The sequence below is a fragment of the Mycobacterium sp. RTGN4 genome (genome assembly GCF_033804635.1).
In the GTDB taxonomy this organism is placed as follows: domain Bacteria; phylum Actinomycetota; class Actinomycetes; order Mycobacteriales; family Mycobacteriaceae; genus Mycobacterium.
In genome coordinates, this window is sequence record NZ_JAPZLB010000009.1 from 227363 (window position 1) to 282689 (window position 55327).

Here is a 55327-nt window from a genome sequence, read left to right on the forward strand (position 1 = left end):
TTGCCGGCGCAACCAGGAATGCCGGTGCGGGGCGGTGCATTTCGGCGACGCGCTGGCTTGGTTCGGCTTTGCCCTTGCCTGCGAACGCGCCGTAGATGAAACGCAGGCTGTAGATCGTCGTGAACACCGAACCGAACGCCACGCCCGCCAATACGAATGGCGCCGCGCTTCCGAGTGACGCACTGTGCGCAAGGGTTTCGAAGTCGGCCTCCTTCGCGACGAAGCCGAGGAACGGAGGCAGCGCAGCCATGCTCGCCGTCGCCCCGACCGCGATGAGCAGAAGTGGCCTGTGTTGAGCGCCGAGCCCGGACAGCCTGCGGATGTCACGGGTACCGGTGGCGTGGTCGATGATCCCGACCACCATGAACAAGGCCGCCTTGAACATCGCGTGCGCGCACAGCATCGCCAGGCCTGCCAACATCAGATCGCCGCCACCCGCCCCGACCATCAGGGTGATGAGACCGAGTTGACTTACCGTGCCGAACGCTAGGATGAGCTTGAGGTCGTACTCGCGCACCGCCCGCCAGCCGGCCAGCAGCATCGTCAACAGCCCGAGCGTCACGATGATGGGCCGCCACGGGGGTGCGTCGGCGAACCCCGGCGTCATGCGGGCCACCAAATACACGCCGGCCTTCACCATCGCCGCCGCGTGCAGGTAGGCGCTCACGGGCGTCGGGGCGGCCATCGCGCCGGGCAGCCAGAAGTGCATGGGGACGATCGCCGACTTGGAGAGCGCGCCGACCAGTACGAGCACGACTCCGATCGACGCGGCTACCCCCGACGGCGGCGCCGCGATCAATTCGGACAACAGATACGTGCCAGAGCGCTCGCCGAGGATGACGATCCCGACCAGCATGGCCAGCCCGCCCGCTGTGGTGACCAGCAGCGCCTGGGTGGCCGCTCTTCTACTGGTTGCCCGTTCGGCGTAGTGGCCGACGAGGACGAAGGACAACACCGTCGTCAGCTCCCAGAACAGGTAGAGCATCAGCATGTTGTCGCTGATGACCAACCCGAACATGGCTCCGGAGAAGGCGACGAGTTCGGCGGCGAAGCTGGGCAGGCGCTTCTCGGTGTGGCCGTCTCGATGGTGGAAGTATTCGCCGCAATAAAAGAGCACCAGCCCACCGATCGCAAGCACCAGCACGCTCATGATCGCGGCCAGCGTGTCGAACCGGAAGTCGATGTTCATCGACAACTCGGGCACCCAGTCGATGCGGACGGTGCGGTCCGGACCGTGCTGACTCGGCCAGTTCAGCGCGACCCAGACGAGTGAGGCGAGCGGCACCAACGCCAGCGGGTAGAAGGCCTGCCGTCCCCAACGGCGCACGAGCACCGGCGCCAGCACGGCCGCGGCCGCGTGCGCGTAGAGGATGGCGAGCAAGGCACTCCGATGTTCGGTGATGGTCGCTTTCGCGAAGCGCATCCGGCGGGGTGTCAGCCGTCTCGGTGGGGTTCGGCTACGTGCAGTCTACGGATAGGGGTGGCAGCGCCTCGAGCCGACCGATTGCACGCTCAGAGGGGCGGCATTTCGCAATTGATCCGCTCACGCTGAGCGTCGTCGGTCCCGTCGTAGTCGCCCGCGGCCCGGCGCAGCTTGTGTGCGAGTCCACTGGATTCGGCGTGAATCAATCCGCTGGCCTGCGTGCGATCCGCAACGGCCGAGGCGACCGCGGCACTGGTCGGCGCGCAGACCATGCCGTGGCTCGCGAAGACGTTCCGAATCGAGCTGCTGGTGGTCTGGCCGGCCGCCGTGGCGTCGGATGCGACCGCATCCTGACCGGTGGCCAGGCCGTGCAACTCACCTGTGACCACGGCTACCTCGTCGCTGGTGCACGGGACCCCCGGGAGGGGCTCGCCACCGATCTGGTCGTACGTCTGCGACAGCGTCTGGATCTCGTTGGCATTGTCCAGGGCTTGGGCGGCCATCAGTTCGAAGGCTGTGGTGGCCATGGGTACCGTGCCCAACACGGCGATGGTCTGGATCTCCATGGACAGCGCGACCCCGGCGCCGGGCGGAATCTCGATGCTCAGCGCGGCTACGGCCGGGATGATCGCCGCGGTCAACGTCGTCGACATGTAGTCGATGACCTTGCGGGTCTGGTCGAGTTGCCTGGCCTCGCGCTCGAGCACGTGCTGAATCTTGCGATCAGTCGTGGCCATCTTGGTGGCACGGTCCTGCTGGACGTCGTTCTGTCCCGTGTACGTCTCCGACCCGTCACCGGTCCAACTCCCGGGCGCATCGGTCGTCGACAGGGTCTGCTCGATCTTCTGGTACGCATCCGACCCGAGCCCGAAGCCCTGCCCTTCATCGGGCGTGCCGAATCCGCACATGTTGCCCATGGTGGCGAGCGCGATCAGGCCGGCTTCGATGATGGGTGTCTCGGCGGCCTCGATGAACCTCGCCTGCTTGGCGAAGCCAAGGGTCTCGGCCACCGGGGCGCCGTAGCCCTGCACCAGTCCGATGGCGTCGGCGCCGAACCCGGCGATCGAGCCCACCGGGTCGTCGCCGAAGCCCTGGATGTGCCCGTCGATGCCGTTGGCGGCGTTGAAGTCGCCGTAGCTGTCGAGAATGCTGCCCTGACCCATGTCGGTCGAATCCCCCAGTCGTTTCGTTGCTGAATCGACCGTAACCCGCTGCGGAGGCGCTCCCGCGCACCAATTCTCGCGCCGGGCGAGGTTTATTGCGGCGTCGGCTGCCACGCTCGCAGGCGGTCGATGGCCCGGCCGTCGGTTAGCTCGACCCGGTATTCGGGATGCTGCCAATAGCAGCGGATCAACTCGCGCAACGCCTCGCCATCGGTCGCGTATAGGCCGGCATCCGCGATCGCCGCGATGGCGCCGTTCGAGAGGGTGAGGGTGATGGGACACCGGGCGTACGGGGTGGCGCGCAATCCGGTCACCGCATTGATCTGGTCCCACGCGCCGCCGCCGGTGCGGTACTCGGCGAACACGAAGCCGTCGGGGTTCAGCCGCACGTACGCGCTGCCTCTCCGGCCTGCCATCTTCACCAGGTAGCGGGCGCAGAGCGCGGCGAACAAGCCGAACATCACGACGTAGCCGAAGCGCAACGAGTACGGGTACGGCACGGTGACCTTGCCCATCACGCCGAGCACCGCCCACAACACGCACGTCACGAAGCCGATCAGCATCATCGCCGCGCTGAGTACGTCCACGCTGAGCGCGGGCCGGAAGGTCGTGCCGGTGTGGTCGGTCGTGATGCGCGGGACGCGACGGCTCCGGAAGGGCTTCTGGGCCAACGGGATCGCGAAGCACGCGGCGGCGCCTCCGAAGAGCAGTGCGCGCGGCCAGTCCTGGTGGCGCACGGCGTCGTAGCCTGCGGCGAGGAAGACGAGCACCGCGACCGACTGGGCGAAGACGCCAAACCACTGGAGCACGTTGGGCCTTCGCCCGTCGGTACCCTCGGACATGGCCTTCCCCCTTCATCGCCGGACAGACGTTGAGGGTAATCGCGCTAGGTCGTCGGTCGCGTCACCATCTTGATCGGGATCGCGTGGCCGAGCACGCCGATCCCTGCGCCAAGGATGGGCCAGATGGGCCAGAAGTACCAGGTGCCGCCGGACAGTGCGACCGACAGCCACACCGTCAGCACGATGAGCACCATGAACACGTACCCGGCCAGGTGAAGCCGCACCGACATTCGGGCCGCGGCCTTGCGGGCCTCGCGGCGGCGAGGGTCGTTGCGCCGCAACTGGGCGATGGGGAGGTCGGCCAGCAGTTGCCTGAGTTCGTTGCCGGAGTGGGCCGCGAACGCCGCAGCGACCCTTTGCTCGTACTCGGTGATGTCGAGGTAGCCCTGCGTCAGGGCCTGCCCTAGCTGCGTTGCGGTCGCCGCGCGGTCGCGGTCGCCGGCGCGAACCATCGAGGTGGGGAGGGTCGTCGCCATGTCCCGCCTTCCAATCTTGACGATGTCTAGTTCCTATAGGTCGAGACTGACATGTCAGTAGTGGAATGTCAAGATTCGGGTTCATTTCGTTTGGTCAAACGCGATCGACGGCCCAAACACACGATCACGATGGGGCTACGAGGCCCAAACTACTGAGACGAGCAGCGCCATGACGGTCGACGAAACCAAGTTGAATGCGTTCCTCGGTAAGGCAGTGGGTGATCTCGGGGCGGCGATCAGTGCGACGTTGATACTCGTCGGCGATCGACTGGGGCTCTACCGAGAGCTTGCGAAGGGTTCGCTGACTCCGGCTGAACTAGCGCAGCGCACCGGCACCAACGAGCGCTACATCCGCGAATGGCTCGGCAATCAGGGCGCAGGGGGATACGTGGAGTTGGACCCCTCAACGGGCAAGTGGTCGCTGAGCCCCGAGCAGGCGCTGTGCCTCACCGACCCGAGTGGCCCGGTCGACATGCCCGGTGCGTACAACATCGTCGAAGCAACATTTCACGCCCTTGGACACACCCTCGAAAACTTCAAGTCCGGAGCGGGCATGGAATGGGGTGAACACCATCCGTGTCTGTTCGAGGGCACCGAGCGGTTCTTCCGCGCCGGCTACCACGCGAATCTGATCGGCTCCTGGCTGCCCGCACTCGACGGCGTCGTCGAGAAACTGTCGCGCGGCGCGAAGGTCGCGGACGTGGGCTGCGGACACGGTGCCAGCACCATCTTGATGGCGAAGACGTACCCGGAGTCGGAGTTCATCGGCTACGACTACCACGCCGAATCGATAAGGGTCGCAGGCGAGAAGGCCGCGGCCGCCGGTGCGCCAAACGCGCGGTTCGAGGTCGCGGACGCGGTCGGCTACCCGGACACCGGATTCGACCTCATCGCATTCTTCGACTGTTTGCACGACATGGGCGATCCGGACAGCGTCGCCCGCCATGCTCGTCAGGCGATGAACGACGACGGCACGGCGATGATCGTGGAACCCTTCGCGAACGACGAGGTGGTCGACAACCTCAACCCCGTGGGCCGGGTGATGTACGGCGCGTCCGCCCAGATTTGCGTCCCCGTTTCGCTCGCGCGCAACGGCCCTGCGCTCGGCGCCCAGGCGGGGGAGGCCAGGCTTCGACGTGTGGTTGTCGACGCAGGCGGCTTCACTCGGTTCCGGCGGGCCACCGAGACACCGTTCAACCTCGTACTCGAGGCCCGCCCCTGATCGCCACGGAATGTCGTTCGGGTTCAATGTGGGCATGTCAGAAGCACACCGAGTGGTCAGTACCAGCCGCGACGTGGCGGCCCCCGCCGCGACGATCTTCGAGCTCGTCGCCGACCCCGCGCAACAGCCGCGCTGGGACGGCAACGACAACCTCGCCGAGGCGCCGTCGGGTCAGCGGGTGCGAGCGGTCGGTGAGGTTTTCACGATGGGCCTGACGATCGGCGCCGCGCGCGAGAACCACGTCGTGGAGTTCGAGGAGGGTCGGCTGATCGCGTGGCGGCCCTCTGAGCCGGGTGCGACGCCGCCCGGCCACCTGTGGCGCTGGCGGTTGGAGCCCATCGACGACACCCACACCCGCGTCACTCACACCTACGACTGGTCGCAGCTGACCGATGAGCAACGGATGGTGCGGGCCAGGGCCACCACGACCGAGCGCTTGCAGGACTCTGTCGACAGACTGGCTGCGCTGGCCGAGGCGACCGGGTAATCATGAACGCCGAGAAGGGCTTTCGCTCCGTCACCCGGGTGGAAGACCTCGCCACGGATCTGGCTGGGACACACCGTGCGGTACCGCCGGGAAATGCTCCTGCGGAAACCGAGGCGCTGGTGGCTCGACTCGATGAGCACGGGTACGTGGTGTTGCCCAGGCTCATCGACGACATGGGACTGGCTGCGATCCGTCGTGCCGTCGATCCGCTGCTGGGCCCGATGGGCCGGAATACCTTCGAGGGCAACCACACTCAGCGCGTCTACAGTGTCCTCAACAAGACGCGCGCACTCGACTCGGTGGTCGAGCACCCTGGCGTGCTGGCCGTGCTGGATCGACTCCTGATGCCGAATTACCTGCTCTCCCAACTGCAGGTGATCAATATCCACCCCGGGGAGCACGCGCAGTTGGCGCATCCTGACGATGGCTTCTACCCGATCCCGCGGCCGCGTCAGGTGCTGTCCCTCGCCACGATCTGGGCCATCGACGAGTTCACCGCGACCAACGGCGCGACGGTGGTGATTCCCGGCAGCCACCGCTGGGGCGACGACCGCACGCCGCAGCCGTCCGACGTACGCACACCCGTTGAGATGTCGGCCGGATCGTGCGTGCTGTTCGTGGGATCGCTGTGGCACGGCGGGGGAGCCAACCGTCACGAACGCCCGCGGATGGCGGTCACGGCGCAGTACTGCCAACCGTGGCTGCGGCCGCAGGAGGCCTTCACCCTGTCGACCACCCGCGATACGGTCCAGGCGCTGTCGCCGAAGCTGCGGGCCATGCTCGGCTACAGCATCCACCCGCCGTTCATGGGCTCGGTCGACGGAATGCACCCGTTGCGCCTGCTCGACTGACCCTCGGTTGACCCGTTGGTCACACCTGCCTCATTGACCTCCGGCTGGGACCGTGATCGTGTTGCCCGGCTCTCAGCGACAACCGCGAGCGGCCCGGCGTAGTCGCTGAGAGCTGGGCACCACGAACGTCTTTCGGTCCAGGGGCCATTGGGACGGAAGTGAACTCAGGCAGGCCGGCTAACGGCCCTCGGAGAATGCCCGCAGCGAGTCCACCTGAGCCGGATCGAGTGACGGCCGCACCGTCGCCCGCGCCTTCGCGACGTCCTCGGCGGTGACGTCGGCGGCGTCGATCGACCGCCGCATAGCCGTCAGCGCCGCCTCCCGCAGCAGTGCTACGCAGTCGGCGGCGCTGTAGCCGTCGAGGTCGTCGGCGAGCGCGTCCAGATTCACGTCGGCGCTCAGGGGGATCGACTTTCCTGCGGTGCGCAGGATGTCGCGTCGCGCGGCGGCGTCCGGCGGTTCGACGAACACCAGCTTCTCCAGCCGGCCGGGGCGCAGAAGCGCGGGGTCGATGAGGTCGGGCCGATTGGTGGCGCCGAGCACGACGACGTCGCGCAGCGGGTTGATGCCGTCGAGTTCGGTAAGCAGCGCGGCGACCACGCGATCGGTGACGCCGGAGTCGAAGCTCTGCCCGCGTCGCGGCGCCAGCGCATCGATCTCGTCGAGGAACACCAACGAAGGAGCGGAATCGCGTGCGCGGCGGAACAATTCGCGCACAGCCTTTTCCGACGAACCCACCCACTTGTCCATCAATTCGGCACCCTTGACCGCGTGAATGGACAACCGGCCCGTGCTGGCCAGCGCTCGCACGACGAACGTCTTCCCGCACCCGGGCGGTCCGTACAGCAGCACGCCGCGCGGTGGGTCGACGCCAAGCCTTGCGAACGTGTCGGGGTGCTGAAGCGGCCACAGCACGGCCTCGGTGAGCGCCTGCTTGGTTTCCACCATGTCGCCGACGTCATCGAGCGTCACCGACCCGACGGCGACCTCCTCGGTGGCCGAACGGGACAGCGGGCGGATCACCGAAAGCGCACCGACGAAGTCGTCCTGAACCAGCGCGGGTGGCTTGCCGTCGGCGCTCGCCCTTGCGGCCGCGCGAAGTGCGGCTTCGCGAACCAGTGCGGACAGGTCGGCAACGACGAAACCCGGTGTGCGGTCGCCTATTTCGTCGAGCTTCAAGCTTTCGGACGGCACACCGCGCAGCAGCACCTCGAGCAACGCCTTGCGGGTGGCGCCGTCGGGCAGGCTGAGCCCGAGTTCGCGGTCGCACACCTCCGGTGCGCGCAGTCGGGGGTCGACCGCGTCCGGCACCGCGGACGTCGCGATGAACGCGACGCCCTTGGTGGCTACCGCGTTGCGCAATTCGGTGAGGATCAACGTGGCGACTGGTTCCGCGGTGGCCGGTAACAGCGCGTCGACGTCGGTGATCAGCAGCACGCCGCCGCCGGCCCGTACGGTCGACACCGCCGACGCCACACTTGCCAGCCGGTCCTCGGCCCGCAATGCGCCGACGTCGGGGCCGTCCAACTCGACCAACCGCCGCTCGCGGCACACCGCGCGCACCATGGTGGCCTTGCCGACGCCGGCGGGACCGGACACCAGCACGCCGAGATTGGCTTTGGCGCCAAGGGTTTCGAGGAGTTTCGGTTCGTCGAGCGCGAGCTTGAGCCACTCGGTCAGCCTGCCCGCCTGGGCGTGGCTGCCCTTGAGGTCGTCGAAGGCGATGAGCGGGTCCTGGGTCGCCGTGCTGATCGTGTGCTGACCGGTGCCCAACCCCACGGCGCCGGTTGGGCCAGCGGCCCCGTCGCCCCAGGTGACCAGTGAGTTCGGCTGGACGCTGACCGCGCCTGCGGGGTCGACGCTGGTGACGGTTAGAAGTTCGGAGGTCCAGGTGATGCCGACCGACGAGGCGAGCGCCGTGGTGGCCGCCGACGTCGACGTGCCTGGGCCCAGGTCGCGGGGTAGCAACGACACCGTGTCGCCGACCGTCATCACCTTGCCGAGCAGGGCCATTCGCAACGTCGCAGGCGAAACCGACTGGGTCGCGAGCTTCGATCCGCTCAGCGTGATCGACCGCGCGCCGTACACCGTCACCGGCGCCACGATCACGCCTGCGTCCTCCCGGAGTCCGGCGTTGGACAGCGTGACGTCGTCGAGCAGCGCGGTGCCGGTGGGCGTGTCGTCCGGTGCCACCCCGACCACGGTGGCGGTGGTGCGCGCGCCCGTCAACGAGACGGCATCCCACTCCCGAATGCCAAGGGCGGCAAGCACTTCGGGGTGCAACCGGGCTACTCCCCGTCGATTGTCCAAAGCCGAGGTGTTCAACCGCGCGGTCAGCCGGAGGTGGGACAGCGGAGCATCCTCGGCGGGTGACTCGACGGGTTCATTCATTTTTCGATCCTGGCCTGCGCAACCCGAGACGCGCCGAGGACCCGCGACGCGGCTGTGCCCGCCGCGTGGCGCGGCGGACCTCACGGCGTTGTTTCGGTTTGGCGTCCCATGCCTCAGGGCGCGCGGCCACCCAGCGCTGGCTGCGGATGGTGAAGGGGATGATGCACAGGTAACCGGCGATGATCAGCAGCACGAGGATGTACGGGAACAGAAGCAGCCCGGCGGCCGCGGCTGCCACCAGGATCAGCAGGACGGGCGCGGCGTTCGGTGGCACCGAGATGGCCTTCAGCGCCAGGGTGGGCACTCGACTGACGAGCAGCGCGGCGTTCGCCGCCAACCACACGCAGACGAACCAGTGTGACGTCCACCAACCTTGGCCGAACTGCATCATGGCGACCAGCGGGCCGATCGCCCCGACGGCGCCGCACGGGGCGGGCATGCCGGTGAAGAACTCGCGGGTGTAGGCGGGTCGGGTGTCGTCGTCGAGCAGCGCGTTGAAGCGGGCCAGTCGGAGCACGACACACACCACGTACAGCAGCACGAAGATCCAGCCGGCCTGCGAGTGCTGCAGCATGGTCACGTAGATCACCAGAGCGGGTGCCACGCCGAAGTTCACCGCGTCGGCGAGCGAGTCGATCTCGGCGCCCATCCGCGACTGTGCGTTGAGCGCGCGCGCAATGCCGCCGTCGATGCCGTCGAGGATGGCGGCCGCGCCGATGAGCGCCAACGAGATCCACGGCTTCTCGTCGAGCGCGAACTTGATCGAGGTCAGCCCCGCGCAGATCGCGAGCACGGTGGTGGCGCTTGGCAGGATGCGCATGGAGATCTGCGGTGTCTTGATGCGCGGTCTCATCGGGGCAACTCCGCCAGCACGGTCTCGCCGCCGATGGCGCGCTGGCCGAGTTCGACGAGCACGTTGGCGGCTTCGGGGAAGTAGGTGTCCAGCCGGGACCCGAACCGGATCAGCCCGTACGTCTCGCCGAGCGCGAGCTTGTCGCCGACCTTCGTCGAGCAGACGATGCGGCGCGCGATGAGGCCGGCGATCTGCACGGCGACCACGTCGACGCCCTCGGCGGTGCGGATCCACACGCTGTTGCGCTCGTTGTTGGTGCTGGCCTCGTCGCGCTCGGCCGAGCCGAAGTGTCCGGGCTGGTACTTGATGGTGACGACCTCGCCTGCGACGGGTGCGCGCTGGACGTGCGCGTCGAAGATCGAGAGGAAGATGCTGACGCGCGTCATCGACGCCGCCGGCAGGTTGAGTTCGGCGGGCGGGACGACCTGTTCGATGAGGGTGACCCTGCCGTCCGCGGGCGCCACCACCAGCCCGGGGCGCGTCGGCGGAACGCGCGGCGGGTGGCGGAAGAACGCACCGGACGCGGCCGCGGCGGTCAAGCCCGCGCCGCGCAGCCAGCGGTTGCGCCGCCCGACGGCGGCCAGCCCAAGCGCACCCGCGATGAACGGAAGGCCCGCCGGGTGGACGGGTGGGACGGTGGAGCGGACGAGCTCAAGGAAGCGGGTGAGCTCGGATTGGTCGGCGGCATCGATTGGGCGCGCGGGTCTGGCCATCAGGGTCTCGATTCTACGGTTGGACTGATCGGCTCGGGGCGGCTAGCGCAAGTCCCATACGCGCACTGTGGATCCCGCGGCCAGTTCGGTGACGTCCTCGGCGAGTTCCAGCAGGCAGTTCGCCGACGCGAGCCACCGTAGATGATGCGAGGCGGGCGGCCCATAGGTGGTGACGGTGCTCGACGTGGAGTCCAGGACCCCGCGGCGGAACTGACGCTTGCCGCGCGGCGAGGTCAGCGGCTCGGTGAGCGTGGCCTCGATGTGCGGGCGGTCGGGATGGGGCAGCGACATCGCGGCGCGCAGCGGCGTGCGGATGAACACCTCGAAGGACACCAGCGCGCTGACGGGATTGCCTGGCAGCGTGATGATCGGGGTCGAGTCAAACCTTCCCGCGCCCTGCGGCATGCCGGGCTGCATGGCCACCTTGACGAACTCGACTTCCTCGCCGAGCGAATCCTTCACGACCTCGTAGGCGCCCGCGCTGACGCCGCCGGTGGTGATGATCAGGTCCGCCGCTCCGGCGTGCTTCTGCAGCGTGGCGCGGAACGTCTCGACGTCGTCGCCGGTCATGGGCGAGGCCACCACCTCGCCGCCCGCGTCGCGGACCGCCGCGGCCAGCATCACGGCGTTTGACTCGTAGATCTGGCCTGGGCGCAGCTCAGTGCCGGGGGCGACGAGTTCGGTACCCGTCGACATCACCAGAACCCGTTGCCGCGGAACGACGTTCAGTTCGGCCAGGCCAAGCGCCGCGGCCAGTCCGAGCGCTGCCGGGCTGAGTACCTGGCCCGCGTGAAGCACCGTGGTGCCTGCGGTGACGTCCTCGCCCGCGTGACGGAGATGCTGGCCGGGCTTCGCGGAGGCGCGGATCGAGACGGTCTGGGTGCCGCCGTCGGTGGCCTCGACCGGTACCACCGCCGTGGCGCCTGCGGGCACCGGTGCGCCCGTCATGATGCGGTGCGCGGTACCCGGCTCGAGCGTGAGCAGGTCGGTGCGTCCGGCCGGGATGTCTTCGGCGACAGGCAGTTTCACGGGATGCTCATCGGACGCGTCGGCGACGTCCTCGGCCATCACGGCGTAGCCGTCCATTGCCGAGTTGTCGAAGCCGGGCAGCGACAGCGGGGCGGCCACGTCGGCGGCCAACACCAGCCCGAGCGCATCGGCCAACGACACGTTGATGGGCTTGCGTGGCTCGATGAGCCCGGCGACCACGCGCTGGTGGTCCTCGACGGATCGCATGTGTCAGACCGGGTAGGTGACGCCGGTGAGTTCCTCGGAAACCGTCCAGAGCCGCTCTTGGAGGCCCTGGTCGTAGGACTGTCTGCTTGACGCAACGACTTTCGGGTATCCGCGGGTCCCGCCGAGCCCGTCGGGTCCGTAGTACTGGCCGCCCAGCGCGGTGGGGTCCGTCGCGGCGCGCAGGGTGGGAAGCGCACCCATCGCAGCGCTCTGCGACACGAACGGATACAGAAAGTTGAGCACGGGGTTCTGTCGACCGAGTTCGGTGTCGGCGACGCCCGGATGCGCGGCCAGCGCAATCGTGGGCTCCTGCCCGGCTGCGAGCCGACGCTGCAATTCGTAGGTGAACAACAGGTTCGACAGCTTCGACTGGCCGTAGCCGACGACGCGGTCGTAGCTGCGCTCGAACTGTAGATCGTCGAAGTGGATGGCGGCCCGGATCCGGTGTCCGACGCTGCTGAGCGTCACTACGCGCGAACCCTCCACCGGCAGCAAGTGATCGAGCAACAGTCCGGTCAGCGCGAAGTGGCCGAGGTGGTTGGTGCCGAATTGCAGTTCGAACCCATCGGCAGTGGTCTGCCGCGGCGACGGATACATGACGCCCGCGTTGTTGATCAGCAGGTCGATGCGCGGGTTGCCTGCCTTGAGTTCCTCGGCAGCGGCGCGTACCGACTGCAGCGAGCCCAGGTCAAGCGCTTGGACCTTCACGTCGGCGTGAGGCACTGCGCCGACGATCTTCGCGGCGGCCGCGTCGCCCTTCTCGGTGTTGCGGACCGCGAGCACCACTTTGGCTCCGTGCGCAGCCAGCACTCTGGCGGTGTCATAGCCCAGTCCGGTGTTCGAGCCGGTGACGATGGCGACGCGCCCCGTCTGATCGGGCACGTCGGCGTCAGTCCACTTTGTGTTGGCGCTCATGTGCACGACGATACTGGGCGTGGTGTTCACTCTGGTCGATCCCGCGAATCGCCCGAGCCGGAAGGCGCCGCTGGTGTGGGCGCTCGGCTCGGCGCTGCGCTGGACGTTGCTGATCATTGCTCAACTGGTGTGGTTCGCCTTTGATCGACCCGACGGGCGGCTGGGGTGGCTACACGCCACGGCGGCGGTGGCGACCGGGTTGGGTGTGGCGCTGTTCGTGTTCGTGGTGCCCTGGTGGCGGTATCGGGTGCACCGCTGGGAGTTGGGTGCGCAGGCCGTGTACACGCGGACCGGCTGGCTGGTGCAGGAGCGCCGCATTGCGCCCATCTCGCGGGTGCAGACGGTCGACACGCAACGCGGTCCGCTGGATCGATTGTTCGGGCTCGCGAACGTCACCGTGACGACGGCGTCTTCGGCTGGGGCGGTACGGATCATCGCGCTCGACTCTGACGTCGCCGACCAACTCGTCGCGCAACTGACCGACGTTGCGGCGATCGGAGAGCAGGACGCGACGTGACCGTCCCGGTCGAATGGCGCAGGCTGAGTCCACGCATGCTGCTGGTGCACCCGATCCACGACCTGGTGCGCCAGCTTCCGCTGCTGATTGGGTCGCTGGTGGTCGGGGCGTCGACCGGTAACGCCATGTGGGCGGTCGCGGTCACGGCGTTCCTGGTCGCGTTCGGTGTCGCCCGGTGGTTCACCACTGCCTATCGCATCGACGACGAGCAGATCTCGCGTCGCGAAGGGGTCCTGCAGCGCAAGGTCTTGTCGTTGCCGCGCAGCCGAATTCGATCGGTGTCGACGGACGCCCGGCTGCTGCACCGGCTGCTGGGGCTGACGGTGGTCAAGCTGGGCACCGGTCAGGAGGCGAAGGGCAGCGCGGAGTTCGCCCTCGATGCCGTCCGGTCCGAAGAGGTTGCGGGGCTGCGGGCCTTGCTGCTCGACGAATCCCCATCGGTCGCCACCGAACAAGGGACACCCGAGCGGGTGCTCGCCCGGTGGCAGCCGTCCTGGCTGCGCTACAGCCCGCTGAGCTTCACCGGGTTGGCGATGATCATGGCCGCCGTCGGTCTGGTCTATCAGACGGGAGCCGTTGCAAGGCTGGAGAATTCGGAGCTCGCGCAGCAAGGCCTTGATGCCGCAGCGCGGCTGGGAGTCTTGGCCAGCGTGGGGTTGGCTGTGCTCGCGGTGCTGCTCTTTTCGGTGTTCTTGTCGGTGCTGCGCTCATTGGTCACGTTCGGCAATCTGGTGTTGTCCCGACGTGACGACGCGCTGCATCTGCAGCACGGTCTGCTGAGGGCGAGGGAGTACACCTACGACACGGCGCGGTTGCGCGGCGGCACCATTCGGGAGCCGCTGCTCGTCCGTGCGTTCGGAGGTGCCCGACTCGATGCGGTGATGACCGGAGTGGCAGGGGCGGGCGAAGCGTCCCTGCTGCTGCCGCCTTGTCCGCGGGCCACGGCGGAGACGGTGTTGGCCGAGCTGACCAACCCGGTCGTTGTCGGCGGCGAGTTACGGCGGCACGGACCCGCCGCGGTGCGCAGGCGATGGACTCGGGCCATGGCGCTTCCGGTCGCGTCGGTGGTGGCACTGGCGGTTGCCTCGAGCTTCGTTCCGGTGGCGCCATGGGCATGGGTGCTGTGCGGGGTCCTGTTGACGGGCGGCGGACTGCTCGCTCTTGACCGTGCGCACGCGCTCGGCCATCGCGCCGGGGACGGCTGGCTGGTCGCGCGGTCCGGCAGCCTGGACAGGCGGCGAGACTGCATCGCCGCCGGGGGCGTCATCGGCTGGACGGTGCGACAGACGTTCTTTCAACGCAGGGCAGGGGTGGCGACGCTGGTCGCGGCGACGGCGGCGGGGCTGAAGGCCTACCGGGTGCTCGACGTGCCTGCGGACCTCGCATGGTCGGTGGCCGCGGCGACGACGCCGTGGGTGGCCGAGCAGGAGTGGGCTCGCAGCAGTTAAGCGGTAAGTGGAGGCCCGAGTTGCGCCGAAACGTATGCCGTTTAACCTCGGCACCATGGCTATCGGTGGCGTGTTGTTCGACATCGATGGCGTTCTGGTGACTTCGTGGGAGCCGATCGCAGGCGCGAGCGAAACCTTGCAGGTGCTCGCCGACCATCAAATCGCGCGGACGTACCTCACGAACACCACCACCCGCACCCGCGTTCAGATCGCCGAGTTGCTCACCAAGGCCGGTATGGACGTCTCCGCCGACGAGGTGATCACGGCGGCGGTGCTGACCGCCGACTACGTCCGTGACCGCTATCCGGATGCCCGTTGCTTCCTGGTCAACAGCGGTCACATCGGGGAGGACATGCCCGGCATCGACGTCGTCTACGCCAGCGACGTCCGCCATGTCGAACCGGAGGCGCCCGACGTCATCCTGCTCGGCGGGGCGGGTCCCGAATACGACCACGTGACGCTCAGCCGGGTCTACGACTGGATGGCACAGGGCATCCCCGTGGTCGCGATGCACCGCAGCACGTCGTGGAACACCGCCGACGGGCTGCGCATCGACACCGGCATGTACCTGCTCGGCATGGAGGAGACGTCCGGCCGAAAGGCCGTCGCCGTCGGCAAGCCCGCGCCAGAAGGATTCCTGGCATCGGCGAACCGGCTCGGCGTCGATCCCGAGGAGATGTACATGGTCGGCGACGACCTCAACAATGACGTGCTGGCCGCCCAGGTGGTCGGGATGACCGGTGTGCTGGTCCGCACCGGAAAGTTCCGCCAGGACACGTTGGACCGCTGGACCGCAGACGAATTCGCGATGCAGCCCAACCACGTCATCGACTCGGTGGCAGAGCTTCCCACGTTGCTTGGACTCTGAGCGCCGCCTCCGCGAAATTCATCCGTTCGGTTGATGTTGCGCGTCGCCATTCCTGATTCGCTTGACAGCGGAAGGATCGGCTATTGGTGACACGGGGGAGTCGCCGGTGGCGATCATCGGTGAGCACGTGGCGGTGCCGGGGGGCGAGCATGGCCGGCATGCTCGTGGTCGCGTGCTCACCGACTTCCACGAACCTCTATGGGCGCAGCGCCAGGAGAAGCCGCACCAGTTCGGCCTGTCGGTGGGTGTCCGTCTTCGCGAAGATGCGCTGTAGATGGGTCTTGACGGTGGCCACCGACAACGCCAGTTCGTCGGCAATCGGTTTCAGTCCGTGACCGCCCGCAACCAGTTGAGCCACGGCCGCTTCCGCGGTCGTCAGCCCGAAGAGTCTGCGTAGCAGCTCAGCCGAGGGTGCCGGGTCGTCGTTCGGGTCGATCACGACGACCAGTGCCCGGGGTGGGCCATGGTCACGGGCCGTGAACGGCGTGACGTGCACGACGTAGGGCCGCCCCGCCGAAAGCCGTTGGCACAAAAAGGAATTACCAGTCTTGGCGTTGGCGCTGGACAGGCCGAGCGCAGCTCCGACGCTCCGCCTGAGTTCGGCGTGGGCTGCGGACGGCGCTACGCAGAGGCTGCCGGCCCGCACGTTCGGCCCATTGCGGCTCGCGAGCAATTTCTCCGCGGCGGAGTTGAGGTGCACGATCACGGCGCCAGGTCCGACGACGAAGACGGCGTGGCGCATTCCGTCGACGGCCTCGGCCGCGTCGCTGGCCCGTACCGCCAGGTCGGAGATGTACTTCTGAGTGTGCAACGCCTGCTGGAGGTGCGGGATCAGCGCGCTGACCAGCTTCACCCGGTCGGGCGTGGCGAACTCGTCACCGCCTGCAGGCGCCGCCACCAGAAAGCACGTGGGGAGGTCACCATCAGTCAGGCGGACGAACAACCCGTCGTCCATCTTGTGCGGAGCCATCCAATCGACGTTGAATTCCGACCTGGCGTTGAGTGCGGTCAGTGCGGTGCCGCCACGGACCAGGCCAACGGGTCCGCGTTCGACGGCGTCCAGCACGTAGTCCACGTTGCGGTAGTAGTCGGAGTACGCCTGCATGGCATCCGGCGGAAGGCTCGCACTCTTGATCGATCGGCTACATCCGTCCGCGATGATCATTCCGCTGCTGGTCGAGTTGAGCGCCTCCCGGATGATGGTCATGGCTTCGATCCAGTGCTCGGGCGTGGTCGCCGCGGCATGGATCGCGGTGACCATTCGCGAGTATTCGTCGATCGTGACCATCGCGACCTCCCAACTGTGCTGCTGGTCGGGACTTTAGCGGCGTGGGTAGCGCGCCGCACGTTATCAACATGATCGTCAATTGATCACTAACTGAACGAGTTTGCACCAGTAGTGATTTGTGGAGCTCGCTAGGTCTTCAGCGACCTGACCGCTTCGATGCGTGCGGCGATCTGTTCGGAGTTGGCCGCTGCGACCACCGGGCCGCCGCAGATCCGGCGCAGTTCGTTGTGGATCCATCCGTGCGGCTTGCCCGTCCGATGGTGTGCCAGGGTCACCAGCGCGTTGAGTTCCTTGCGGAGGTCGCGCAACTGGCCGTGGGTGGTCGAGACCACCGGCAGCGTGCCGCCTGCGGCGGTGCGCTTGTCCAGCTGCTCTTCCTGCCTGCGCCGCAACAGATCTCGCATCTGCCCGGCATCCAGTAGGCCCGGGATGCCGAGGAAGTCGGCCTCCTCGTCGCTGCCTGCCGGCGTCGCCGTGCCGAACGACGAGCCGTCGAAGATCACCTGGTCCAATTCGGCATCGGCGCCCAGCATCTCGAAGCCGTTGTCCATGTCACTGGACTCGTCCTTCTGCTTCGCGGCGTCGGCGAGCAATTCGTCGTCGAGTCCGTCGGATTCCCGGTGCGGCTTGCCCAACACGTGGTTGCGCTGCGCCTCGAGCTCACTGGCCAACTGCAGCAAGTTGGGCACCGACGGCAGGAACACACTCGCCGTCTCGCCGGGCCTGCGCGACCGGACGAAGCGGCCGATCACCTGCGCGAAGAACAGCGGCGTCGACGCACTGGTCGCGTACACGCCGACGGCCAGCCGCGGCACGTCGACGCCTTCGGAGACCATGCGCACCGCGACCAACCACCGGCTGGTGCCCTGCGAGAAGGTGGTGATGCGGTCCGACGAGCCCTTGTCGTCGGACAGCACCACCGTCGGAGCCTCGCCGGTGATGGTCGTCAGAAGGTCCGCGTAGGCGCGGGCGGCCGTTTGATCCGACGCGATGATCATGCCGCCGGCGTCCGGCACGTGCTGGCGCTTCTGTTGCAGCCGGGTATCGGCCGCGGCGATCACCGCGGGCATCCACTCGCCCGCCGGATTGAGTGCAGTCCGCCAGGCGCGCGCGGTGTGCTCGGCGGTGAGCGGCTCACCCAACCGGGCCGCGTGCTCCTCACCCGCGCTGTCACGCCATCGCGATTCCCCGGAGTACGCGAGGAACACGACGGGCCGCACCACCCCGTCGGCCAGCGCCTCGGAGTAGCCGTAGGTGTGGTCGGCCTGGGAACGCTCGAGGCCGTCGGGGCCGCGTTCGTACGTGACGAACGGGATCGCGCTGTCGTCGCTGCGAAACGGCGTGCCCGTCAGCGCCAGCCTGCGCGACGCGTCGCCGAAGGCCTCGCGGATCGCCTCGCCCCAACTCTTGGCGTCGCCGCCGTGGTGGATCTCGTCGAACACCACCAGCGTCTTGCGGTTCTCGGTGCGCACCCGGTGCCGACCGGGGTGGCTGGCCACCTGCGCATAGGTGACGACGACGCCGTGATACTCGTCGGAGTTCTGCGCCGACGAGTTGCTGAACTTGGGATCCAGCGCCATGCCGACGCCTGCCGCGGCCTGCGCCCACTGGACCTTGAGGTGTTCGGTGGGCACCACCACGGTGACCCGCTCGACGACGCCCTCGGCGAGTAGCTCTCCGGCGATGCGCAGCGCGAACGCCGTCTTGCCTGATCCGGGGGTCGCCACCGCAAGGAAGTCACGTGGTTGGGCGGTCAGATAGCGCACCAAAGCCCGACGTTGCCAGCCCCGCAAAGCCTGGGTGCTGGGCGCTGCGTAAGCCCGCACCCGAAGACTCCTATCTGGTCGAAGGGCAGTCTAGGGCACACCTACAGCCGGGGCTAATGATGTGAGGGGACATGGGATTTCGTGTCGTGTTCCCGCTGCGTCGACCGCGCGTGTCGGCCACCGGCGTGTCGCCGCCGCCCGATGTCCAGAGGTTTGCCACCTGACTTCCAAGGTGCGGCCAGGCTTGGGGCCTACCGTGCGCGAATGCCCACCCGACGGACGTTCCTCGCGGCAATGGCGGGTACCGCTGCCGTGCTGGGTAGCGGTGCGCTCCGGCCGGCTGTCGGCGCCGCCGCAACCGGCGTCGATCCCAGGTCCATCGCGACGCTCAACGCCGGTCGGGCGCCGACCCAGTGGGGCATGGCGCTGCCAGGCATCGTCACGACGTTTGCCCCGACCGGCCGCCAACTCGCGTTGACGTTCGATGCGTGCAGCGGCGCGTGCGACAACACGCTGCTGAGCACACTGCTGCGGTACAACGCCCCGGCCGTGCTGTTCATCTGCTCGAGGTGGATCGACGCCAACCCGGGGCGGGTCGAACAGTTGGCCGCAAACCCGTTGTTCGACATCGGCAACCACGGCACGCGTCACGTGCCGCTTTCGGTGACGGGCCGGTCCGCGTACGGGATTGCGGGCACGAAGTCCGCCGACGAGGCCGTCGCCGAGGTGTGGACCAATCAGAACCGCATCACCGCACTCACCGGCACCGCACCGTCCTGGTACCGGACGGGCACCGCGCACTACGACGACGTCGGTGTGCAGATCGTGCACGAGCTTGGCCTGACCCCCGTCGGGTTCTCGGTCAACGCCGACAACGGGGCGACGTCACCGGCAGGCAAGGTCGGAGCCGCGATCACCGGCGCCGCGCCAGGGTCGATCGTGTTGGCCCACATGAACCATCCGGCGTCGGGGACGGCCGCTGGGGTGGCGGCCGCGATTCCGGCGCTGAGCGCGGCCGGCTGGCAGTTCGTGCGGCTTTCCGGTCAATCCGTGCAGTGACAGTTCACTCTGGGTCGTCGCCGGCCACGCGCAGAATGGTCGGATGCCCTCCGACACCGCTGACGAGCACGACCCGTTCGTCCGGGTGCTCGGCTCGCGGGTGCACAACCTGCGCGCCGTCGACGTAGCCGCTCCGCGCGACGCGTTGGTCGCGTTCACCGGCATCTCGGGATCGGGTAAGTCGTCGCTGGCGTTCGGCACGATCTACGCCGAGGCGCAGCGCCGCTACTTCGAATCGGTCGCGCCGTATGCCCGGCGACTGTTGCTGCCGACGGGCGCACCCAAGGTCGACGACATCACCGGGTTGCCGCCCGCCGTCGCACTACAGCAGCGGCGCGGCTCGGCGTCGTCGCGGTCGTCGGTCGGCACGGTCACGACGCTGTCGAACCTGCTGCGGATGCTCTACTCCCGTGCGGGCACGTTCCCCACGGGCTTCACCGAGCGGCTGGACTCCGACTCGTTCTCGCCGAACACGGCGATCGGCGCCTGCCCGGAGTGCCACGGCCTCGGCCGGATCCACCGGGTCACCGAGCAGACGCTGGTACCCGACGCCACGCTGACCATCCGCGAGGGCGCCGTCGCCGCCTGGCCCGGCGCGTGGCAGGGGCAGAACCTGCGCGACATCCTCATCACGCTCGGCTACGACATCGACAAGCCGTGGCACCGGCTCTCGAAGAAGCAGCGCAACTGGATCCTGTTCACCGACGAGCAGCCCACCGTCGAGATCCATCCGGACCGACACAACGTCACCGCCGACTACTACTACAACGGCACCTTCTCCAGTGCCGAGCGCCACGTCCGGCACACGCTCGCCAATTCGCAGAGCGCGATGATGCGCAGGCGGGTGCTCAAGTTCGTCGACAGCGTGGCCTGTCCGGTCTGCGACGGCTCGGGGCTACGGCCCGAAGCGCTGGCGGTCACCTTTGCGGGCCGCAACATCGCCGAGCTGGTGACGCTGCCGCTGGCCGAGATGGCCGACGTGCTGCGCCCCACGGCCACCCGCACTGAATTCGAGGCCGCGTTCGAGGGCACCACCTCGGGTGAGCTGACCGAGGTGGCCACGATGATCGCGGCCGACCTGGTGGCCCGCATCCAGGTGCTGATCGAACTGGGACTGGGCTACCTGGCCCTGAACCGCCGCACGCCGACGGTCTCGCCGGGGGAGTTGCAACGGCTGCGACTGGCCACTCAGCTGCGCGCGGGGCTGTTCGGCGTGCTGTACGTGCTCGACGAACCGTCGGCAGGCCTGCATCCCGCCGACGCCGAGCCGCTACTCGACGTGCTGGACAGGCTGCGCCGGGCGGGTAACTCGCTGTTCGTCGTCGAGCACGACATGGACGTAGTGCGACGCGCGGACTGGATCGTCGACGTGGGGCCTGGCGCGGGTGAACTCGGCGGCGAGGTGCTCTACAGCGGACCGGTGGCCGGGCTGGCCGACGTCGACGCCTCGATCACCCGCCGATACCTGTTCGACGAAACGCCACCTCCGACCAGGGACCCGCGCCCGCCGATCGGCACACTTGCGTTGCGCGGCATCAACTTTCACAATCTGAGGGGCCTCGACGTCGAGGTGCCCCTTGGGGCCTACACCGCCGTGACCGGGGTGTCCGGCTCTGGCAAGTCGACGTTGGTCTACAAGGTGCTCGGCGACGTCGTCACCCGTGCCCTCGGCGGCGACGTGGGGGAGCCCGAATCCACCGAGGACGAGCAGAACGCCGAGATCGTCGACCTCGATCACGACGCCAGCATCGGAGTCGCGGCCGACGGAGTCGAACTGATCGATCGTCTGGTCGCGGTGGACCAGAAGCCGATCGGTCGTACCCCGCGCTCGACGCTCGCGACGTACACCGGCTTGTTCGACGCGGTACGGAAGGTCTTCGCGGCCACGCCTGCGGCCCGCAAGCGTGGCTGGACCGCCGGTCGGTTTTCGTTCAACGTGGCCGAGGGTAGATGTCCCACCTGTCAGGGCGAGGGCTTCGTATCCGTCGAATTGCTTTTCCTCCCAGGCACTTACGGCAAGTGTCCGACGTGCCACGGCGCCCGCTACAACGAGGCGACGCTCGAGGTGCGCTACCGCGACCACACGATTGCCGACGTGCTCGCGATGACGGTCGACACGGCCGCGGAGTTCTTCGCAGACGTCACCGGCGCCGCGCGGAGCCTGGCGACGCTGCAGGAGGTCGGGCTCGGCTATCTCCGGCTCGGCCAGCCGGCGACCGAGCTATCCGGCGGCGAGGCGCAGCGGATCAAGCTGGCCTCCGAACTTCAGCGGCCACGGCGCGGGCACACGCTGTACGTGCTCGACGAGCCGACCACCGGCCTGCATCCCGCGGACGTGGAGCTCTTGGACCGGCAGTTGCACCGCCTCGTCGACGCGGGCAACACCGTGGTGGTCGCGGAGCACGACATGCGGGTGGTGGCAGGGACCGACTGGGTGATCGACCTTGGCCCGGGTGCCGGCGACGCGGGCGGGCGGGTGGTCGCAGCGGGCACTCCGGCTCAGGTCGCCGCGTCAAGCGAAAGCCGCACGGCGCCTTATCTTTCCGCGCAACTCAAACGAAGTAGTTGTCGTTCGCGATGAACCATTCGCGGCGCTCGTCGTCGGTCAGGTCGCCGAGCTTGGCGAGCCCCTCGAAGTAGTGCTCCCGCGGCGCGCCGGGCGCGAACAGCATCAGGACGGACGCCGGTTCGTCGGCCTCGTTGCGGAAGCCGTGGATGCCACCCGGCGGGACGTAGAGGAAGTCGCCTTGGTGCCCGTCGAGCCAGTCGGTGCCGTCGTAGAGCTTCATCGACCCCGACAACACGAAGAACGCCTCTGACATCGCGCGGTGGAAATGCGGCCCTGGTCCGCCTGCCTGTGGTGCGAGGTCGACGCGGTAGAGGCCGTAGTCGCCGTCGGTCTTCTGCTGGTTCGCGAGGTAGTGATATTGCACCAACCCGAACGAGTCGTAGTCCGGCGGTTCATCGGCGCGGCGCAGCGTCGCGCCGACCTCCGGCTGTTCGTTGGTGAAGCGCTGCGGCGGATACGGCGGAACGACTAGTGACATTGCCGTCGAGAATACCGTCGGGCTCAGACCGGGATCATCACTCCGGTGAGCTCCTCGGAAACCGCCCACAACCTGCGCGCGACGTCGCTGTCATGCGACCTGCCGTTCGATGCGACGACCTCGGGGTAGCCGCGCATTTCCGCGAAACCGCCGGGGCCGTAGTACTCGCCACCCGACACGTTGGGGTCGGTGGCGGCGCGCAGCGTCGGCAACGCGCCCATTTCGGTGCTCTGCTCGATCTGCTGGAAGGCCACCCGCACCACGTTGGGCAGACTGCGGGACAGTTCGGAGGCAGAGCCGCCGGGATGAGCGGCGACTGCGATCGTGTCGGTGCCGTTCAACCTCCGCTGAAGCTCGTAGGTGAAGAGCAGATTGGCGAGCTTCGACTGCCCGTACGCCGCGGCCCGCCCGTAGCGGCGCTCGGACTGCAGGTCGTCGAACCGGATGCGGCCCGCTCGGTGGCCCATGCTGCTGACGGTCACCACTCGAGACAGCGGAGTCGCGAGCAACAGGTCGAGCAGTCGGCCGGTGAACGCGAAGTGGCCAAGGTGATTGGTCCCGAACTGGAGCTCGAAACCGTCCTTCGTGGTCGACTTCGGGGTCATCATGACGCCGGCGTTGTTGATCAGCAGGTCGAGTTGGTCGAGGCCTGACCGAAGTGCCTGGGCGGCGTCCTCGACCGACGCCAGCGACGAGAGGTCGAGTTTTTGAACCGAGACGTCGGCGCCCGGATGCGCCCTGACGATCAGGTCCGCGGCGGCCTTGCCCTTGTCGAGGTTGCGCACGGCCAGCACGACCCGCGCTCCGCGGGCGGCGAGCGCGGTCGCGGTTTCGTAACCCAGCCCGGTATTCGCACCGGTGACGACGGCGGTACGCCCACTCTGATCGGGCATGTCTGCGAAGTTCCAGCCGGTTTTGGAGATGGGCATGTTGCTCCTTAGTACGATGGATTCGGAACGCGCACTCCGTTTGATTAGACTATACGGAACGCACGCTCCGCTTTGTCAACCGGAGGACGGAAAGTGACCGAAACTGCGCGCCCGCTGCGAGCCGACGCGGCCCGCAATCGGGCCCGGCTGCTCGCGGTCGCCTACGAGACATTCGCGGCGGAGGGGCTCGCGGTGCCGATCGACGAGATCGCGCGCCGGGCCGGCGTCGGCCCTGGCACCATCTACCGGCACTTCCCCACCAAGGAGGCGCTCTTCAAGGCGGTCATCGAAGAGCGGGTGCGCAGCATCGTCGAAACGGCCGAGTCGTTGTTGGCGCGCGACCCGGGGTCGGCGCTCTTCGAGTTCCTCCGAGAACTGGTCCGGACTGCTGCTGCCGACCATGGCATTGCCGACGCGCTGGAGGGCTACGGCGTCGACTTCAATGCCGCGGCCCCCGGTGCGGAAGCGGCGTTCCTCGAAGTGCTCGACGAACTGCTGGCAGCGGCGCAACGCGCGGGCACGGTTCGGACCGACGTGGGGGCCGCCGAATTGAAGGCGCTGCTGATGGTCTGTAAGTCGACTCAGGAGCACGGAGACGCCGTCGCCGACCGGGTCGCCTGCGTCATCGTCGACGGCCTGCGGACGATGTCGTAGGCCGTTCGGCCCTGGCGCGGTGCCGAGAGCAGCAATGTTCGTCCGCCGTTACCTTGCACTCGCCCTGGTCGAGTGCTAAAAATGACATTGGCACTCGCGATCGGTGAGTGCTAGGTCGGGCCGGTGAGGCTGGGGCCGCACCTGCGGGAGCACACCCACAGCCGTCCGTCGCGGGCACTGAACCCGACCAACAAACGTGCGATCCCCTAATTCGGAGGAATCACTTCGCAATGGCCAAAACAATTGCGTATGACGAAGAGGCCCGTCGCGGCCTCGAGCGGGGGCTCAACGCCCTCGCCGACGCGGTAAAGGTGACGTTGGGACCCAAGGGCCGCAACGTCGTTCTGGAGAAGAAGTGGGGCGCCCCCACGATCACCAACGATGGTGTTTCCATCGCCAAGGAGATCGAGCTGGAGGACCCCTACGAGAAGATCGGCGCAGAGCTGGTCAAGGAAGTCGCCAAGAAGACTGACGACGTCGCGGGCGATGGCACCACCACCGCCACCGTGCTCGCTCAGGCACTCGTGCGCGAGGGTCTGCGCAACGTCGCGGCAGGCGCCAACCCGCTCGGTCTGAAGCGCGGCATCGAGAAGGCCGTCGAGAAGATCACCGAGACGCTGCTTGCTTCCGCCAAGGAGGTCGAGACCAAGGAGCAGATCGCTGCTACCGCAGGGATTTCGGCCGGTGACCAGTCGATCGGCGATCTGATCGCCGAGGCACTGGACAAGGTCGGCAACGAGGGTGTCATCACCGTCGAGGAGTCCAACACCTTCGGGCTTCAGCTGGAGCTCACCGAGGGCATGCGCTTCGACAAGGGCTACATCTCGGGCTACTTCGTCACCGACGCCGAGCGTCAGGAAGCGGTCCTCGAGGATCCGTACATCCTGCTGGTCAGCTCCAAGGTGTCGACCGTCAAGGATCTGCTTCCGCTGCTGGAGAAGATCATCCAGTCCGGCAAGCCGCTCCTGATCATCGCCGAGGACGTCGAGGGCGAAGCCCTTTCCACCCTGGTGGTCAACAAGATCCGTGGCACCTTCAAGTCCGTCGCCGTCAAGGCCCCGGGCTTCGGTGACCGCCGCAAGGCCATGCTGCAGGACATCGCGATCCTGACCGGTGGCCAGGTCATCAGCGAAGAGGTCGGCCTCTCGCTGGAGACCGCGGACGTCTCGCTGCTCGGCACCGCTCGCAAGGTCGTCATCACCAAGGATGAGACCACCATCGTCGAGGGCTCGGGCGACTCCGATGCCATCGCCGGTCGCGTGGCCCAGATCCGCGCCGAGATCGAGAACAGCGACTCCGACTACGACCGCGAGAAGCTGCAGGAGCGCCTGGCCAAGCTGGCCGGCGGTGTTGCGGTGATCAAGGCCGGAGCAGCCACCGAGGTGGAGCTCAAGGAGCGCAAGCACCGCATCGAGGACGCCGTTCGCAACGCGAAGGCCGCCGTCGAAGAGGGCATCGTCGCCGGTGGCGGCGTGGCGCTGCTGCAGGCCGCACCGTCGCTGGATGAGCTTGAGCTCGTCGGTGACGAGGCGACCGGCGCGAACATCGTGCGCGTCGCACTGTCGGCCCCGCTCAAGCAGATCGCCTTCAACGGCGGCCTGGAGCCGGGTGTCGTCGCAGAGAAGGTGTCCAACCTTCCTGCGGGTCACGGCCTGAACGCCGCGACCGGTGAGTACGAGGACCTGCTGAAGGCCGGCGTCGCCGACCCCGTCAAGGTCACCCGTTCGGCGCTGCAGAACGCGGCGTCCATCGCGGCGCTGTTCCTCACCACCGAGGCCGTCGTCGCCGACAAGCCGGAGAAGGCGTCCGCACCCGCGGGCGACCCGACCGGTGGCATGGGCGGCATGGACTTCTAAGTCCAAGCTCTGTACGGAAGAGCCCGGTCCCCTTGGGGGCCGGGCTTTTTCGTGTCGCCATCCCGCCGAAAGGGAATCTGGCGACGCTACCGAGCGATATCCGTCGTCAAGTTCACAGTCGCGGACTCCGGTGATGTCGCCAGGTGTTGACCTAAGTCATCCATTGTTGACATACTCCACCTGTGGCGCACCGCGCACCACCATCGAGGGGGTCCCATGAGTGCTCAGGTACGTCCGCAGGCCAGGTTCGCGACGGCGTTGATGGCTGCCGGGGTGGTGTCAGCAGTCGCGGTCGTGGGCATGCCCGAGCATCCGACGATCAGCGTGGACGTCGCGAACGCATCGGCGGTCACCGACGCGCTGTACGGGCTCGGCGACGGCGTCGGGTTCCTGTCCAGCATGGTCGGCATCCACGTCGACGCGGCGGTCTCGCTGCCGTTCGAGGCGACGCTGGCCGTGCTGGCCGTGGCGCAGCACCCGGAGCTGGCCCCCAACGTGTTGAGCTATCTGGTGCAGCGCTTCGTGAATCCCGCTGTGGGGCCGCCGATCGCCGCCTATCCGTGGGAGACCGAGCAGGCCTTCGCCGTGCTCGCGACCCTGTTCCCGTATCCGCTTGGCCCGAGCGCCACCGAGCCCGGCCTGGTCAACGAGGCGAGGCTGGCGTTCGCGGATGCGTTCAACAGCGTGCTCGGCCAACTCCCCGATCCGCTGCCCGGATACGACGCGGTACAGGACGTCATGAACGACACGGTGCTCGGCGGCACCGTCGTCGCAGGCCAACTCGCGGCGCGCGCACCGCTGTACATGGCCTGGAACACCGTGAACTACCTCGGCTATCTGCCTGCGAACGTGGAGGCCACGCTCGAGTCGGCGGTTGCGACGCCGGACCAGGTTCCCGGGCTGGCCAGCAATCTGGTCTACGGCCTGCTTTCTCCGGACGCCAAGGTCGGATTGTTCGGTCAACTGCTCGACAACGCCGTGGACCCACTCACCTGGCTGCCCAAGCCGATCGGTCAGTCCACGAATCCAAAAGTCGTCCTGGCCAACGAGATTCGCACAGCCATCGACGAGGCGACCAACGGGGTCCTGTCGGTGCTCCCGAAGCCGGTGAAGCCGTCCGCGGCGCAGAACCCACCCGCCAACTTGCCGACGGGGACGTCGACTGCGTTTGGCGAAGATGCGGCCCCGAAGTCGACGAAGCCGGTCGAGAAGCCAACTTTCAACACGCGAGCGAAGTCCGACGACAAGAATGCCGACGCCAACGTTGGGCCAAGCAAGGCCAAGCACCGCAAGACCGAGTCGATCAAGGATCGCGTCACCCGCGCGTTGAGCGGGGGCCGCCACACCAAGCCGGCCAAGGCCGAAAGCGCCAAGCCCTCGGGCGCGGCCGCGTAATCAGGAGCCTGGTGAGGCCGCTACAGATCCTGCAGCGGCGTCGGTTTCAGCAGCAGTGTGGCGGTGACGGCGATGGCCGCGGTCGCCACCAGGTAGCCGCAGGCGAGCCACGGCGTGCCACCGGCCACACCGATGAGCGCGGTGAGAATCAGTGGTGTCAGGCCGGACGCGTAGACACCCGACAGTTGATAGACGGTCGACAGCCCCGTGTAGCGGATCCGCGCGGGATACAGCGCCGCGTACAGCGTCCCTTCCGCTCCGTAGAACAGCGCATGGATGACGCCGAACACCACGAGCAGGGCCAACGCGTATAGCCAGATGTTCTTGGTTCCGAAGAGGGCGAAGACCGGGAACACGGCGAGGCCGTAGGCGGCAATACCCACGGCGTACACGCGCTTCGGGCCGAACCGGTCGGTCAGCAGGCCCGACACCGGGATCAACACCGCCATCAGCAGGGCCGCGACGGTGACGGACACCAGCACCGGAATCTTGTCCAGTTTCAGGGTGGCCGTCGCATAGGAAATGGCGAAGACGCCCCATGTGTTGAACGCCGCCCCCTCGCCCCACCGCGACAACATGCCGAGCACCGTCGACCGCAGGGCCGGCGGTTTGAAGACTTCCTTCACCGGCACCGCGGCGCGGTCGTCGCTGTCGCGAACTTTTTCAAACGCGGGGGTTTCGGTGGCGCGCGACCGAACCACGACACCGAAGATCACCAGCAAGATGCTGAGCAGGAAGGCGATCCGCCACCCGTAGGTCAAAAAGGCCTCATCGGGAAGCACGTACTGAAGCAGGGCGAAGACTCCGGTGCCGAGGGCCAATCCGATGGCGAGTCCGATCTGCGGGACACTGCCGAACAGACCGCGCCGACGTGGCGGGCCGTGTTCGACCGCGAGCAGGACTGCACCTGCCCACTCGCCACCGAGCGCGAAGCCCTGCACGATTCGCAACAGCAACAACAGGATTGGGGCCAACACGCCGATCTGTGAGGCAGTGGGTAGCAAACCCATGAGCGCGGTCGCCCCGCCCATCAGGAACATGGTCAGCGCCAACGTTCGCTTGCGCCCGATGCGGTCTCCGATGTGGCCGAAGACGAAGCCGCCGATGGGTCGCACCAGGAAGCCGACCGCGAAGGTGGCGAACGACAGCAGCGTGCCCACGAACGTCGTCTGGTCGGGGAAGAAGGCCTTGTTGAACACCAGGCTGGCGGCGGTGGCGTAGAGAAAGAAGTCGTACCACTCGATGGTGGTGCCGACCAGGCTGGCCCACAGCGCTGTCCGAGCCTGAGGCGAAATAGGGGGAGCGGGGTCGCCGAGGTCGACGGCCGCGTTGGTCACGGTCACGTCGTCCAGTAAGGACACAGGTAAGCCCGCGATCCCAGAGTTGGGCGCGTGATGATCGCAACGAGGCGTCGTCAGTCGCCGATGGGTACGCAATCGTCGCCGCAGCCCGATGCCGTCGGGAGACCGGGTGCTGCCGGTCGGTGCAACACGGCACGAATCGGCGCGACGGTCAGTCCGGCATCACCGCACTCGCCGCGGCCGTCGACGATCAGCGTGTAGCCGCCTGGTTCGCGTGGTGGCCAGACGAGCGTGACGTCGGGATGGGCGGCCGCGTTCTTGCCAGTGGATCGGCCGACGCCCCCGATGTGGAACGTGCCGTCGGATAGCGCCGTGTCGACCGCGACGGTGTGGGCGCGGTAGTCGTCGCCGACCGTGATCAGGTAGGCAAACGTGAAGTCGCTCAGCGCATCAGCCAAGTGCTCGAGGTTCACCTTCACGCTCATGGGCTTGAGCCTACGGCCGGTCGCGCCGAGCCAAGACGTCCGCGTAGACGTGCATCGGCAGTGCCAGGCCCAGTGCCATTCCGGTGACGATGACGGCCGCGCCGATCAGGTCGGCCGAGGCGGCGCTGAATAGCTGCGCGGACGGGTGGCTGGCGAACTCGACGAAGCCGGCAAGCGTGCGGAACACGAACACCCCTGGCACCAGCGCGACGACCGCGGCGAATCCGATGCCCGCGAACGGGATTCGCATGCGATGGGAGATCGGTACCAGCAGCACCCCGACCAGTAGACATGACACGAACGCCGCGACCGCCGGGTTGGCTCCTATGTGGAGGGCATACCAGTGCACGGCGTGGGCCAGCATGCCTGCGCCGACCGGCCAGCCGATCATCCGCCATGGCATCGAGAAGTAGACCGGATAGGAAGCCGCCGCCACGCCTGCGGCCAGCACATCGACCACCAGCGGTACCGGACTGGATGACGCCGTCACCGCAAGCATCTGACCGCCCGCGTGCAGTCCCAGGATCAGCCCGGCTGCGATGGCGGTGAGCAGCATCATCCCGAAGGCCAGCCGCGCCAGCCCAAGCGTCACCCGCAGGTCCAACAGATCCAGTGCTCCGTTGAGGATGTGCGGACCGGGCACAAGCACCATCGCCGGACAGATCGCGACGATGGCGGCGGAGGTGCCCAGCTGCAGGTGTGCGGCCGCCGCGCCGACGGCTCCTGCGAGCGCAGCGGCCACGAAGACCTGCACCAACGGTCCCGCGCCCACGGCGCCCAGCCACCGCCGCAGCAGCCCGCCGGCTGCCGCGGCAACCGCCGCCAGAAGGATCACAAGCGGATGGCTCGCTCCATAGATGATGGATAACGCCGCGGCCCCCGTCGCGCACGCGAGCGCGAAAGGGGCGATACCAGAGAATGATTGGGCCTCAGCCTCGGCGACCCCGCGCGCCACGTCGTCCGGATTCAGCGGGCCGTCCTGAGCCCGATCGACCACCGACATCATGCGTGCGACCCGACGCATGTTGATGACGGTCGGCGACACCGCGGCGGTCAGCACGGTGTTACGGGACCCGGCCGCGGTGAGCGTCAACATCGACCAGGACGGGACCACCACGGCGTCCAGCCCCATCCCGCGGTTGAGCCGCTCGACCGCGGTCTGCGTCATCTGGGTGGACTGACCGTTGGCGTACAGCAGCGCGGCCGCCGCCAGCAAGGTGTCGTAGCGTGCCGCTCGCTCGTCGGACATGGGGAGATTCTGGCAGCTGTGCCGGAGCTTGCGGAATGGGGACGAGTGCGCGCTACGTTGGTGTGAAGATGCCGCTTCCCACGCCCACGCCGACCACCACCGCCGTCGTCACCGGAGCCTCGTCGGGCATCGGTGCCGACCTGGCCCGTGAACTCGCCTCCCGAGGCCACGGCGTCACGCTCGTCGCGCGCCGCGAGGACCGACTCAAGGACCTCGCCGCCGAACTCAAGAACGTTCGCGTCGAGGTCATCGGCTGCGACGTCGCCGATCCCCAGGCCAGGGCCAACCTGTTCGACGAAGTCGAGCGGCGCGGGCTCGCCGTCGACGTGCTGGTGAACAACGCAGGCATCGGCACCGTCGGGCCGGTGGTGGACTCCACGGTCGACGCCGAAATCGCCCAGGTGCGCGTCAACGTCGAAGCGGTCATCGACCTGACGACGCGTGCGGTTCAGCAGATGGTGCCCCGCGGTCGCGGCGCGATCCTCAACGTCGGATCCACCGCTGGGTTCCAGCCGTTCCCTGGCCAAGCCGGCTACGCAGGCACCAAGGCCTTCGTCCGCACGTACACCGACGGACTGCGCGCGGAACTCGCCGGAACCGGGGTGACGCTCGCGACGCTGCACCCGGGTCCGGTACGTACCGAGTTCCTGGAGGTTGCCGGTGTGGACGAGAGGGCGTTCGCCGACGCGTTCCCCAAGTTCATGTGGGAGCCGTCGCGCGAGGTCGCCAAGACGGGCATCGACGCGCTCGAACACGACCGCGGCAGCGTCATCCCAGGGCTACCGAATCAGGTCAGCACCCGGCTATTCAGCCTGATTCCGAACCGGTTCCTGTTGCCCCTGCTAGCCAAACAGCATCCGGCGCTGCGCAACTCAGTGAGCTGACCCGGGCCACGCCCGCATCCAGCCCTCGACCGGAAGGTCGAGCCCGTTGCACAGCGAGCAGATCGTCCTGTACCAACCGACGGCGATGAGTAGCTCCATGCGCTGCTCGTCATCGAGGCTGTCGCCCAAGGCATTCCACGTCTCTGCCGTCCAACTGCCGGTGCGCTCGAGCTCGTCGACGGCCGCGATCAGCGTGCGTTCGTCGTCGCTCCACGCCACCTCGGCTCCCGTGACAAGGGCATCGCACTCGTCGTCGCCGACCCCCGCGATGGGTCCCCAGAAAGCGGCCTGCCCGCCCCACTCGTAAGCGCAGCCCACCAATGCGCAGATTCGCAGGATCGCGATGGTGCGCGCCCGCGGCGGAAGACGCGTGTCGACGTACAGGGCCTCACCCAGCTTGCGCAGCTTCGCGGCCAGCGCCGGATGCCTTTGTAGGCAACGCACTAGCAGCAACGGCTCATAGGTGCGGTCGGGGTGGCCCCAGCTGTTGATGCCGGCCGTGTCTTCCTCGCTCCACGGGGGAGCGAGCGGCGCGACCCTGCTCACGCTCGATCGATTCCCCGGTCGCTGCGCTCCTGCCCGCCGGGGGCGGGTTGGCGGCCGCGCACCAGCTTGCCGGGGCGGGCATCGGTCGGCACGCCGTGCTCGGCGATGACCTCGCCGGAGACGATGGTCGCGACGTAGCCGTCGGCGCCCTGGTCGAGGCGGCGGCCGCCGGCGGGCAGGTCGTGCGCGATGACGGGGCGGTGCACCTTCACCGCGGCGTGGTCGATGACGTTCAGGTCGGCCTTGTACCCGACGGCGATGCGCCCGCGGTCGGCAAGGCCGGCCACCCTGGCCGGTACCGAGGTCAGTTCGCGCACCACCTCGGCCACGGTGAATCGCCCCGACGCCCGGTCGCGGGCCCAGTGTGCGAGCAGGAACGTGGGAAAGCTTGCATCGCAGATCATTCCGTAGTGCGCACCGCCGTCGCCGAGCCCGAGTACGACGTCGTCGCGGCGGAGCAACTCGGCCACGGTGTCCAGCGAGTTGTCGCGGAAGTTGGCCAGCGTGACGAGCAGCATGGCGTGGCCGTCGTCGTCGAGGCAGCGGTCATAGGCCTCCTCGAGCGGGTCGACGCCGCGGGCTCGCGCCCTGGCTCCGATGCTGTCGGCGGGTGACGGTTCGTAGTTCGGTGGATCGCCGAGTGGATACATGTAGTCCCATGCCTGCGACGCGAACATCAGTGGATGCCCCTGACTGCCCGGCTTGTCGGTCAGGATGCGTTGGCGCACTTCTGGTTTGCGCATCTCGGCGACGCGCTCCTCCAGTGGCAGATGGGCGAGTTCCTGGTAGCTCGGATACGTGACGAACGGGTTGCCGGACAGCTCAAGCCCGATGACCAGTCCGATGGGGCGAGGGAAGATCTGCGCGCTGATCTCGCCGCCGTTGTCGTTGGCCTTTTCCACCATGCGCAGCGCGTCCAGATGCAATGGCGGACCGGCGTTTCCGATTGCCAGCGTGAACGTGACAGGCAGTCCGACGTCGGTGGCCACGTCGAACACCGTTTGCAGCGCCTGTTCGTAGTCTGTCGCCAACAGATCGGGGACGAACTGGATGAGTCCACCGCCCGCATCGTCGACGCCACGGGCGATGGCCTCGAGTTCGGCCTGGGCGGCGTCGTAGCTCGGGATGGGCTGACCGCTCTCGGTCTTGTGGATGGTCAGCCGCGACGACGCGAAGCCCAGCGCGCCAACGGATATGGCCTCGGCCGCCAACTTGCGCATCATGGCCAGGTCCTCCGGGGTGGCCTGGTCGCGGTCCACCCCGCGCTGGCCCATCACGTACACGCGCAGCGGCGAGTGCGGAAGGAACGCCGCCACGTCAATGTCGCGCCGACCGGCCTCCAGCGTGTCGAGGAATTCGGGGAACGTCTCCCACGACCACGGCAACCCGTCGACCATGACGACGCCGGGAATGTCTTCGACACCGGCCATTACGTCGACCAGCACGCCGTGGTCCTCGGCGCGGCATGGCGCGAACCCGACACCGCAGTTGCCCATCACCGCGGTGGTGACACCGTGCGCCGACGAGGGCGTCATGCGGTCCGACCAGATGGCCTGACCGTCGTAGTGGGTGTGGAGATCGACGAAGCCGGGGGTGACGAGCAGCCCGGTCGCATCGAGTTCGCGGGCGGCGGACCCCTCGACGGTCCCGACCGCGGTGATGACGCCGTCGGCGATTGCGACGTCGCCGACGTACGGTTCACCGCCAAGTCCGTCGACGATGGTGCCGTTGCGGATGATCAGCTCGTATGCCATCAATCGAATGTACGACCGCCTCCTGGGTACATGCCAGGATGAGCCCATGATCGATCACTTTGGAATCATCTGTGCCGACTATGGCAAGTCCAAGGCGTTCTACGACGACGTGCTCGGCGCGCTGGGCTACACCAGGCAGATGGATGTCGGGCCTGCCATCGGGTACGGCCGCAACGGCAAGCCGGACTTCTGGCTGGAGGATGCGAACGACAGGGGTCCGCTCGAGCCGATCCACTTCGCCTTCCAGGCCGCGGACACCGACGAGGTGAAGGCCTTCTACGACGCCGCGATGAATCACGGTGTCGAGTCGTTGCACGCACCGCGCATCTGGCCCGAGTATCACCCCGGCTACTTCGGCGCCTTCGTCCGCGATCCGGACGGCAACAATGTCGAGGCGGTGTTCCACGGAGGCGCTCCGGCGCCGACCGACGGCGACGGAGGCGCTCCGGCGCCGACCGACGGCGACGGAGGCGCTCCGGCGCCGACCGACGGCGACGGAGGCGCTCCGAAGGGCTAGACGGAACCGAGCGCTTCGGCGTACTCGTCGCGCAACGCTGCCCAACCCCGCTCGAGCGCGGCGGGTCCGGTGGCCCGTGGAGTGTCGGCGCCGTCGAGCGCCTCGTCCAGTACGGTCAGACAGACGTCCCAACCGGCGGCGTTCATGGCGGCTGGATCCCGTTGCCGCATAGTCTGCTCCAACGTCAATCGACAACCGGAGGCCGTCGGTACCACCCGCCACCGAATCACGTCGTCGCCCCAGCGGTGCACCAGTTCCCGCTGCGGTTCGACCGAGATGACCTCGCCGTCGATCGGGTCGTCGCCAGGATGCTCGCGCACCTGTCGCGCGCCCGCGGCGTCGAACGGCAGATCCGGCACGATCGGCGACCAGCGGGCCAGCCGGGCGGGATCGGTCAGCCACGGCCACACCACCTCGGGCGGGTGGGGGAAGTCGCGCTCGAGCGTCAAAACCCAAGCGCCGTCACGGCTTTTCAGTGTCGCATCCATTGTCACGATTGCTCCTCGTCGATCAGGTCGCCCAGCCGGTCCAGGCTCATCGACCACTTGCGGTGGTACGGCGTGACCCATGCCAGTACCGCGGGCAAGGGATCGTCGGCCAATCGGTAGACGCGACGCTTGCCGTCCACCGCGACGTCCACCGTGCCTGCGTCACGAAGCACCGCGAGATGCTTTGACACCAGCGATTGTGAAATATCAAGGTGTACAACGAGTGTGCTCACGTCGGCGGCGCCGGTCCGCAGGGTATCGATGATGCGACGCCGGGTCGGGTCGGCGATCACGGTGAACGCGTCCACCCCTCCATACGACTACACCTTCATATGAATGTCAAGGCATATGAAGGCAGCGGGTAGCGTCAGCGTCATGGCTGACTCCGACTCCGATGCCGTCCGCGAGTTTCTCCGCGACTCCTTCACCCGGTTGATCGAACACGCCGAAGACATCACCGACGGGCTCACCGACGAGGTCTCGTTCCATCGCCCGACGCCGGACGCCAACAGCATCGCGTGGCTCGTCTGGCACAGCGCGCGGGTGCAGGACTTTCAGCTGTGCGACGTCGCGGGCGAGGAACAGATCTGGCTGCGCGACGGTTGGGTGGACCGCTTCGCGTTGGACTTGCCGCGCGACTCCCATGGCTATGGCCACACCCCGGAAGACGTCGGCAAGGTCCGCGCGCCTGCCGAGTTGCTGGCCGCGTACTACCGCGCGGTGCACAAGGTCACGCTGGAGTACATCGCCTCGGTGACGCCAGCAGAGTTGGCGCGCATCGTGGACAGGCGTTGGACACCGCCGGTGACGGCCAGCGCTCGGCTGGTCAGCATCATCGATGACTGTGCCCAGCACCTGGGCCAGGCGGCCTACGTCCGGGGGATCGCCGGTTGACGACGGCGGTTCGCATCTGGCCGCCGATCGGTTTCGCAGCCATGCTCATTCTCGGTTGGGCGGTCCGCAGTGGCCCGATAGGTATCGACCGGTGGTTTCAGCAGTTGCGCCATGGTCCCGCGCAATGGCTGCTGGTGTTCACCGACCCTCGGGTCTTGGTGCTGATATGGCTGGCGGTGCTGGCCGTGGCGGCCTACCGGCGGCGGTGGCGGCTGGTGGCCGCGATCGTCGTTTCGCCCGTGGTGGCGCTCGTACTCGAACAATCGCTGAAGCGGCTGTTCGGACGTGAAAAGGGCGCGGCCTCGGGGTCGCTTGCCTACCCAAGCGGTCACACGACCGTGATGGTCGTCGTGGTGGGCATGGTGTTGCTGGTCGTCGGGGCCGGGCTGTGGGCACTCGCTGCTGCGGCCGTGTACTGCCTGCTCGGCATGATCGGCCAAGGCGCGACGTACCACTACTTCACCGACACGGTTGGTGCGCTGCTGCTAGGCACGGCCATCGTGTGTGTGGCCGCGCGCGCCGTCGAACTTGACAGGTGTCAACCCCGCTGCGACCCACGTCACATCGATGGTTAGCATGGGTGTATGACAGCTACGCACGAAGTGGACGCGTCGACCGCAAGCATCAGCAATCCCGCAACCGGAGGCGTCGCAGGCACGGTGCGCTGGACGGAACCCGCCGACGTGCCTCGGATCGCGGCAGGACTGCGCCAGGCGCAGCGGGAGTGGGAGGCCCGCGGCGCCGCGGGGCGCGCGAAGGTGTTGGCGCGCTTCGCAGTATGGATGGGCGAGCACCGCGACGAGATCGAGGCGCTGCTGATCAAGGAGACCGGCAAGTCGGCGACCGACGCCGCTCAGGAAGTGCCGCTGCTCATCATGATCGCCTCGTACTACATCAAGACCATGGAGAAGGCGCTGGCGCCGGAGTCCCGGCCCGCAGCGCTGCCGTTCCTGGCGATCAAGAAGGTCACCGTGTACTACCGGCCCCGCCCGGTCGTGGCCATCATCGCGCCGTGGAACTACCCGGTCGCCAATCTGCTGATGGACGGCCTCGCTGCGCTGGCCGCCGGGTGCGCCGTGCTGCTCAAGCCGTCTGAGCGGACGCCGCTCACGGCCGAACTGTTGCTGCGTGGCTGGATCGACTCGGGCGCGCCCGAGGTGATGGCGATCGTCCAGGGTGCGCGCCCGGCTGTCGAGGCCGTCGTCGACAACGCCGACTACATCCAGTTCACCGGATCCAGCGCGACGGGCGCGAAGGTCATGGAGCGGGCCGCACGCAGGCTGACCCCGATCAGCCTGGAACTCGGCGGCAAGGATCCGATGATCGTGCTCGAGGACGCCGACGTCGAGTTGGCCGCCCACGCCGCGGTGTGGGGCGCGATGTTCAACGCCGGCCAGACGTGCGTGTCGGTCGAGCGGGTGTACGTGCTGGAATCCGTGTACGACGCGTTCGTCGACGCTGTGGTGCGCGACGTCAAGAACCTGAAGATGGGTGCCGGCGAAGGCTATGACTTCGGCGCGCAGATCGATGACAGCCAGGTGGCCGTCACCGAGCGCCACGTCGCCGACGCCGTTGCGAAGGGCGCCAAGGTGCTCACCGGCGGTGAGCGTCCGGCCGGGCCTGGCAGCTTCTACCCGCCGACGGTGCTCGTCGATGTCGACCACTCGATGTCAGCCATGACGGAGGAGACCTTCGGTCCGACGCTGCCCATCATGAAGGTGGCCTCGGTGGCCGAGGCGGTGCGGCTGGCCAACGACAGCCCGTACGGGCTGAGCGCGTCGGTGTTCTCCAAGGACATTGAAAGGGCGAAAGACGTTGCCGTGGAACTCGATTGCGGTGCGGTCAACATCAACGACGTCATCTCCAACTTGATGTGCACCACCGCTCCGATGGGCGGCTGGAAGACCTCAGGCATCGGGGCACGGTTCGGCGGTGCCGACGGGCTGCGGAAGTTCTGTCGTCAGGAGGCGGTCGTCGCGCCCCGCACCAGCGTCGGCGCGGGTGGCAACTACTACAACAATTCGCTCAAGGCGATGAAGCGGATGAACACGATGATGACCAAGCTGGCGCTGGCCCGCCCCAAGCGCGCCGCGAAGTAGGTCATCCGGGCAACTCTGATGGTTGCACGCTGCGGAGCGTGCTCGTGACGAACTTCCTGAGCACGTCCTCGCGTTCGGCGCTCAACTCCCTGTTCGTCATGAGCAGAGCATGAAGACCGACGAGGAAGAACGCAGCGCTCTGGAGTGAGTCGACGTCGTCGTAGAGCTCGCCGCGATGTCGCGCGCGCTCGATCTCAGCGGCGAGCAGGACGTACGTCGGGTGCTGGGACCACTGTTCTTCGCCCAGCCTGGTCGGCGAGAAGTAGAGCCCGATGACATCGCGGAATAGCCCAGCGCCCCATTGCTTTTCGAGTGCCACGACGAGCCTGATGATTTCTTCCAGCACCGCCTGCAGGTCGTGGGGCGATTCGAGGAAACGACTGAGTTCCTCGCCGAGTCGGCTCTCGTCGCGGCGAATCAGCTCGAGGAGCACGTGGTCCTTCGTCGGGAAGTGGAAGTAGAACGTGCTCCGGGAGACGCCCGCAGACTCGGCGATGGCGTTGATATCGGCCGAGCCGGCACCGGATCGTTGGAACTCCACGATGGCCGCGTCGAGCACGCGGGCGCGTGTTTGACGTCGCTGAGCCTCCCGCCCGATCACACCGTCTCGCACGTGACCATTGTGCATCAGGGAAGGAGATCGCTGACGTTTGTCATCGAAACTGGTCAGAATTGCGACTGTATGGCGAACAATGACTGCGCAGCCGCCGCAATTTCATTGTCATCTGTCAGTGAGCGTGCTAGACCTGTCACAACGCGGGATGACGAACTCGAGAGGACTCATATGGTGGCGACGCAATCACAAAGCCGAGACAGGCGTGTGTCGATCAACACCAGGGGTCAACGGATCCTCTTGTGGACGGCGCCGCCGGCCATGGTGTTGTTCGCGCTCGCCTACCTTCTGTTTCCGGTCATGTCACCGCCGCTGTCGCCGACGTTGACGCCTGTTGAGGTCGCGGCGTTCTTCAGGGACTACAACACGGGGATTCTCGGCGTCGTGATCCTCTGCAATCTGATCGCCGGGTCGCTCGTTCCCCTGTTCGCCGTCACCGCCGTACAGATGTCCCGCACCGGAACGTCGAGCAGCGTCTTCACCTACGCCTACATCGTCTGCGTCGGAGCTGGCACGACTGCGTTCATCCTCGCTGATTACTGCTGGGGGGTAGCCGCTTTCAGGCCCGACCGCGATCCGCAGCTGATCAGTCTGCTGAACGACATGGCGTGGTTCTTCTTCATCGCTCCGGTCGGCACCATCGTGGTGCAGAACCTCTGCCTCGCGGTCAGCATCTATCTCGACGAGCGACCCGACCCCATATTTCCGCGCTGGGTGGCGCACTTCAACGTCGCCTGCGCCGTACTCCTGGTTCCCGGCGCGTTCTCGATTCTGTTCAAGACTGGCCCGCTGGCATGGGACGGCAGCGTGTCGTTCACGCTCCGAATCGTGGTGCTTGGGAGCTACCTCGTGGTGATGTTCCTGGTGCTGCTGCGCATCGTCAATCGTCAAGGAGAAGAGCAGGCGGTGCTTGTATGACCGACGGCATCGCAACGGCGCGGTGGCGCAGGAACCGCAAACTCGATCAGTGGATTGCCTTCTGGACCGTTCCGTTCTTCTTCAACTTATTCGGAATCGTGTTCGTGCCCCTGAGTTGGATGATGCCGCCGCGATCGCCGAGCAGTTCGGAGTCGCAGATCGTCGACTTCATGCAGTCCCACAATCTGCTCATCGCGTGCGCAATCCTGACTGTCTCGTTCGGCCTGGCGCCGCTGTCGAACGCCGTCTACCTCATCCAGATCAAGCGCATGTCGGTTTCTCCGGTGTTCCGGTACTCGGTGATGGTGGGTTCGATGACCGGCGCGATCGTCGGCATGTTGTTTCCGATGTTCTGCTTCGGCCTCGGCGCGTTCCGCTCCGGATACGATCCGTCGATTCTGGCGATGCTCTACGACTTCGGATATCTGGCGTACATCGGCTCGCTGGGCTGCTTCTGCGTCATGTGGATGGCCTTCGGGCTGGCCATCATTCTCGACAAGAACAACATCCTCCCGAAATGGCTTGGCTACTACACCGTCTGGCAGTACGTCACCGAACTGATGGCCGCGCCGGTATGGATCTCGAAGTCCGGGCCATTCGCGTGGAACGGGCTGATGACGTTCTGGTTCGCGATGGTGCTCTACGTGTCTTGGCAGATGATCGTCTACGTCTGCATCTACCGGGCTATCAAGAACCAGCCCGACGATGAACTCGAGAACGCCTGGCTCGATGGCGATTCCGCATCGCGCGGCCCCAGACTGCGGGCGAGCGCATGACCGACGTCGCCGAGGGGCCACTGGCGAGCGTCGGGGAGAAGACGCGAGATGCGAAGGTGCGCGGTCACATTCCCGGTGAATCCAGCATGTGGTTCTTCGTCATCGGCGACCTGCTCATCTTCGGCGTGTACTTCGTCGCCTACATGTACTACCGCGGGCAGGACCACGAACTGTTCCTGCAGAGTCAGGCTCGGCTGAACCTGGACATCGGCGCGATCAACACGATCGTGCTGCTCACCAGTTCGCTCTTCGTCGCGCTCGGCACGTCGGCTGCACGCGCCGGCAAGACGGCGGATGGTGTGCGGCTCTTCGCAATTGCGGTGGCCTGCGGTGCGGCGTTCCCGCTGCTGAAGCTGTTCGAGTACGTCCCCGAGATCACCGCTGGCGTCACCCCTGGCACGAACCTGTTCTTCATGTACTACTTCGTGATGACGGGCCTGCACCTGTGTCACGTCTTGCTCGGTTTGGTGATCCTCTGCTTCGTCATCCGCAATCTGCGCGGATCGGCGAAACCCAACATCTCGTTCGTGGAAACCGGTGCCACCTATTGGCACATGGTCGACATCCTTTGGCTCATTCTGTTCGCGCTGCTCTACTTGATGAGGTAGTCCGTGGTCACCTATATCCGCAACCCGCTGACAGTCGTGTGGGCAGTGCTCACACTCATCACCGTCGTGTCGTGGCTGACCGCCAGAGACGGTGGCTCCGCACACGTCGTCAACGCGACCGTCACCGTCGTCGTGCTGCTGATCGCGGTGGTGAAGACACATCTGGTGATCTGGCACTTCATGGAGGTGCGAACCTCGGCACTGTGGTTGCGGGTGACCACGAGTGCGTGGTTGGTCGCGCTCTTCGCGCTGCTCCTGAGGTTCTACTTCGTCGCGCTGTAGTCACACCCAGTCCGCGCTACCTGCCGTTCATCTGCCCGTCACCCTCGCTTATGCGTGGGTCGATATCTTCTGCCGGTGACCCTGCTTGAAGGAACTGAGCACTACTCCGTCCGCGACGACGACGATGACGACCCCGTGCTGGTACACCACCCCAGCGGGGCCGACGTCGACACGTGGCGCGAGGGCTACCCGTACGAAGAGCGCATGTCGCGACACGACTACGAGGAGCAGAAGCGGCTACTTCAGATCGAACTGCTGAAGCTGCAGGTGTGGAGCCAGACCAACGGACTGCGCCACGTCGTGGTGTTCGAGGGTCGTGACGCAGCGGGCAAGGGCGGCACCATCAAGCGGTTCATGGAGCATCTCAATCCGCGTGGCGCCCGCGTCGTCGCGCTGGAGAAGCCCACCGACCGCGAACGCACCCAGTGGTACTTCCAGCGCTACGTCACGCACCTGCCCGCCGCTGGCGAAATCGTGCTGTTCGACCGGTCCTGGTACAACCGGGCCGGGGTCGAGCGGGTGATGGGGTACTGCACGCCCGAGCAGCATGCCGAGTTCATCAGCCAGGCGCCGCTTTTCGAACAGATGCTGGTCAACGACGGCATCAGCCTGACCAAGCTGTGGTTCTCGGTGACGCAGGCCGAGCAGCGCACGCGCTTCACCATTCGCCAGGTCGACCCGGTGCGCCAGTGGAAGCTCTCGCCGACGGACCTCGCGTCGCTGGACAAGTGGGAGGCCTACACCGCGGCCAAGGAAGCCATGTTCGAGCTCACCGACACCGACGTCGCGCCGTGGACGGTGGTCAAGAGCAACGACAAGAAGCGCGCCCGCATCAACGCCATGCGATACGTACTCGGTAAGTTCGACTACGACAACAAGGACCGCGAGGTGGTCGGGGTAGCCGACCCCCTCATCGTGGGGCGCGCACTGACCGATTGATTCGGGTAGCTCGGGCGCCTGTCCGGACAGGAGGTGGCGCCCGTGCGGTTCATGGCGACCCTTCTGCTGTGGGTGCTGACGACGGCGGCCCTGTTGGTCGCGATCCCTGCGACGTGGGCCCAGCACAACGCGGTCGATGGAGCTGGCTACAGCCAGCTCGCGACGTCGGCGGCCAAGGATCCGAACGTGCAGTCGGCGATGGCAGAGGTACTGACTACGCAGCTGGTGCAGTTGGCGGGCCGCAGCGGCTACGACGTCACCCCGAACCTGCTCGGCGCAGCGGCGCGATCGTATACGAGCAGTTCGGCGTTTCCCGGGCAGTTCGCGTTGGCCAACCAGCTGGTGCACCGGTGGCTTTTCACCGACGCCGTCGCGCAGTCCGACGCTTCCGGGCGCTGGGAGCTCGACCTCTCGCCGATGTTGTCCGACAGTTCGTTTCAGCAGACGCTTCAGGATTACGGCATCACGGCTCCCAAGACGTTGGAGCTGCCACTCACCGAGCACGTGTCCGATTCTTTGCGGCCGGGGCAGCTGCGACAGGCGGCCACGTGGGGGCCGTGGGTGAGCGTGGGCTCCGCGATCCTGACAGGCGTGCTCGCGCTGCTGACCCTCGCGACGGCCCGGAGTCGCGGTAAAGCGCTTGGCGCACTGGGAGTTTCCGCGCTACTTGTCGCGGCGGCCGGGTGGGCCGGGATCGAAATGGCCCGCGGCCGGGTCGACGACCTGCTCAACGGCACCAACGCCGACGTACGTCAGCTCGCGACGGCCATGGTCGACCACGCGATCGGCAGCATGCACATGTGGCTGAATCTGACGCTGGCCGTCGGCGGCGCGCTGGTCGTGCTCGGAGTTGTCTTCGCAGTAGCAGGTGGAATGCGAAGGGGCGCTTAGTTTTCGAGGAGGGCGTGTGAGTATCTATCAAGACTTGCTGAGCGAGGGCGACGGTGCGACGGAGCGATTCGTCGAGGTCAGCCGCCGCGAGCACAGCGCGGTAGTCATGCTCAACGAACCCGAGCGCCTGAACGTGCTGAGCGCGCCGTTGGTCAGGCAGGCTAAGGCGGCGCTGACCGAACTCGCGGCGGATCCAGCCATCCGCACCGTGGTGCTGACCGGTGCGGGCCGCGGTTTCAGCGCAGGCGGTGACCTGAAGATGATGCTTGCGGCCGAGGAACATCTCGGCGACGCCGAGGGCGCCACCGACATCTGGCGTTGGATCCGGTACGAATTCGGCGGCGTCGCACGGCTGATTGCCCGCAGCGACACCGCGTTCATCGCCGCCATCAACGGGCCCGCGGCCGGAGTCGGGCTGGCCTGGGCCCTGACTTGCGACGTGATCCTGGCGTCCGAGGATGCGTTGATCGTGCCCGCGTTCGGCCGGCTCGGGCTGGTGCCGGAGGTCGGCACGTCGTGGGCGCTGACCCGGCGGCTGGGCTATCAGGGTGCGTTCGCGTTCTTCGCGGGCGGGGCTCCGCTGACGGCCCGTCGCGCGCTCGACATCGGGCTGGTGCAGGAAGTCGTCGCACCCGAGGACCTGATGAAGGCCGCCGATGCATGGTGCGACCGGATCGGCGCGATGCCGCCGCATGCCATCGCCATGGCCAAACCGCTTCTGCGCCAGGCGGCCGATGCGACGTGGGACACCACGATCACGATGGAGGAGTTCGCCGAACCGAACTGCTTCACGACGGGGGCGTTCCAGCAGACTGTCCGGAGCATGACTGAAGGTCGCTAGCGGCCTGCACGTCCACGCTCATTGGAGCTGACCTTGCCATTATCGCTGTTGGGTGTAAAGGTCAGCTCATGCCGTTCGTTTCGGACATCGTCGGGCCGCAACGCCCGGTTCCGGGATGGCCGGTGCCCGGGCCAGGCACGATTCGGCGCACCAGCACCATCGACACGCATCCCGACGGTCCAGGCCGGTTCCATGCCGACTTGCGTGCACGCGACGTTCGGATCGACGTGGACGGCACCGCCGAAGTGGTCGACGACGTCGTCGTACGCGCTCAGCTCAGCGCCGGGGTGATCGAGGACATCGGTGGCGACGACGACCGGCTGCAGCAGCTGCGCGGTAGCCGCGTCGGCTCCGGTTTCCGCGCCACGATCACCAAACTGCTCGGGCCCGACGTCGAGCGGTCGACGGCCCTGCACCTGCTGCTCGACGATTGGGTGGGTGCCTCGCTGGTATCCGGTTACGGCACATTGCATGCCGCCATCGTCGACGGCACCGAGGCGCCGATGGGCGACCATGTGGCCGACCACCTGGCCGGTATCTGTTCCGGGTTCGCGCCCGATGCGTCCGTCGTCGACTTCACCCGCCGCAACTTACTGATGCCCTGCGGTATCGGACCTTCCGCGCCTGTGCTGACCGATTCGGCCGACGACGCGCTACATCCCACCGAACCCCTTCGCCCGCACGGGATGCGGCGTTTGCGCCGGCTCGACCTTGATCCCGAGCACGGCGCGTTCGATGCTCACTTCCGGGATTCGCACGTCGACGGCTCCGGCGTGGAGACCGTCTTGCACGAATACACGGTCGTCGGCCTCGTCGACTTCGCCACGCGCACCCTCAGTGAAGTCGACGCTGCCGCAAGGGTTTTGCCATGGCAGGAGTGCCCTGGCGCACTCGCGAGTGCGGGCCGGGTGAACGGTATGACGGTCGGCGAGCTGCGCAACCGCATCCGCACTGAGTTTGTCGGCACCTCCACGTGCACGCACCTCAACGACACCTTGCGGTCGCTGGGGGATCTCGGTGCGCTCATGGACCGCTACGCGGCACGGAGCGCGCGTTGACGGATGCGGACGCCACGGCGTACTTCGAACACGACGGTGCTCGCTTCGTGCCGCGGCGGATGGCCAAGGGCGGCTGGGGCGAGTCGGTCAGCGGGCACGTCGTCGGCGGCCTACTGGGCTGGGCGGCCGAGCGCGCGGTCGACGATGACGAGCTACAGCCCGCGAGGCTCACCGTCGACCTACCCCGGCCAACGGCGCTGGAACCGGTCGAGCCGCGCACGCAGGTGCTGCGCGACGGCAAACGGCTGAAGCTGGTGGAGGTCACGCTGGTTCAGCGCGGCAACGCCGTCGCCCGCGCGACCGCGTTGTTCCTGCGGCGCTGCGAACAACCTCCGGGACAGGTGTGGACGGAGCAGGTGTCGATGCCGCCGATTCCCCCCGACGACGAAGTGGCCAAGGCGGCGTTGTTCGTTCGGACTTACGGGTGGGGCGCTCCTGTCCAGAATCCCGACCCGAACTGGGCAGGCGAGACCGGGGCGAAGTTCGCGTGGCTCAACCTGGCCGTGCCCTTGTTCGACGGCGAACCGCTGACCCCGCTGGTGCGCGCCGCCATGGCCGCGGACGTCACGGCATCGCTGTGCAACTGGGGCACGGCGGGTCTGGAGTTCATCAACGCGGACTACACGGTGACGCTCGGCAGGCTACCGGAAGGCTCTGCGCTCGGGATGGCTTCGCACAGCCACTACAGCAGCGCCGGGGTGGCGACTGGCTCGGCGACGTTGTTCGACCGCCGCGGTGCCGTCGGGTCGTGTGTCTCGGTTGCGCTGGCTCATTCCGGATTTCTTGCTCCACCGCCCTAGGGCTCAACGGGCGGCGCGGAACGTCACCGGCAATCGTTGCGGGGAGCGGAAGATCAGGCCTTTGATGTCCGCGTCCTCGCCGGGCACCAACGCAATGTCCTCGAGTTGGTCGAGCAGGCTGACCAGCGCCACACGAGTCTCGGTGCGCGCCAGGTGAAGGCCGAGGCAACTGTGCTCGCCTGCGGCGAATGAGATGTGCGGCTTCGGCTCGCGGGTGATGTCGAACTCCTCGGAGCGGTCCCAGCGGGCCTCGTCGCGATTGGCCGCACCGATACCCATGTTCACGCTCGCGCCGGCCGGGATGCACTTTCCGCGCAGTTCGACATCCCTTGTCGCGGTGCGCATCACCGTCGTCAGTGGCGTCTCGAAGCGCAGCGCCTCTTCGATCGCCCTCGGGATCATCGAGCGATCGGCCCGCAACAGGGCGAGCTGCCCGGGGTGGGTGAGCAACAGGTTCAGCAGATTGCTCGACGAGCGGAACGTGGTCTCCAGCCCGGCCGGCAGCAGCAGCCGGAGGAACGAGATGATGGCCTCGTCGGTCAGCTTCTCGCCGTCGACCTCGGCTGCGACGAGATCGCCGATGATGTCGTCGGTCGGCTTCGAGCGGCGCTGATCGACCTGCTCGCCGAAGTACGTCTGCAGTTCCGCCGATGCCACCAGGCCGGCCTCGATGTCGGTCTGTATCGAGATCAGCTCGAACGAGAGCTTGCGAAACGAGTCGAGGTCCTCGGCGGGCAGTCCGAGCAGCTTGGAGATGATCCGCGTCGGGAATTCGAACGTCAGGTCCTTGATGAGGTCGGCCTCGCCGCTGGCCTTGAAGTCGTCCACCAGGCCGCGGCAGATCGGCTCGATGTAGTCCGGTTCCCACCGCGCCAGGGACTTGGTGCGGAAGGCCTTGGCCACCAGGCTCCGATGCGCGTGGTGTTTGTGGCCCGTCATGCTCAGGATCGTCGGGCCGATCACCAGGCCGATCGTCTCGTCGTAGCGGGCCGAGGAAAACGTCTCGTGGTCGCGGAACGCCAGGGATACGGAGTCGAAGTCCATCAACGTCCACTCATCGGAGGGGCGAAGCTCTTCTGGCTCCTGCGAATGGTCAAGCGCGGCGCCGTGCCAGATGGGGTCGGTCCGGCGCTTGTATCCGAAGAACGGGTACGGGCTTGTCTCGCCGGTGAAGTCGATGTCGGGCTCTTGCTCGTCGGTCGTCATCGACATGGGTGTTCCTTTGGTTGGTGTTCGGCGCAGCGCGATGGGAAGCTTGGGAGGCGATGGGTACGTACTGGGAGTTGGTCGCGGCCGCCGCAGCCCGCGATCCTGATCGGACGGTGTTGAGCGACGACCACGGTCGCAGCCTCACCGCGCAGGACCTCCACGACACCGCATGCGCCACCGCGGCCGCGTTCGCCGCGCGCGGGGTGGGCGCTGGTGCGGTCGTGTCGTGGCAACTCCCGACGACCTTGGAGACCATGGTCGTGATGGCGGCGTTGACTCGCCTTGGGGCCGTGCAGAATCCGATCATCCCCATCTTGCGGGAGAAGGAGGTCGGCTTCATCACGGCGGAGTCGGGTACCGAGTTCCTGCTGGTGCCCGAGACGTGGCGCGGGTACGGCCACGGTGCGCTGGCCCGGGCGCTGGCGGCCGCAGGCGGGTTCGAGGTCATCGTGATCGACCACGACACCTCGCCGGAGCGCGGTCTGCGGTGCCCCCAGGGCGACCCGTCCGGGCTGCCCCCCGCACCGGAGGACGACGAAGCGGCCCGGTGGATCTACTACTCGTCGGGCACCACTGCTGCCCCAAAGGGAGTGCGGCACAGCGATGTTTCGATCGTCGCGGGCTCGGCAGGGGTCGTCGGCATGGTCGGGACGGCCAAGCTTGACGTCAATCCCATCGCCTTCCCGATCTCGCACATCGGGGGCGCGGCGATGTTGGCCGCCGCCCTGCTGACCGACATGAGGCTGGTGCTGTTCGACGCCTTCGACCCCGCCGCCACACCGCTCGCCATCGCTGCGCACCGACCGACGTTCCTCGGCACGGCCACGCCCTTCTACGTCGCGTATCTGGCGGCACAGCGGACGCACGGGGCGGAGCCATTGTTCCCCGCGCTGAGGGCCTGCCTGGCGGGCGGCGGTCCGATCACTCCCGAACTCGGGCGTCAGGTACGCGAAACGCTTGGCGTGCAAGGGATCGCCAACGCGTGGGGGCTCACCGAGTTCCCCGTTGCCACTTCGCCCTCCTTCGACGCGGTTCCGGACCTGTTGGACCACACGGTGGGCAAACCCGTGCCAGGAGTGTCGGTCCGCGTCGCCGACGACGGCGAACTGCTGTTGAAGGGGCCGCAGTGCTTCCTTGGCTACGTCGACGCCGAGCTCGACGCCGACGCGTTCGATGCCGAAGGTTGGTTCCGCACAGGTGATCTCGGAACCATCGATGCCGAAGGCAATGTCCGGGTGACCGGACGTACCAAGGACGCCATCATCCGCAACGCGGAGAACGTCTCGGCGCTCGAGGTCGAGGGCGTGTTGGCCACCTGCCCGGGAGTAGCCGACGTGGCAGTCATCGGGGTACCCGACCGGATCACCGGCGAGCGCGTGTGCGCGGTGGTGGTGCCCAGTGGGGACGGCGCGGTCACCTTGCAGACGCTCGTCGAACACTGCCTCGCGGCCAAGCTGGCGCGCTACAAGCATCCTGAGCGCATGGAAGTTCTCGAGGTCCTGCCGCGCAACGCGTTGGGAAAGGTGCTCAAAAAGGAGCTGCGCACGACGTTCGGCTGAGTCCGTCGCCGGCGCGCTGCGCATGTCACTGGCCGTTGCGCCGGGGGCGGCTCGGCGACGGTCCGGCGAATCCCCGCACGGCGTGCTCGCGCACGAACGCCGACACCGCTTGCGGATCGGTGGTGTCGAGGCGTGCGGATGGAGTCGTAAACAGCGAGAACAGTATTCGCGAAAACCACTCCGCGGCCGCTTCGACATCCAAGTCCTTGCGGACTTCGCCGGTGAGTTTGGCCGCGGTGAGGTACGGGGTGAGGAACTCGCCGCATTCGCGGAGCAGCTGCGCGGCGTTCTTGGTGAGCAGGAGGTTGACTTCGTCTGCGTCGAAGTACTTCTCGGGCTCGATGAACTGGCGTCCCCGTGTCACCACGGCGCCAGCGCGGCCGAGCCTGTCCTCCAAGGTGCGTCCCCGGTCCATCGCCAGTGCCATTTCGCGGTAGAACAGCTGCGAGACGTGCTCGGCGCAGGCCGCCACGATCGCGGCTTTGTCTGGGAAGTATTCGTAGACGGTGCTTCGCGACATGCCTGCGGCGCGGGTGATGTCGACGACCGTCGTCTTGCGCAATCCCTTGGTCTGGAAGCACTTCAGGGCGGCCACGATGATGGCCACCCGAGTGTCGGTCGTCGTCGCCTGGGTCACGGCCGCTCCAGGATGAGCGCGCTGGTGGGCACGCCGGTCCCAGAGGTGACCAGCACGTGCTCGACGTCGTCGACCTGGTTGAACGAGGTGCCTCGGACCTGGCGGACGCCTTCGGTGATGCCGTTCATCCCATGGATGTAGGCCTCTCCGAGCAGTCCGCCGTTGGTGTTGATGGGCAGCTCTCCGCCGAGCGAAAGGCGCTCGACGGTGGCGAAGTCCTTGGCTTCACCGCGACCGCAGAACCCGAGCTCCTCAAGTTGGGCGAAGACGAAGGGCGTGAAGTGGTCGTAGAGGAACGCGGTCTGGATGTCACGTGGTTTGAGTCCGGAGTCCCGCCAGAGCTTTTCGGCGACCACACCCATTTCGGGGAGCCCGGTGATGTCGTCGCGGTAGTAGCTCGTCATCACCTCGCCGTCGGGCGCCGCGCCCTGCACCGCGGCCGTGATGACGGCAGGCTTCTTGGCGAGGTCGCGGGCGCGTTCGACGCTGGTCACCACGAAGGCCACCCCACCGTCGCTCTCCTGGCAGCAGTCGAGCAGCCGTAGCACCGGTTCGATGATCCACCGCGAGTTCTGGTGTTCAGTCAGCGTGATCGGCCGCTGAAAGAACCACGCGTCGGGATTGCGGGCGGCGTGCGCACGGTCGACGACGGAGATCCGCCCGAAGTCTGCGTTGGTCACCCCGTAGGTCGACATGTAGCGCTGCGCGTGCAGGGCGACCCACCCGGCGGGTGTCATGAGCCCGAACGGGGCGTACGGCGCGAGCCAGAGCGGGGTGGTCGCCCCGGTGCGGCTGGCCCCGCCGAAGCGAAATCCGGAGCGCTCGTTGAAGGCCCGGTAGCAGACCACGACGTCGGCCGTACCGGTTGCGACGGCCATGGCGGCCTGCACCACGGTGCCTGCGGCGGCCCCGCCCCCGTGGGGCACCCTGGTGAAGAACGTCAGGTTTCCGATGCCGACGTTGCGGGCGACCTCGATCTCCTCGTTGGAGTCGACGGAGAACGTGACCATCCCGTCGACGTCGCTTGGCTTGAGGCCGGCATCACCGATGGCGGCTTTGACTGCCTCGCAGGCCAACTGGAGTTCGGTGCGCCCGGACTCCTTGGAGAACTCGGTCTGGCCGATGCCGACGATCGCGGCCTTGCCGCCCAGGGTGCTGGTCATCCGCCGACCCTGTCGTCGAGCAGGCTGACGAGCGCGGTGCCGGTGACGTGGTCGCCCAACTTGTTGGCGCCCTTGAAGGTGAGCTCGAGTAGCCCTTCGCCAGGACCGCCCTCGGCGATGTTCGTGACCGTTCCCGTGAAGCGCAGCGGATCGTCGGGGAAGGAGGGCACGCCCAGGCGGATCGCCAGTTTCTTGACCATCGTCTCGGGGCCTGCCCAATCGGTCAGGAACTTCACGCACAGCCCGTTGGTGCTCAGGATGTTCATGAAGATGTTGGGTGAGCCCTGACGCTTGGCGAACTCGACGTCGTGGTGCACCGGCATGTAGTCGCGCGACGCGATGGCGCCCGCCACGATCACCGTCGCCGTCACCGGAACGTCGAGCGGGGTGACTTCGTCGCCCACCTTGATCGTGCGCCAGTCGAGCGTGGCGGCGGTCGTCATTCCGATACTCCGTCCGTGTAGGTGCTTGCCAGGTAAGCCAATTGAGGCGTGGCGGGGCCGAGCGCGAGTTCGTTGTGCTTACCCCACCGAAAGTAGCGGGACAGTGGATACGTCACGTCGATTCCGATGCCGCCGTGCACCTGCTGGGCGGTCGCGACGACGCGCTGGCCTGCCTCGGCGGCCCAGAACTTCGCGATGCGCGCGGCGCGGTCGGCCGGCCTGCCCTCGGCCAGCAGCCACGCCGCATGCCAGGTGGTCCAGCGGATGGCCTCGACGTCGATGAAGGCGTCCGCCATGCGCTGCTGGACGGCCTGGAAACTACCGATGGGCCGCCCGAACTGCTCGCGCCCGGAGGTGTAGGTCGCAGCGATGCGCAGGGCCCGCTCGGTGACGCCGAGTTGAATGGCGCAGAGCCCGACGAGCGCCCGGTCGTAGAGCGCGGCGACGTCCCCGCCGGTGCCCAGTCGCTCGGCCTTCACGCCGTCGAACCGTACGTCAGCGTGGGGCTGGCCACCGATAGTGGGCGCCGGATCGACCGCCACTCCGTCAGTGTGCAGGTCGACCAGGAACAGCCCGGCGTGATCGTCGGTACGCGCTGAAACCACTGCCACGTCCGCGATTTGGGCGGCCGGCACCAGATCCTTGACTCCGTCGATCCGCCAGTCGTTCCCGTCGGGGCGGGCGGTGGTGACCGGTTTCGTTGGGTCGGACCGGTTGGGCTCGGTGATGGCCGCGGTCAGCAACCGGGTTCCTGCGATCACGTCGGGCAGGTAACGCTGCAGCTGTGCATCCGTGCCGTACCGCGCGATCGAATCGGCGCCAAGCAGCAGCGTCGCATAGATGGGGACGGGGGCCACGCTCCAGCCGACCTCGGCGAGCAGAAGCCCCAGTTCCAGGAAACCGCGCCCGCTGCCGCCGACCGATTCGGGTAGCGCGATGCCGAGCAGATCGGCGGCCCCGAGCTCCTTCCACAGTGCGGCGTCGTATCGCACGTCGCCAGCTTCGAGCTCGGTGAGCCGTTCGGGTGTCGCGCGCCGTTCGAACAGGTCGCGCGCGACCCTGGCGATGGTCTCTTGCTCATCGCTAAACGTGAAATCCATGAGCGCTGCCTTACTGGGCCGGATGGAATTGGTGCAGTACCAAGGCGTCGTCGAACTCCTCGAAGCACACTTCGACGGGCATGCCGACCTGGACGTGCTCTGGCGCGATGTCGATGAGGTTGGAGACCAGCCGGATGCCCTCCTCGAGTGCGACGAGCACGACGATGTACGGGTACTCCATGAACGGCATGGGCGGGTACTGCGGCATCACCCAGCTGTAGACGGTGCCCCGCCCGGTCGCCTTGAGGGTGTCCCAGTCCAGCGACTGGCAGTGCGGGCACATCGGGCGCGGCGGGTTGCGCAGCGTGCCGCAGGCGCCGCAGCGCTGGATCAGTAACTCGTGGTTGCGCAGTCCGGCCCAGAAGAACTCCGTGTCGGGGCTGACGGTAGGGGCGAGTCGGGCGGCCATCTCAGCTCTCCTCAGTCTTGAATCGGAGCACCCGGAACCGTTGTCTGCCAAGGACTTCGTCGTACTGATCGCGATAAGTGGTCACCCAGGTCACGAAGTGTCCGGTGCCCATGGCGGTCTTCTTCTCGGTGGACACCTGCTCGATCTCCGTCGTCGAGGTGATGACGTCGCCGAGTCGGGGGTAGCGCTCGATCTCGAATTCGGAGTTGGTCGCCACCGTTCCGGTGAACCCCTCGTCCTCGATGAACTTCATGGGGTTGTGCTTGATCACCATCGGGACGCCGCCGCGGTCGGCGATGCCTTCGATCTTGGGCGGGGCCATCGTCCAGGTCTGCAGCATCACCGGGGACGAGACGATCGCGCCGAATCGGGACTTCGCCGCGAACTCGGGATCCAGGTAGACGGGGTTCATGTCGTCGAGTGCGTAGGCCCAGTGCCGGATCATCGGTTGGTTGACCGGATCCGGTGCCACGGCGGGCTTGCCCGAGCCGGTCGGCCGGCCGACCATGGCGTCGAGCTTGCGCTGAAATTCCTCGGTCACTTCGCGACTCCCGTCTGCGTCGGACGGGGTTCGCGTGGCATCCCCAGCCCGGCCATGGCGATGATGTTTCGCTGAATCTCGTTGGCGCCGCCGCCGAAGGTGTTGATCACCGCGGTCCGCACTGCGACCTCGAGCGCTCCGCGCAGGGGAGCGGCGGCCCCGGTCCGGCAGCCGGCCTGATCGAGGATCTCGAGCAGCGCACGCGCGACCTGCTGGGTCAGTTCGGTGCCGAAGACCTTCGCGGCCGACGCTTCGCCCATGCCGAGCACACCCTTGGTCATCGCCGCATTGACCCGCAGGTTGACCAGTTTGTAAGCCGCCACCTGAGCTTCGACGCGGGCGAGCGCGAGTTGGACCCACGGCTGGTCGATCACGAGGCCGTCATCCAACTCGGTGGTGCGCGCCCAGCGCAGCGTCTTCTCGAAGAGCGGCTCGACCGCACCCAGCGTGCCGAGTGCGGCGCGTTCGAAGTTCAGCTGGGTGGTGATGAGCTTCCAGCCCTCGTTCTCCTCGCCGACGATCGCGCTGACCGGTACGCGGACGTCGTCGTAGAACGTGTAGTACGTCGACACCCCCGGCATGGTGTGCAGTGGTTTCCACGAGAAGCCGGGCGCGTCTGTGGGCACGATCAACAGCGATAGTCCCTTGTGCTTCTTGGCCGTTGGATCGGTGCGCGCGGCCAGCCAGATGTAGTCGGAGCTGGCGGCGCCGCTGGTGAACATCTTCGCGCCGTTGACGACGTACTCGTCGCCGTCCCGCGTCGCGGTGGTCCGCACCGAGGCCAGGTCGCTGCCCGCGTCGGGCTCGGAGTAGCCGATCGCAAACTCCACCTCGCCCGCGAGGATGGCGGGCAGGAACCGCTCCTTCTGTTCCTCGGTGCCGAACGCCATCAACGTCGGGCCGACGGTGTTGAGCGTGACTATCGGGATGGGGGCGTTCACCCGTTTGGCTTCTTCGAAGAAGATGTACTGCTCGATCGCCGAGTAACCCTGTCCGCCAAACTGTTTGGGCCAGCCAACGCCCAGCAGCTCGGCGGCGGCCAATGCCCGGACACATTCCTTGACGGCCGGACCGCCCTCCATGCGTCCTGCCACGGCCTTGATGCGCTCGGGGGTCATCACGGCTTCGAGTTGGGCGCGCATCTTGGTGCGCAGTTCCTGCTGCTCGTCGGTGTACTCGAGGTGCATGTTCAACTCCCGCCTAGTCGAATGGGCATTCGCTTGACGCCGGGCACCATGGTCGCCAGCATGCGCTCGACATCGCCTGCGGATTCGATACTGGTGTAGCGCCGCAGCAGTTCCTCGAACATGATGGTGGCCTCGAGCCGGGCCAGCTGCGCGCCGATGCAGGCGTGCTCGCCGCAGCCGAAGGCGATGTGGGGATTCGGATTTCGGGTGATGTCGAAGTCCTCGGCGTCGGAACCGAAGATGTCCTCGTCACGGTTGGCCGACCCGTAGAACATGACGACGACCTCGCCCTTCCTGATCGTCTGCCCCCGAAGCTCGACGTCTTCGGTCGCGGTGCGCGCCATGTGAGTGACCGGCGTTGTCCAGCGCAACATCTCTTCCACGGCGCGGGGGATCAGGGTGGGGTCGTCGACGAGCAACTGGCACTGCTTGGGGTGGGAGATCAGGGCGAGCGTGCCAAGTGCGATCAGGTTGCGCGTGGTCTCGTTGCCTGCGACGAGCAGCAGGAAGGCGAACTGAAGCAACTCGTCGTCGGTGAGTTTCTCGCCGTCGACTTCGGCGTGGGCAAGGATCGACAGCACGTCATCGAACTCGTCGACCCGCCGCGCTGCGATGAGTTGTTGGAAGTATTCGAACAATTCGCCGATCGCCACGAACGGATCCAGCTCGATGGTGGGGTCGGCAATGCCGACGCATGCATCCGACCACACCCGGAAGCGCTCCCAGTCCGAAGCCGGGGCGCCGAGGATCTCGGCGATGAGCCGGGTCGGCAGGGGTGCGGCGATGCCCTCGGCGAACTCGAACGTCGCCCCTGGCTCGACGTCGGCGAGAATACCGTTCACCAAGTCGCGGATCTTCACTGCGAGCAGGCTCACCTGACGCTTGGTGAACCCGGCGCTGATGAGCTTGCGGAGCTGCCGGTGCCGCGGGGGATCGGTGAAGATCAGGTTGCCCTCCACCGCGGGCGACGGAATCGCGGGATCGGGCAGCGTGATGCCGAATGCCGACGAGAACTTGGCCGGGTTGCTCGACACGTACCGGATGTCCTCGTACTTCAGCAGCGCCCAGAACTTGGTGACGTCGTTCCAGCACACCGGCTCCGTGGCACGCAGCTCCCGGTACGTGGGATAAGGGTCGCCGACGAAGAATTCGGGCGAATGCAATACGTCCCTCGGGTGCACTTGCTCGACCACTCGAGGACTCCTTTGAATAGTCGAATCAATCGGACAGATCATGGCAAAGTGTTCGACAAAAGATGTCTACCGCGCTAGCGTACGTACTGTCAAGAACGGCTATTACGTGCTGTGGCAGTAAGTTCTATTGACGCCGCGTCGGATGCGGGTGTACACAGCGATGGAATATGTCTGACACCGAACAAGGGAGTCCGGATGGCCGAGGAGTGTGCGCTCGCCGAGGAGTACGACCTATACCTCGACGGCAGGTGGGTGGCGCCGGAGGCCGGCCGGTACGACGACGTCTCGCCGTCCACGGAGACCGTGCTCGCGACCGCGCCAGACGCCAGCATCGGGCAGGTCGACGCTGCCGTGGCGGCCGCGCGGCGGGCCTTCGACGCAGGCGACTGGGCTACCTCGCCGGAACTACGGGCGCGATGCCTCGAGCAGCTCGGCAATGCCTTGCTCGGCCGACTCGACGACTTCTTTGCGCTGTCGCAGCAGGAGTGGGGCTGCATCGCCAACGCGCGGCTGATGCAGATCGACGGGCCGCCCTTCATGGTGT

General features: G+C 67.1%; 56 protein-coding genes and 2 pseudogenes (2 of these 58 cut by a window edge). 27 read left to right on the forward strand and 31 right to left on the reverse strand.

The window, feature by feature from the left end; translation table 11 throughout:
* The 4 genes from SLQ30_RS20890 to SLQ30_RS20905 form a co-directional block, all read right to left on the reverse strand.
* Window positions 1–1381: the beginning of a Na+/H+ antiporter subunit A gene (locus SLQ30_RS20890; RefSeq protein ID WP_319448295.1), read on the reverse strand. Its footprint begins 1484 nt before the window's first position; only the first 1381 of its 2865 coding nucleotides appear in the window; it begins with the start codon at window positions 1379–1381; its stop codon lies off the left edge, out of view.
* 131 nt (window positions 1382–1512) lie between these two features.
* Window positions 1513–2586, reverse strand: a complete 1074-nt coding sequence (locus SLQ30_RS20895) for a type VII secretion target (RefSeq protein ID WP_319448082.1) — start codon at window positions 2584–2586, stop codon at window positions 1513–1515.
* Between the two features lie 92 nt (window positions 2587–2678).
* Window positions 2679–3428 carry a hypothetical protein gene (locus SLQ30_RS20900; RefSeq protein ID WP_319448081.1) on the reverse strand — a complete coding sequence of 250 codons (750 nt, stop codon included), beginning with the start codon at window positions 3426–3428 and terminating at the stop codon, window positions 2679–2681.
* A gap of 44 nt (window positions 3429–3472) precedes the next feature.
* The gene (locus SLQ30_RS20905) at window positions 3473–3904 is read right to left on the reverse strand and encodes a DUF1707 domain-containing protein (RefSeq protein WP_319448080.1); all 432 of its coding nucleotides are present in this window, start codon (window positions 3902–3904) and stop codon (window positions 3473–3475) included.
* A 169-nt stretch (window positions 3905–4073) separates the two neighbouring features.
* Here SLQ30_RS20905 and SLQ30_RS20910 point away from each other — a divergent pair, with 169 nt between their 5' ends.
* Genes SLQ30_RS20910 through SLQ30_RS20920 form a run of 3 tightly spaced genes read left to right on the forward strand, consistent with a single transcriptional unit; the run spans window position 4074 to window position 6464 of the window.
* Window positions 4074–5126, forward strand: coding sequence for a class I SAM-dependent methyltransferase (locus SLQ30_RS20910; protein WP_319448079.1), 1053 nt, complete (start codon window positions 4074–4076; stop codon window positions 5124–5126).
* 34 nt (window positions 5127–5160) lie between these two features.
* Entirely contained in the window at window positions 5161–5613 is a 453-nt protein-coding gene (locus SLQ30_RS20915; protein WP_319448078.1) for an SRPBCC family protein, read from the forward strand.
* Window positions 5614–5615: 2 nt separating this feature from the next.
* Window positions 5616–6464, forward strand: a complete 849-nt coding sequence (locus tag SLQ30_RS20920; protein WP_319448077.1) for a phytanoyl-CoA dioxygenase family protein — start codon at window positions 5616–5618, stop codon at window positions 6462–6464.
* A 177-nt stretch (window positions 6465–6641) separates the two neighbouring features.
* Here the strand turns inward: SLQ30_RS20920 and SLQ30_RS20925 are convergent, their stop codons facing one another.
* From SLQ30_RS20925 to SLQ30_RS20945, 5 genes are read right to left on the reverse strand one after another with little or no spacing between them, the layout of a single operon-like run.
* Window positions 6642–8855, reverse strand: coding sequence for an AAA family ATPase (locus SLQ30_RS20925; RefSeq protein WP_319448076.1), 2214 nt, complete (start codon window positions 8853–8855; stop codon window positions 6642–6644).
* Window positions 8848–9708, reverse strand: coding sequence for a phosphatidylcholine/phosphatidylserine synthase (locus SLQ30_RS20930; protein ID WP_319448075.1), 861 nt, complete (start codon window positions 9706–9708; stop codon window positions 8848–8850). Before SLQ30_RS20930 ends, SLQ30_RS20925 begins: the two co-directional genes overlap by 8 nt.
* Window positions 9705–10421: a phosphatidylserine decarboxylase gene (locus tag SLQ30_RS20935; RefSeq protein WP_319448074.1), complete on the reverse strand. Its 717-nt coding sequence runs from the start codon at window positions 10419–10421 to the stop codon at window positions 9705–9707. Before SLQ30_RS20935 ends, SLQ30_RS20930 begins: the two co-directional genes overlap by 4 nt.
* Before the next feature lie 42 nt (window positions 10422–10463).
* Window positions 10464–11657, reverse strand: coding sequence for a gephyrin-like molybdotransferase Glp (glp, locus tag SLQ30_RS20940; protein ID WP_319448073.1), 1194 nt, complete (start codon window positions 11655–11657; stop codon window positions 10464–10466).
* A gap of 3 nt (window positions 11658–11660) precedes the next feature.
* Window positions 11661–12572, reverse strand: coding sequence for an SDR family NAD(P)-dependent oxidoreductase (locus SLQ30_RS20945; protein ID WP_319448072.1), 912 nt, complete (start codon window positions 12570–12572; stop codon window positions 11661–11663).
* Here SLQ30_RS20945 and SLQ30_RS20950 point away from each other — a divergent pair.
* From SLQ30_RS20950 to SLQ30_RS20960, 3 genes are read left to right on the forward strand one after another with little or no spacing between them, the layout of a single operon-like run.
* Complete coding sequence (locus tag SLQ30_RS20950) at window positions 12571–13089, forward strand: PH domain-containing protein (RefSeq protein ID WP_319448071.1); 519 nt, start codon at window positions 12571–12573, stop codon at window positions 13087–13089. The two genes, SLQ30_RS20945 and SLQ30_RS20950, sit on opposite strands and share 2 nt — an antisense overlap.
* Window positions 13086–14537: a PH domain-containing protein gene (locus SLQ30_RS20955; protein ID WP_413468108.1), complete on the forward strand. Its 1452-nt coding sequence runs from the start codon at window positions 13086–13088 to the stop codon at window positions 14535–14537. Before SLQ30_RS20950 ends, SLQ30_RS20955 begins: the two co-directional genes overlap by 4 nt.
* Window positions 14538–14592: 55 nt before the next feature.
* Window positions 14593–15405: an HAD-IIA family hydrolase gene (locus SLQ30_RS20960; RefSeq protein WP_319448070.1), complete on the forward strand. Its 813-nt coding sequence runs from the start codon at window positions 14593–14595 to the stop codon at window positions 15403–15405.
* Window positions 15406–15601: 196 nt separating this feature from the next.
* Here SLQ30_RS20960 and SLQ30_RS20965 read toward each other — a convergent pair whose 3' ends face one another.
* Both SLQ30_RS20965 and SLQ30_RS20970 read right to left on the reverse strand, forming a co-directional pair.
* Window positions 15602–16693 (reverse strand): helix-turn-helix transcriptional regulator, encoded by a 1092-nt coding sequence (locus SLQ30_RS20965; RefSeq protein ID WP_319448069.1) that lies wholly within the window; start codon window positions 16691–16693, stop codon window positions 15602–15604.
* Window positions 16694–16821: 128 nt separating this feature from the next.
* Complete coding sequence (locus tag SLQ30_RS20970) at window positions 16822–18519, reverse strand: DEAD/DEAH box helicase (protein ID WP_319448068.1); 1698 nt, start codon at window positions 18517–18519, stop codon at window positions 16822–16824.
* A 204-nt stretch (window positions 18520–18723) separates the two neighbouring features.
* Here SLQ30_RS20970 and SLQ30_RS20975 point away from each other — a divergent pair, with 204 nt between their 5' ends.
* Window positions 18724–19518: a polysaccharide deacetylase family protein gene (locus SLQ30_RS20975; RefSeq protein WP_319448067.1), complete on the forward strand. Its 795-nt coding sequence runs from the start codon at window positions 18724–18726 to the stop codon at window positions 19516–19518.
* A gap of 43 nt (window positions 19519–19561) precedes the next feature.
* Complete coding sequence (locus SLQ30_RS20980) at window positions 19562–22099, forward strand: excinuclease ABC subunit UvrA (protein WP_319448066.1); 2538 nt, start codon at window positions 19562–19564, stop codon at window positions 22097–22099.
* On the opposite strand, the gene SLQ30_RS20985 is transcribed toward SLQ30_RS20980, so the two are convergent.
* Both SLQ30_RS20985 and SLQ30_RS20990 read right to left on the reverse strand, forming a co-directional pair.
* On the reverse strand, window positions 22071–22565 hold the full coding sequence (locus SLQ30_RS20985) for a cupin domain-containing protein (RefSeq protein ID WP_319448065.1): 495 nt from the start codon (window positions 22563–22565) through the stop codon (window positions 22071–22073). The genes SLQ30_RS20980 and SLQ30_RS20985 overlap by 29 nt on opposite strands.
* A gap of 23 nt (window positions 22566–22588) precedes the next feature.
* Complete coding sequence (locus tag SLQ30_RS20990; protein ID WP_319448064.1) at window positions 22589–23494, reverse strand: SDR family NAD(P)-dependent oxidoreductase; 906 nt, start codon at window positions 23492–23494, stop codon at window positions 22589–22591.
* A 93-nt stretch (window positions 23495–23587) separates the two neighbouring features.
* On the opposite strand from SLQ30_RS20990, the gene SLQ30_RS20995 reads away from it, so the two are divergent.
* The 3 genes from SLQ30_RS20995 (at window position 23588) to SLQ30_RS21005 (ending at window position 27399) form a co-directional block, all read left to right on the forward strand.
* Entirely contained in the window at window positions 23588–24148 is a 561-nt protein-coding gene (locus SLQ30_RS20995) for a helix-turn-helix domain-containing protein (RefSeq protein ID WP_319448063.1), read from the forward strand.
* Between the two features lie 230 nt (window positions 24149–24378).
* Window positions 24379–26004 (forward strand): chaperonin GroEL, encoded by a 1626-nt coding sequence (gene groL, locus SLQ30_RS21000; protein ID WP_319448062.1) that lies wholly within the window; start codon window positions 24379–24381, stop codon window positions 26002–26004.
* 216 nt (window positions 26005–26220) lie between these two features.
* Entirely contained in the window at window positions 26221–27399 is a 1179-nt protein-coding gene (locus SLQ30_RS21005; protein ID WP_319448061.1) for a hypothetical protein, read from the forward strand.
* A 20-nt stretch (window positions 27400–27419) separates the two neighbouring features.
* Here the strand turns inward: SLQ30_RS21005 and SLQ30_RS21010 are convergent, their stop codons facing one another.
* The 3 genes from SLQ30_RS21010 to SLQ30_RS21020 form a co-directional block, all read right to left on the reverse strand.
* Complete coding sequence (locus SLQ30_RS21010; protein ID WP_413468109.1) at window positions 27420–28742, reverse strand: MFS transporter; 1323 nt, start codon at window positions 28740–28742, stop codon at window positions 27420–27422.
* A gap of 71 nt (window positions 28743–28813) precedes the next feature.
* Entirely contained in the window at window positions 28814–29185 is a 372-nt protein-coding gene (locus tag SLQ30_RS21015; RefSeq protein WP_319448060.1) for a pyridoxamine 5'-phosphate oxidase family protein, read from the reverse strand.
* 10 nt (window positions 29186–29195) lie between these two features.
* Window positions 29196–30434, reverse strand: a complete 1239-nt coding sequence (locus SLQ30_RS21020) for a threonine/serine exporter family protein (RefSeq protein ID WP_319448059.1) — start codon at window positions 30432–30434, stop codon at window positions 29196–29198.
* A 68-nt stretch (window positions 30435–30502) separates the two neighbouring features.
* Here SLQ30_RS21020 and SLQ30_RS21025 point away from each other — a divergent pair, with 68 nt between their 5' ends.
* Entirely contained in the window at window positions 30503–31318 is an 816-nt protein-coding gene (locus SLQ30_RS21025; protein ID WP_319448058.1) for an SDR family oxidoreductase, read from the forward strand.
* On the opposite strand, the gene SLQ30_RS21030 is transcribed toward SLQ30_RS21025, so the two are convergent.
* Window positions 31307–31864: a carboxymuconolactone decarboxylase family protein gene (locus SLQ30_RS21030; RefSeq protein WP_319448057.1), complete on the reverse strand. Its 558-nt coding sequence runs from the start codon at window positions 31862–31864 to the stop codon at window positions 31307–31309. The two genes, SLQ30_RS21025 and SLQ30_RS21030, sit on opposite strands and share 12 nt — an antisense overlap.
* Window positions 31861–33618, reverse strand: coding sequence for an N-acyl-D-amino-acid deacylase family protein (locus SLQ30_RS21035; RefSeq protein WP_319448056.1), 1758 nt, complete (start codon window positions 33616–33618; stop codon window positions 31861–31863). The genes SLQ30_RS21030 and SLQ30_RS21035 overlap by 4 nt, the downstream gene beginning before the upstream one ends.
* Before the next feature lie 46 nt (window positions 33619–33664).
* Between SLQ30_RS21035 and SLQ30_RS21040 the strand changes: the two are divergent.
* A pseudogene (locus SLQ30_RS21040) lies at window positions 33665–34033 on the forward strand (VOC family protein); the annotation flags it as partial.
* A 98-nt stretch (window positions 34034–34131) separates the two neighbouring features.
* On the opposite strand, the gene SLQ30_RS21045 reads toward SLQ30_RS21040, so the two are convergent.
* Window positions 34132–34623, reverse strand: a complete 492-nt coding sequence (locus SLQ30_RS21045) for an SRPBCC domain-containing protein (RefSeq protein ID WP_319448292.1) — start codon at window positions 34621–34623, stop codon at window positions 34132–34134.
* Window positions 34624–34625: 2 nt separating this feature from the next.
* Window positions 34626–34931, reverse strand: coding sequence for a metalloregulator ArsR/SmtB family transcription factor (locus SLQ30_RS21050; RefSeq protein WP_319448055.1), 306 nt, complete (start codon window positions 34929–34931; stop codon window positions 34626–34628).
* A 67-nt stretch (window positions 34932–34998) separates the two neighbouring features.
* Between SLQ30_RS21050 and SLQ30_RS21055 the strand changes: the two genes are divergently transcribed.
* Genes SLQ30_RS21055 through SLQ30_RS21065 form a run of 3 tightly spaced genes read left to right on the forward strand, consistent with a single transcriptional unit; the run spans window position 34999 to window position 37616 of the window.
* Entirely contained in the window at window positions 34999–35517 is a 519-nt protein-coding gene (locus tag SLQ30_RS21055) for a mycothiol transferase (protein ID WP_319448054.1), read from the forward strand.
* Window positions 35514–36092 carry a PA-phosphatase gene (locus tag SLQ30_RS21060; protein ID WP_319448053.1) on the forward strand — a complete coding sequence of 193 codons (579 nt, stop codon included), beginning with the start codon at window positions 35514–35516 and terminating at the stop codon, window positions 36090–36092. The genes SLQ30_RS21055 and SLQ30_RS21060 overlap by 4 nt, the downstream gene beginning before the upstream one ends.
* A 9-nt stretch (window positions 36093–36101) precedes the next feature.
* Window positions 36102–37616, forward strand: a complete 1515-nt coding sequence (locus tag SLQ30_RS21065; protein ID WP_319448052.1) for an aldehyde dehydrogenase family protein — start codon at window positions 36102–36104, stop codon at window positions 37614–37616.
* Between the two features lies 1 nt (window position 37617).
* On the opposite strand, the gene SLQ30_RS21070 is transcribed toward SLQ30_RS21065, so the two are convergent.
* Entirely contained in the window at window positions 37618–38229 is a 612-nt protein-coding gene (locus SLQ30_RS21070; RefSeq protein ID WP_319448051.1) for a TetR/AcrR family transcriptional regulator, read from the reverse strand.
* A 171-nt stretch (window positions 38230–38400) separates the two neighbouring features.
* Between SLQ30_RS21070 and SLQ30_RS21075 the strand changes: the two genes are divergently transcribed.
* The 9 genes from SLQ30_RS21075 to SLQ30_RS21115 all read left to right on the forward strand — a co-directional run bounded on the left by SLQ30_RS21075 (window position 38401) and on the right by SLQ30_RS21115 (window position 45342).
* A complete protein-coding gene (locus SLQ30_RS21075) occupies window positions 38401–39147 on the forward strand; it encodes a hypothetical protein (protein WP_319448291.1) in 747 nt (248 codons plus the stop codon).
* On the forward strand, window positions 39144–39923 hold the full coding sequence (locus SLQ30_RS21080; RefSeq protein ID WP_319448050.1) for a hypothetical protein: 780 nt from the start codon (window positions 39144–39146) through the stop codon (window positions 39921–39923). Before SLQ30_RS21075 ends, SLQ30_RS21080 begins: the two co-directional genes overlap by 4 nt.
* Complete coding sequence (locus SLQ30_RS21085; RefSeq protein ID WP_319448049.1) at window positions 39920–40531, forward strand: cytochrome c oxidase subunit 3 family protein; 612 nt, start codon at window positions 39920–39922, stop codon at window positions 40529–40531. The genes SLQ30_RS21080 and SLQ30_RS21085 overlap by 4 nt, the downstream gene beginning before the upstream one ends.
* Before the next feature lie 3 nt (window positions 40532–40534).
* Complete coding sequence (locus tag SLQ30_RS21090; RefSeq protein WP_319448048.1) at window positions 40535–40813, forward strand: cytochrome C oxidase subunit IV family protein; 279 nt, start codon at window positions 40535–40537, stop codon at window positions 40811–40813.
* Between the two features lie 75 nt (window positions 40814–40888).
* Window positions 40889–41752, forward strand: a complete 864-nt coding sequence (ppk2, locus tag SLQ30_RS21095) for a polyphosphate kinase 2 (protein ID WP_319448047.1) — start codon at window positions 40889–40891, stop codon at window positions 41750–41752.
* A 42-nt stretch (window positions 41753–41794) separates the two neighbouring features.
* The gene (locus SLQ30_RS21100) at window positions 41795–42643 is read left to right on the forward strand and encodes a hypothetical protein (protein WP_319448046.1); all 849 of its coding nucleotides are present in this window, start codon (window positions 41795–41797) and stop codon (window positions 42641–42643) included.
* Window positions 42644–42659: 16 nt separating this feature from the next.
* Window positions 42660–43484 carry an enoyl-CoA hydratase/isomerase family protein gene (locus SLQ30_RS21105; protein WP_319448045.1) on the forward strand — a complete coding sequence of 275 codons (825 nt, stop codon included), beginning with the start codon at window positions 42660–42662 and terminating at the stop codon, window positions 43482–43484.
* A gap of 68 nt (window positions 43485–43552) precedes the next feature.
* The gene (locus SLQ30_RS21110; protein ID WP_319448044.1) at window positions 43553–44542 is read left to right on the forward strand and encodes a DUF2889 domain-containing protein; all 990 of its coding nucleotides are present in this window, start codon (window positions 43553–43555) and stop codon (window positions 44540–44542) included.
* Window positions 44539–45342, forward strand: coding sequence for a thioesterase family protein (locus SLQ30_RS21115; RefSeq protein WP_319448043.1), 804 nt, complete (start codon window positions 44539–44541; stop codon window positions 45340–45342). Before SLQ30_RS21110 ends, SLQ30_RS21115 begins: the two co-directional genes overlap by 4 nt.
* Before the next feature lie 3 nt (window positions 45343–45345).
* Here SLQ30_RS21115 and SLQ30_RS21120 read toward each other — a convergent pair whose 3' ends face one another.
* The gene (locus SLQ30_RS21120; protein WP_319448042.1) at window positions 45346–46554 is read right to left on the reverse strand and encodes a cytochrome P450; all 1209 of its coding nucleotides are present in this window, start codon (window positions 46552–46554) and stop codon (window positions 45346–45348) included.
* Between the two features lie 53 nt (window positions 46555–46607).
* On the opposite strand from SLQ30_RS21120, the gene SLQ30_RS21125 reads away from it, so the two are divergent.
* Complete coding sequence (locus tag SLQ30_RS21125; RefSeq protein WP_319448041.1) at window positions 46608–48110, forward strand: class I adenylate-forming enzyme family protein; 1503 nt, start codon at window positions 46608–46610, stop codon at window positions 48108–48110.
* Window positions 48111–48135: 25 nt separating this feature from the next.
* On the opposite strand, the gene SLQ30_RS21130 is transcribed toward SLQ30_RS21125, so the two are convergent.
* The 9 genes and pseudogenes from SLQ30_RS21130 to SLQ30_RS21165 all read right to left on the reverse strand — a co-directional run bounded on the left by SLQ30_RS21130 (window position 48136) and on the right by SLQ30_RS21165 (window position 54753).
* Window positions 48136–48747: a TetR/AcrR family transcriptional regulator gene (locus SLQ30_RS21130; protein WP_319448040.1), complete on the reverse strand. Its 612-nt coding sequence runs from the start codon at window positions 48745–48747 to the stop codon at window positions 48136–48138.
* Window positions 48744–49910, reverse strand: coding sequence for a lipid-transfer protein (locus SLQ30_RS21135; protein ID WP_319448039.1), 1167 nt, complete (start codon window positions 49908–49910; stop codon window positions 48744–48746). The genes SLQ30_RS21130 and SLQ30_RS21135 overlap by 4 nt, the downstream gene beginning before the upstream one ends.
* Entirely contained in the window at window positions 49907–50353 is a 447-nt protein-coding gene (locus SLQ30_RS21140; protein WP_319448038.1) for a MaoC/PaaZ C-terminal domain-containing protein, read from the reverse strand. Before SLQ30_RS21140 ends, SLQ30_RS21135 begins: the two co-directional genes overlap by 4 nt.
* Window positions 50350–51453 (reverse strand): acyl-CoA dehydrogenase family protein, encoded by a 1104-nt coding sequence (locus SLQ30_RS21145; RefSeq protein WP_319448037.1) that lies wholly within the window; start codon window positions 51451–51453, stop codon window positions 50350–50352. Before SLQ30_RS21145 ends, SLQ30_RS21140 begins: the two co-directional genes overlap by 4 nt.
* 10 nt (window positions 51454–51463) lie before the next feature.
* Complete coding sequence (locus tag SLQ30_RS21150) at window positions 51464–51862, reverse strand: Zn-ribbon domain-containing OB-fold protein (protein WP_319448036.1); 399 nt, start codon at window positions 51860–51862, stop codon at window positions 51464–51466.
* Window position 51863: 1 nt separating this feature from the next.
* Entirely contained in the window at window positions 51864–52370 is a 507-nt protein-coding gene (locus SLQ30_RS21155; RefSeq protein ID WP_319448290.1) for a MaoC family dehydratase N-terminal domain-containing protein, read from the reverse strand.
* Window positions 52371–52399: 29 nt separating this feature from the next.
* Window positions 52400–52984, reverse strand: a complete 585-nt coding sequence (locus SLQ30_RS33150) for an acyl-CoA dehydrogenase family protein (RefSeq protein WP_413468116.1) — start codon at window positions 52982–52984, stop codon at window positions 52400–52402.
* A pseudogene (locus tag SLQ30_RS33155) lies at window positions 52958–53590 on the reverse strand (acyl-CoA dehydrogenase family protein); the annotation flags it as partial. The gene SLQ30_RS33150 and the pseudogene SLQ30_RS33155, both read right to left, overlap by 27 nt.
* 2 nt (window positions 53591–53592) lie before the next feature.
* Window positions 53593–54753: a cytochrome P450 gene (locus SLQ30_RS21165; protein WP_319448289.1), complete on the reverse strand. Its 1161-nt coding sequence runs from the start codon at window positions 54751–54753 to the stop codon at window positions 53593–53595.
* A 225-nt stretch (window positions 54754–54978) separates the two neighbouring features.
* On the opposite strand from SLQ30_RS21165, the gene SLQ30_RS21170 reads away from it, so the two are divergent.
* Window positions 54979–55327: the start of an aldehyde dehydrogenase family protein gene (locus tag SLQ30_RS21170; protein WP_319448034.1), read on the forward strand. The gene runs 1109 nt beyond the window's last position; the window shows 349 of its 1458 coding nt (coding positions 1–349); its start codon is at window positions 54979–54981; its stop codon lies off the right edge, out of view.

Excerpts from the sequence above, each read along its gene's own strand:
- SLQ30_RS20895 (WP_319448082.1), bottom strand. The coding sequence starts at position 2,586 with ATGGGTCAGGGCAGCATTCTCGACAGCTACGGCGACTTCAACGCCGCC.
- SLQ30_RS20900 (WP_319448081.1), bottom strand. The coding sequence starts at position 3,428 with ATGTCCGAGGGTACCGACGGGCGAAGGCCCAACGTGCTCCAGTGGTTT.
- SLQ30_RS20905 (WP_319448080.1), bottom strand. The coding sequence starts at position 3,904 with ATGGCGACGACCCTCCCCACCTCGATGGTTCGCGCCGGCGACCGCGAC.
- SLQ30_RS20910 (WP_319448079.1), top strand. The coding sequence starts at position 4,074 with ATGACGGTCGACGAAACCAAGTTGAATGCGTTCCTCGGTAAGGCAGTG.
- SLQ30_RS20915 (WP_319448078.1), top strand. The coding sequence starts at position 5,161 with ATGTCAGAAGCACACCGAGTGGTCAGTACCAGCCGCGACGTGGCGGCC.
- SLQ30_RS20920 (WP_319448077.1), top strand. The coding sequence starts at position 5,616 with ATGAACGCCGAGAAGGGCTTTCGCTCCGTCACCCGGGTGGAAGACCTC.
- SLQ30_RS20925 (WP_319448076.1), bottom strand. The coding sequence starts at position 8,855 with ATGAATGAACCCGTCGAGTCACCCGCCGAGGATGCTCCGCTGTCCCAC.
- SLQ30_RS20930 (WP_319448075.1), bottom strand. The coding sequence starts at position 9,708 with ATGAGACCGCGCATCAAGACACCGCAGATCTCCATGCGCATCCTGCCA.
- SLQ30_RS20935 (WP_319448074.1), bottom strand. The coding sequence starts at position 10,421 with ATGGCCAGACCCGCGCGCCCAATCGATGCCGCCGACCAATCCGAGCTC.
- glp (WP_319448073.1), bottom strand. The coding sequence starts at position 11,657 with ATGCGATCCGTCGAGGACCACCAGCGCGTGGTCGCCGGGCTCATCGAG.
- SLQ30_RS20950 (WP_319448071.1), top strand. The coding sequence starts at position 12,571 with ATGTGCACGACGATACTGGGCGTGGTGTTCACTCTGGTCGATCCCGCG.
- SLQ30_RS20945 (WP_319448072.1), bottom strand. The coding sequence starts at position 12,572 with ATGAGCGCCAACACAAAGTGGACTGACGCCGACGTGCCCGATCAGACG.
- SLQ30_RS20960 (WP_319448070.1), top strand. The coding sequence starts at position 14,593 with ATGGCTATCGGTGGCGTGTTGTTCGACATCGATGGCGTTCTGGTGACT.
- SLQ30_RS20965 (WP_319448069.1), bottom strand. The coding sequence starts at position 16,693 with ATGGTCACGATCGACGAATACTCGCGAATGGTCACCGCGATCCATGCC.
- SLQ30_RS20975 (WP_319448067.1), top strand. The coding sequence starts at position 18,724 with ATGCCCACCCGACGGACGTTCCTCGCGGCAATGGCGGGTACCGCTGCC.
- SLQ30_RS20980 (WP_319448066.1), top strand. The coding sequence starts at position 19,562 with ATGCCCTCCGACACCGCTGACGAGCACGACCCGTTCGTCCGGGTGCTC.
- SLQ30_RS20985 (WP_319448065.1), bottom strand. The coding sequence starts at position 22,565 with ATGTCACTAGTCGTTCCGCCGTATCCGCCGCAGCGCTTCACCAACGAA.
- SLQ30_RS20990 (WP_319448064.1), bottom strand. The coding sequence starts at position 23,494 with ATGCCCATCTCCAAAACCGGCTGGAACTTCGCAGACATGCCCGATCAG.
- groL (WP_319448062.1), top strand. The coding sequence starts at position 24,379 with ATGGCCAAAACAATTGCGTATGACGAAGAGGCCCGTCGCGGCCTCGAG.
- SLQ30_RS21005 (WP_319448061.1), top strand. The coding sequence starts at position 26,221 with ATGAGTGCTCAGGTACGTCCGCAGGCCAGGTTCGCGACGGCGTTGATG.
- SLQ30_RS21015 (WP_319448060.1), bottom strand. The coding sequence starts at position 29,185 with ATGAGCGTGAAGGTGAACCTCGAGCACTTGGCTGATGCGCTGAGCGAC.
- SLQ30_RS21020 (WP_319448059.1), bottom strand. The coding sequence starts at position 30,434 with ATGTCCGACGAGCGAGCGGCACGCTACGACACCTTGCTGGCGGCGGCC.
- SLQ30_RS21025 (WP_319448058.1), top strand. The coding sequence starts at position 30,503 with ATGCCGCTTCCCACGCCCACGCCGACCACCACCGCCGTCGTCACCGGA.
- SLQ30_RS21035 (WP_319448056.1), bottom strand. The coding sequence starts at position 33,618 with ATGGCATACGAGCTGATCATCCGCAACGGCACCATCGTCGACGGACTT.
- SLQ30_RS21045 (WP_319448292.1), bottom strand. The coding sequence starts at position 34,623 with ATGGATGCGACACTGAAAAGCCGTGACGGCGCTTGGGTTTTGACGCTC.
- SLQ30_RS21055 (WP_319448054.1), top strand. The coding sequence starts at position 34,999 with ATGGCTGACTCCGACTCCGATGCCGTCCGCGAGTTTCTCCGCGACTCC.
- SLQ30_RS21065 (WP_319448052.1), top strand. The coding sequence starts at position 36,102 with ATGACAGCTACGCACGAAGTGGACGCGTCGACCGCAAGCATCAGCAAT.
- SLQ30_RS21075 (WP_319448291.1), top strand. The coding sequence starts at position 38,401 with ATGGTGGCGACGCAATCACAAAGCCGAGACAGGCGTGTGTCGATCAAC.
- SLQ30_RS21080 (WP_319448050.1), top strand. The coding sequence starts at position 39,144 with ATGACCGACGGCATCGCAACGGCGCGGTGGCGCAGGAACCGCAAACTC.
- SLQ30_RS21085 (WP_319448049.1), top strand. The coding sequence starts at position 39,920 with ATGACCGACGTCGCCGAGGGGCCACTGGCGAGCGTCGGGGAGAAGACG.
- SLQ30_RS21110 (WP_319448044.1), top strand. The coding sequence starts at position 43,553 with ATGCCGTTCGTTTCGGACATCGTCGGGCCGCAACGCCCGGTTCCGGGA.
- SLQ30_RS21120 (WP_319448042.1), bottom strand. The coding sequence starts at position 46,554 with ATGTCGATGACGACCGACGAGCAAGAGCCCGACATCGACTTCACCGGC.
- SLQ30_RS21125 (WP_319448041.1), top strand. The coding sequence starts at position 46,608 with ATGGGTACGTACTGGGAGTTGGTCGCGGCCGCCGCAGCCCGCGATCCT.
- SLQ30_RS21135 (WP_319448039.1), bottom strand. The coding sequence starts at position 49,910 with ATGACCAGCACCCTGGGCGGCAAGGCCGCGATCGTCGGCATCGGCCAG.
- SLQ30_RS21140 (WP_319448038.1), bottom strand. The coding sequence starts at position 50,353 with ATGACGACCGCCGCCACGCTCGACTGGCGCACGATCAAGGTGGGCGAC.
- SLQ30_RS21145 (WP_319448037.1), bottom strand. The coding sequence starts at position 51,453 with ATGGATTTCACGTTTAGCGATGAGCAAGAGACCATCGCCAGGGTCGCG.
- SLQ30_RS21150 (WP_319448036.1), bottom strand. The coding sequence starts at position 51,862 with ATGGCCGCCCGACTCGCCCCTACCGTCAGCCCCGACACGGAGTTCTTC.
- SLQ30_RS21155 (WP_319448290.1), bottom strand. The coding sequence starts at position 52,370 with ATGGTCGGCCGGCCGACCGGCTCGGGCAAGCCCGCCGTGGCACCGGAT.
- SLQ30_RS33150 (WP_413468116.1), bottom strand. The coding sequence starts at position 52,984 with ATGCCGGGGGTGTCGACGTACTACACGTTCTACGACGACGTCCGCGTA.